Origin of the sequence: Erythrobacter litoralis (assembly GCF_001719165.1) — a bacterium.
In the GTDB taxonomy this organism is placed as follows: Bacteria; Pseudomonadota; Alphaproteobacteria; order Sphingomonadales; family Sphingomonadaceae; genus Erythrobacter; species Erythrobacter litoralis.
The window spans coordinates 3,113,657-3,169,737 of record NZ_CP017057.1 but is presented as its reverse complement, the minus strand read 5'-3'; the positions used below and the strand labels follow the sequence as shown (position 1 = coordinate 3,169,737).

General features: G+C 67.2%; 50 protein-coding genes, 1 tRNA gene and 1 pseudogene (2 of these 52 running past the window's edge). 26 read left to right on the top strand and 26 right to left on the bottom strand.

Annotation, left to right across the window (positions count from 1 at the left end; genetic code table 11):
• From dxs to Ga0102493_RS15030, 3 genes are all read left to right on the top strand, one after another.
• Positions 1-208 carry the 3' end of a 1-deoxy-D-xylulose-5-phosphate synthase gene (gene dxs / locus Ga0102493_RS15040; protein ID WP_034902505.1) on the top strand. 1,727 nt of this gene lie to the left of the window's left edge, so 208 of the gene's 1,935 nt are visible here — the last part of the coding sequence; its start codon lies off the left edge, out of view; the stop codon is at positions 206-208.
• Positions 209-325: 117 nt separating this feature from the next.
• Entirely contained in the window at positions 326-1,123 is a 798-nt protein-coding gene (locus Ga0102493_RS15035) for a crotonase/enoyl-CoA hydratase family protein (RefSeq protein WP_034902503.1), read from the top strand.
• A gap of 4 nt (positions 1,124-1,127) precedes the next feature.
• Positions 1,128-1,634 carry a hypothetical protein gene (locus Ga0102493_RS15030; RefSeq protein ID WP_034902500.1) on the top strand — a complete coding sequence of 169 codons (507 nt, stop codon included), beginning with the start codon at positions 1,128-1,130 and terminating at the stop codon, positions 1,632-1,634.
• Between the two features lie 4 nt (positions 1,635-1,638).
• Here the strand turns inward: Ga0102493_RS15030 and Ga0102493_RS15025 are convergent, their stop codons facing one another.
• From Ga0102493_RS15025 to Ga0102493_RS15010, 4 genes are all read right to left on the bottom strand, one after another.
• The gene (locus Ga0102493_RS15025; RefSeq protein WP_034902498.1) at positions 1,639-2,316 is read right to left on the bottom strand and encodes an NnrU family protein; all 678 of its coding nucleotides are present in this window, start codon (positions 2,314-2,316) and stop codon (positions 1,639-1,641) included.
• 56 nt (positions 2,317-2,372) lie between these two features.
• A complete protein-coding gene (locus Ga0102493_RS15020) occupies positions 2,373-3,746 on the bottom strand; it encodes an amidohydrolase family protein (protein WP_034902496.1) in 1,374 nt (457 codons plus the stop codon).
• On the bottom strand, positions 3,743-5,170 hold the full coding sequence (locus Ga0102493_RS15015) for an amidohydrolase (RefSeq protein ID WP_034902494.1): 1,428 nt from the start codon (positions 5,168-5,170) through the stop codon (positions 3,743-3,745). The genes Ga0102493_RS15020 and Ga0102493_RS15015 overlap by 4 nt, the downstream gene beginning before the upstream one ends.
• A gap of 164 nt (positions 5,171-5,334) precedes the next feature.
• Positions 5,335-6,999, bottom strand: coding sequence for a peptide MFS transporter (locus Ga0102493_RS15010; RefSeq protein ID WP_081845586.1), 1,665 nt, complete (start codon positions 6,997-6,999; stop codon positions 5,335-5,337).
• Between the two features lie 258 nt (positions 7,000-7,257).
• On the opposite strand from Ga0102493_RS15010, the gene Ga0102493_RS15005 reads away from it, so the two are divergent.
• Both Ga0102493_RS15005 and Ga0102493_RS15000 read left to right on the top strand, forming a co-directional pair.
• On the top strand, positions 7,258-7,596 hold the full coding sequence (locus tag Ga0102493_RS15005) for a GntR family transcriptional regulator (protein WP_034902492.1): 339 nt from the start codon (positions 7,258-7,260) through the stop codon (positions 7,594-7,596).
• A gap of 213 nt (positions 7,597-7,809) precedes the next feature.
• Positions 7,810-8,091: an integration host factor subunit beta gene (locus Ga0102493_RS15000; protein WP_034902488.1), complete on the top strand. Its 282-nt coding sequence runs from the start codon at positions 7,810-7,812 to the stop codon at positions 8,089-8,091.
• 10 nt (positions 8,092-8,101) lie between these two features.
• Here Ga0102493_RS15000 and Ga0102493_RS14995 read toward each other — a convergent pair whose 3' ends face one another.
• Positions 8,102-9,787, bottom strand: a complete 1,686-nt coding sequence (locus tag Ga0102493_RS14995; protein ID WP_051697800.1) for a cation:proton antiporter domain-containing protein — start codon at positions 9,785-9,787, stop codon at positions 8,102-8,104.
• A 167-nt stretch (positions 9,788-9,954) separates the two neighbouring features.
• Here Ga0102493_RS14995 and Ga0102493_RS14990 point away from each other — a divergent pair.
• From Ga0102493_RS14990 to Ga0102493_RS14970, 5 genes are all read left to right on the top strand, one after another.
• Positions 9,955-10,037 (top strand) — tRNA-Leu (locus Ga0102493_RS14990).
• A 170-nt stretch (positions 10,038-10,207) separates the two neighbouring features.
• Positions 10,208-10,894, top strand: coding sequence for a PilZ domain-containing protein (locus Ga0102493_RS14985; RefSeq protein WP_034902485.1), 687 nt, complete (start codon positions 10,208-10,210; stop codon positions 10,892-10,894).
• Between the two features lie 172 nt (positions 10,895-11,066).
• A complete protein-coding gene (locus tag Ga0102493_RS14980; RefSeq protein ID WP_034902482.1) occupies positions 11,067-12,695 on the top strand; it encodes an NAD(P)/FAD-dependent oxidoreductase in 1,629 nt (542 codons plus the stop codon).
• Entirely contained in the window at positions 12,695-13,132 is a 438-nt protein-coding gene (locus Ga0102493_RS14975) for a GtrA family protein (protein WP_034902479.1), read from the top strand. The genes Ga0102493_RS14980 and Ga0102493_RS14975 overlap by 1 nt, the downstream gene beginning before the upstream one ends.
• Before the next feature lie 4 nt (positions 13,133-13,136).
• Positions 13,137-14,930, top strand: coding sequence for a hypothetical protein (locus Ga0102493_RS14970; protein ID WP_083228530.1), 1,794 nt, complete (start codon positions 13,137-13,139; stop codon positions 14,928-14,930).
• On the opposite strand, the gene msrB is transcribed toward Ga0102493_RS14970, so the two are convergent.
• The 4 genes from msrB to Ga0102493_RS14950 all read right to left on the bottom strand — a co-directional run bounded on the left by msrB (position 14,917) and on the right by Ga0102493_RS14950 (position 19,231).
• Positions 14,917-15,417 (bottom strand): peptide-methionine (R)-S-oxide reductase MsrB, encoded by a 501-nt coding sequence (msrB, locus tag Ga0102493_RS14965; protein ID WP_034902476.1) that lies wholly within the window; start codon positions 15,415-15,417, stop codon positions 14,917-14,919. The two genes, Ga0102493_RS14970 and msrB, sit on opposite strands and share 14 nt — an antisense overlap.
• A gap of 84 nt (positions 15,418-15,501) precedes the next feature.
• On the bottom strand, positions 15,502-16,836 hold the full coding sequence (locus tag Ga0102493_RS14960) for a cytochrome P450 (protein WP_034902473.1): 1,335 nt from the start codon (positions 16,834-16,836) through the stop codon (positions 15,502-15,504).
• Positions 16,837-16,955: 119 nt separating this feature from the next.
• Positions 16,956-18,227: an ABC transporter permease gene (locus tag Ga0102493_RS14955; protein WP_236922249.1), complete on the bottom strand. Its 1,272-nt coding sequence runs from the start codon at positions 18,225-18,227 to the stop codon at positions 16,956-16,958.
• An 8-nt stretch (positions 18,228-18,235) separates the two neighbouring features.
• The gene (locus Ga0102493_RS14950; RefSeq protein ID WP_034902888.1) at positions 18,236-19,231 is read right to left on the bottom strand and encodes an ABC transporter ATP-binding protein; all 996 of its coding nucleotides are present in this window, start codon (positions 19,229-19,231) and stop codon (positions 18,236-18,238) included.
• Positions 19,232-19,277: 46 nt separating this feature from the next.
• On the opposite strand from Ga0102493_RS14950, the gene queG reads away from it, so the two are divergent.
• The gene (gene queG / locus Ga0102493_RS14945) at positions 19,278-20,351 is read left to right on the top strand and encodes a tRNA epoxyqueuosine(34) reductase QueG (RefSeq protein WP_081845585.1); all 1,074 of its coding nucleotides are present in this window, start codon (positions 19,278-19,280) and stop codon (positions 20,349-20,351) included.
• Here the strand turns inward: queG and Ga0102493_RS14940 are convergent.
• From Ga0102493_RS14940 to Ga0102493_RS14920, 5 genes are all read right to left on the bottom strand, one after another.
• Positions 20,335-21,588 (bottom strand): NAD(P)/FAD-dependent oxidoreductase, encoded by a 1,254-nt coding sequence (locus Ga0102493_RS14940; RefSeq protein ID WP_034902467.1) that lies wholly within the window; start codon positions 21,586-21,588, stop codon positions 20,335-20,337. The two genes, queG and Ga0102493_RS14940, sit on opposite strands and share 17 nt — an antisense overlap.
• Before the next feature lie 39 nt (positions 21,589-21,627).
• Positions 21,628-26,382 carry an NAD-glutamate dehydrogenase gene (locus Ga0102493_RS14935; RefSeq protein WP_034902884.1) on the bottom strand — a complete coding sequence of 1,585 codons (4,755 nt, stop codon included), beginning with the start codon at positions 26,380-26,382 and terminating at the stop codon, positions 21,628-21,630.
• Positions 26,383-26,551: 169 nt separating this feature from the next.
• Complete coding sequence (locus Ga0102493_RS14930) at positions 26,552-27,547, bottom strand: LLM class flavin-dependent oxidoreductase (RefSeq protein WP_034902465.1); 996 nt, start codon at positions 27,545-27,547, stop codon at positions 26,552-26,554.
• The gene (locus Ga0102493_RS14925) at positions 27,544-28,407 is read right to left on the bottom strand and encodes a tetratricopeptide repeat protein (protein ID WP_051697796.1); all 864 of its coding nucleotides are present in this window, start codon (positions 28,405-28,407) and stop codon (positions 27,544-27,546) included. Before Ga0102493_RS14925 ends, Ga0102493_RS14930 begins: the two co-directional genes overlap by 4 nt.
• A gap of 8 nt (positions 28,408-28,415) precedes the next feature.
• A complete protein-coding gene (locus tag Ga0102493_RS14920) occupies positions 28,416-29,159 on the bottom strand; it encodes an alpha/beta hydrolase (RefSeq protein ID WP_034902462.1) in 744 nt (247 codons plus the stop codon).
• Between the two features lie 90 nt (positions 29,160-29,249).
• Here Ga0102493_RS14920 and Ga0102493_RS14915 point away from each other — a divergent pair, with 90 nt between their 5' ends.
• Positions 29,250-30,926: an alkaline phosphatase D family protein gene (locus Ga0102493_RS14915; RefSeq protein ID WP_034902460.1), complete on the top strand. Its 1,677-nt coding sequence runs from the start codon at positions 29,250-29,252 to the stop codon at positions 30,924-30,926.
• Positions 30,927-30,930: 4 nt separating this feature from the next.
• On the opposite strand, the gene Ga0102493_RS14910 is transcribed toward Ga0102493_RS14915, so the two are convergent.
• Genes Ga0102493_RS14910 through Ga0102493_RS14900 form a run of 3 tightly spaced genes read right to left on the bottom strand, consistent with a single transcriptional unit; the run spans position 30,931 to position 31,956 of the window.
• Positions 30,931-31,122 (bottom strand): helix-turn-helix transcriptional regulator, encoded by a 192-nt coding sequence (locus Ga0102493_RS14910; RefSeq protein ID WP_034902457.1) that lies wholly within the window; start codon positions 31,120-31,122, stop codon positions 30,931-30,933.
• A 10-nt stretch (positions 31,123-31,132) separates the two neighbouring features.
• Positions 31,133-31,774 (bottom strand): hypothetical protein, encoded by a 642-nt coding sequence (locus Ga0102493_RS15815; RefSeq protein WP_236922248.1) that lies wholly within the window; start codon positions 31,772-31,774, stop codon positions 31,133-31,135.
• Positions 31,771-31,956, bottom strand: coding sequence for a hypothetical protein (locus Ga0102493_RS14900; RefSeq protein WP_034902454.1), 186 nt, complete (start codon positions 31,954-31,956; stop codon positions 31,771-31,773). The genes Ga0102493_RS15815 and Ga0102493_RS14900 overlap by 4 nt, the downstream gene beginning before the upstream one ends.
• Positions 31,957-32,320: 364 nt before the next feature.
• Between Ga0102493_RS14900 and thrS the strand changes: the two genes are divergently transcribed.
• On the top strand, positions 32,321-34,318 hold the full coding sequence (thrS, locus tag Ga0102493_RS14895; RefSeq protein WP_034902451.1) for a threonine--tRNA ligase: 1,998 nt from the start codon (positions 32,321-32,323) through the stop codon (positions 34,316-34,318).
• Between the two features lie 6 nt (positions 34,319-34,324).
• Here the strand turns inward: thrS and Ga0102493_RS16495 are convergent, their stop codons facing one another.
• Genes Ga0102493_RS16495 through Ga0102493_RS14885 form a run of 3 tightly spaced genes read right to left on the bottom strand, consistent with a single transcriptional unit; the run spans position 34,325 to position 37,200 of the window.
• Positions 34,325-34,459 (bottom strand): hypothetical protein, encoded by a 135-nt coding sequence (locus Ga0102493_RS16495; RefSeq protein WP_257784820.1) that lies wholly within the window; start codon positions 34,457-34,459, stop codon positions 34,325-34,327.
• Positions 34,460-34,494: 35 nt separating this feature from the next.
• Positions 34,495-35,475, bottom strand: coding sequence for an agmatine deiminase family protein (locus tag Ga0102493_RS14890; protein ID WP_034902449.1), 981 nt, complete (start codon positions 35,473-35,475; stop codon positions 34,495-34,497).
• Positions 35,476-35,493: 18 nt separating this feature from the next.
• Positions 35,494-37,200, bottom strand: coding sequence for a M28 family metallopeptidase (locus Ga0102493_RS14885; RefSeq protein WP_034902446.1), 1,707 nt, complete (start codon positions 37,198-37,200; stop codon positions 35,494-35,496).
• A gap of 113 nt (positions 37,201-37,313) precedes the next feature.
• Here Ga0102493_RS14885 and glnE point away from each other — a divergent pair, with 113 nt between their 5' ends.
• The 7 genes and pseudogenes from glnE to Ga0102493_RS14850 all read left to right on the top strand — a co-directional run.
• Complete coding sequence (gene glnE, locus Ga0102493_RS14880; protein ID WP_034902443.1) at positions 37,314-40,052, top strand: bifunctional [glutamate--ammonia ligase]-adenylyl-L-tyrosine phosphorylase/[glutamate--ammonia-ligase] adenylyltransferase; 2,739 nt, start codon at positions 37,314-37,316, stop codon at positions 40,050-40,052.
• A gap of 3 nt (positions 40,053-40,055) precedes the next feature.
• The gene (locus Ga0102493_RS14875) at positions 40,056-40,529 is read left to right on the top strand and encodes a peroxiredoxin (RefSeq protein ID WP_034902440.1); all 474 of its coding nucleotides are present in this window, start codon (positions 40,056-40,058) and stop codon (positions 40,527-40,529) included.
• Complete coding sequence (locus Ga0102493_RS14870) at positions 40,526-41,353, top strand: ferritin-like domain-containing protein (protein WP_051697794.1); 828 nt, start codon at positions 40,526-40,528, stop codon at positions 41,351-41,353. Before Ga0102493_RS14875 ends, Ga0102493_RS14870 begins: the two co-directional genes overlap by 4 nt.
• Before the next feature lie 138 nt (positions 41,354-41,491).
• Positions 41,492-42,298, top strand: a complete 807-nt coding sequence (locus Ga0102493_RS14865) for a M23 family metallopeptidase (protein WP_051697792.1) — start codon at positions 41,492-41,494, stop codon at positions 42,296-42,298.
• A gap of 281 nt (positions 42,299-42,579) precedes the next feature.
• Positions 42,580-44,142, top strand: a complete 1,563-nt coding sequence (locus Ga0102493_RS14860) for an acyl-CoA synthetase (RefSeq protein ID WP_034902437.1) — start codon at positions 42,580-42,582, stop codon at positions 44,140-44,142.
• Positions 44,142-45,452, top strand: coding sequence for a cytochrome P450 (locus Ga0102493_RS14855; protein ID WP_034902434.1), 1,311 nt, complete (start codon positions 44,142-44,144; stop codon positions 45,450-45,452). The genes Ga0102493_RS14860 and Ga0102493_RS14855 overlap by 1 nt, the downstream gene beginning before the upstream one ends.
• Positions 45,453-45,488: 36 nt before the next feature.
• Positions 45,489-45,836 (top strand): annotated as a pseudogene (locus Ga0102493_RS14850) (flotillin domain-containing protein); the annotation flags it as partial.
• A gap of 38 nt (positions 45,837-45,874) precedes the next feature.
• Here Ga0102493_RS14850 and galU read toward each other — a convergent pair.
• Complete coding sequence (gene galU / locus Ga0102493_RS14845) at positions 45,875-46,756, bottom strand: UTP--glucose-1-phosphate uridylyltransferase GalU (RefSeq protein ID WP_034902428.1); 882 nt, start codon at positions 46,754-46,756, stop codon at positions 45,875-45,877.
• Between the two features lie 148 nt (positions 46,757-46,904).
• On the opposite strand from galU, the gene murA reads away from it, so the two are divergent.
• Both murA and Ga0102493_RS14835 read left to right on the top strand, forming a co-directional pair.
• Positions 46,905-48,185: a UDP-N-acetylglucosamine 1-carboxyvinyltransferase gene (gene murA, locus Ga0102493_RS14840; protein ID WP_034902426.1), complete on the top strand. Its 1,281-nt coding sequence runs from the start codon at positions 46,905-46,907 to the stop codon at positions 48,183-48,185.
• A 65-nt stretch (positions 48,186-48,250) separates the two neighbouring features.
• On the top strand, positions 48,251-48,475 hold the full coding sequence (locus Ga0102493_RS14835) for a hypothetical protein (protein WP_174544545.1): 225 nt from the start codon (positions 48,251-48,253) through the stop codon (positions 48,473-48,475).
• On the opposite strand, the gene Ga0102493_RS14830 is transcribed toward Ga0102493_RS14835, so the two are convergent.
• The 5 genes from Ga0102493_RS14830 to Ga0102493_RS14810 all read right to left on the bottom strand — a co-directional run bounded on the left by Ga0102493_RS14830 (position 48,472) and on the right by Ga0102493_RS14810 (position 51,674).
• The gene (locus Ga0102493_RS14830) at positions 48,472-48,726 is read right to left on the bottom strand and encodes a ribbon-helix-helix domain-containing protein (protein WP_034902870.1); all 255 of its coding nucleotides are present in this window, start codon (positions 48,724-48,726) and stop codon (positions 48,472-48,474) included. The two genes, Ga0102493_RS14835 and Ga0102493_RS14830, sit on opposite strands and share 4 nt — an antisense overlap.
• A gap of 119 nt (positions 48,727-48,845) precedes the next feature.
• Positions 48,846-49,520: a PilZ domain-containing protein gene (locus Ga0102493_RS14825; RefSeq protein WP_051697791.1), complete on the bottom strand. Its 675-nt coding sequence runs from the start codon at positions 49,518-49,520 to the stop codon at positions 48,846-48,848.
• A gap of 119 nt (positions 49,521-49,639) precedes the next feature.
• Positions 49,640-50,059 (bottom strand): RidA family protein, encoded by a 420-nt coding sequence (locus Ga0102493_RS14820; protein ID WP_034902424.1) that lies wholly within the window; start codon positions 50,057-50,059, stop codon positions 49,640-49,642.
• A 26-nt stretch (positions 50,060-50,085) separates the two neighbouring features.
• Complete coding sequence (phbB, locus tag Ga0102493_RS14815; RefSeq protein WP_034902422.1) at positions 50,086-50,808, bottom strand: acetoacetyl-CoA reductase; 723 nt, start codon at positions 50,806-50,808, stop codon at positions 50,086-50,088.
• A 116-nt stretch (positions 50,809-50,924) separates the two neighbouring features.
• A complete protein-coding gene (locus tag Ga0102493_RS14810) occupies positions 50,925-51,674 on the bottom strand; it encodes a hypothetical protein (RefSeq protein WP_034902419.1) in 750 nt (249 codons plus the stop codon).
• Between the two features lie 392 nt (positions 51,675-52,066).
• Here Ga0102493_RS14810 and Ga0102493_RS14805 point away from each other — a divergent pair, with 392 nt between their 5' ends.
• The 4 genes in view from Ga0102493_RS14805 to Ga0102493_RS14790 are tightly spaced (at most 59 nt apart) and all read left to right on the top strand, a layout consistent with a single transcriptional unit that may run on beyond the window.
• On the top strand, positions 52,067-52,519 hold the full coding sequence (locus Ga0102493_RS14805) for a DUF3576 domain-containing protein (RefSeq protein WP_034902417.1): 453 nt from the start codon (positions 52,067-52,069) through the stop codon (positions 52,517-52,519).
• 59 nt (positions 52,520-52,578) lie between these two features.
• Positions 52,579-55,104 (top strand): leucine--tRNA ligase, encoded by a 2,526-nt coding sequence (gene leuS / locus Ga0102493_RS14800; protein ID WP_034902414.1) that lies wholly within the window; start codon positions 52,579-52,581, stop codon positions 55,102-55,104.
• Positions 55,104-55,622 (top strand): LPS assembly lipoprotein LptE, encoded by a 519-nt coding sequence (gene lptE, locus Ga0102493_RS14795; protein WP_034902411.1) that lies wholly within the window; start codon positions 55,104-55,106, stop codon positions 55,620-55,622. Before leuS ends, lptE begins: the two co-directional genes overlap by 1 nt.
• A 7-nt stretch (positions 55,623-55,629) precedes the next feature.
• Positions 55,630-56,081 carry the 5' end (the start) of a DNA polymerase III subunit delta gene (locus Ga0102493_RS14790; protein WP_034902408.1) on the top strand. Its footprint extends 613 nt past the window's final position, so the window shows 452 of its 1,065 coding nt (coding positions 1-452); its start codon is at positions 55,630-55,632; its stop codon lies beyond the right edge, outside the window.

Below are 56,081 nucleotides of genomic sequence, written 5' to 3'. Positions count from 1 at the left end.
CGCGCATGTCCTGACCTTCGCCACGGATGAAGGCCTGACCGATGCCGGGCTGAAAATCCGCACGATGCGCCTGCCCGACATCTTCATCGACCAGGATTCGCCGGAAAAGCAGTACGACATCGCAAAGCTCAACGCCCCGCACATCGTCGAGACCGTGCTCAAGGCGCTCAAGCACAATTCGGCGAGCGTGGAGGAAGCGCGGGCCTGAACAGCCCCAGTGCTCAACGGCGTTCGAGTTCTGCGTCGTTCCGGTGAGTGGCTGGCCGGGCCGGGGTGACGAAGCCCCTCGGCGCTGGCATGGAAGGCGGCGAAAGGAAGCTGCCTCATGTCCCTCCTCACCATCGCTCGCGACGGCGCGGTTGTCACGCTCACCATCAACCGCGCGGAGAGCATGAACCCGCTCGGCGCGCCCGGCGACGGCGAGGAATTCGCGCGCGCCTGCGATGCGATCAACACCGACATGACCGTGCGCTGCGTGATCCTGACCGGGGCGGGCCGGGCGTTCAGCGCGGGCGGCGACATCAAGGCGATGCGCGACAGGTCCGGCACGTTCGGCGGAACCCCGCCCGCGATCTCCGACGGCTATCGCGACAACATCCACCGCATGCTGCGCGCGCTTCACGGTCTGCGCGTTCCCGTCATCGCGGCGGTCAACGGGCCGGCGATCGGATTGGGCTGCGACGTCGCCTGCCTCGCCGACATCCGCATCGCCAGTGAGAAGGCGAAGTTCGGCGTCACCTTCCTGAAGCTCGGCATCATTCCGGGCGATGGCGGGACATGGATCCTGCCGCGCGTCATCGGCATGAGCCGGGCGGCGGAGCTGTTCTATACCGGCGACGTGATCGACGCCGCGACGGCGCAGGAATGGGGCCTGGTCAGCCGGGTGGTCGAAGCGGGCTCGCTGATGGAGGAGGCCCGCGCGCTCGCGGGGCGGATCGCGAAAATGCCGCCCCATTCGCTGCGTCAGTCGAAGATGCTGCTGCGGCAGGGGCGCGAGGTGAGCTATGACACCGCGCTCGAACTGGCGGCGAACACGCAAGGAATGATGCACGCGACCGCCGACCATGCCGAAGGCGTCGCCGCGCTCATCGAAAAGCGCGAGGCGCAGTTCAGGGGAGAGTGAGCCGGTGAGCGGCACGCGGACCGAACTCTCGCCGGACGGGCGCTTCGAGGTCGAATACTGGCTCAGCGAAGGGCTCCATTCGCAATGGCGGGAAACCCCACGGGTGAGCGACCTCGAGGCGCGCAGGACGGTTTTCGAACTGCAGGACGAAAGTTTCGATGCCTCGGTCGAATGGCACGATATGCCGGGGCGCTTCACCCTCTACGTCCGCCGCTGGCCCGATTGCGGTTATGGCCTGCCGGTCCTTGTCGATGTCGAGGCAGGCACGGTGCAGCTTGGCGAGGGGGAGGAAACGCATCCGCTCGCCAGGGCCGAGCGACTGGTGGTGCGCCATTTCGACGAGCGCCGCAGGCTCGTCCGACCGATCGAGATTCGCCGCCGGCCCGCGCCGAAAGCTCCGATGCCGGGGAGGGTGGTCGACTGGCTTCTCTACGCCGGCTTCGCGCTGCTGATGATGACCGGTTTCGTCGCGTGGATGGGCTGGCTGCCCGATCCCGCGCCGCGCCCCTGAGCCCTCAGAGGATCCAGCGCCAGAGGCCCGCAGGGATGCCGCCCGCGCGGATGTGCAGCCAGGACAGTCCGAGGAACAGGACGATCCCCAGCCCCCATGCGAGCGCGCCCGCCGCGGCGAGCTTGCCGAGCCGCGGCCAGTAGCTCGTCTTGGCTTCCCATTCGCGCCACGCCTCGCCCATCAGGCGCTCCTTCTTCGCGTCTTGCAACCTCGCGCCCACCAGCGCGAGCAGACCCATGGCAAAGGCGGTGAGGACGCTGCGCCAGTTCGCGAACAGCACGATATGCGACAGCGCCCACAGGCCGATCCCCCACATCATCGGGTGGCGGGTGACCTTGAACACGCCCTTCGGTTCGGCGCGTGCCTGCGCCTCGGCACCGGGCACGGGCAGCGCGGGGTTGCCGAACAGCGATCCCGCCAGCAGCACGGTGGCGGGCAGGGTCAGCACGGTGGCGATGATCCAGCCCGCCTCGCCCGAACCGGGCAGGTCGCCGACCGGCGCTACCTTGTAGGCGAAATAGACCCAGGCGAGCGTCGCCGCGCTGACGATCGTGTAGGCGATTTGAAAGCCGTTCGCCCCCAGAGCCTTCACCAGAGGTGCGCGCAGCGGGTGCGACATCAGGAAATGCATGCCCACAAAGGCGGCATTCGCGGCGATCAGTTCGAAAAGGCCTTCGCCCATACACCCCACCCCATGATCAGGGCGCAGAGTATAGCCCGCTTCGCACGGCGCGCCAGCTACCAGTCATAGGCCTTGGGCAGATCGCTTTCGTCGAGGTCGAGGTAGCGCTCCTTCAGCCGGCTCTGGTGGCTGTCCATGGGCTGTTCGACGCCCTCGATGAAGACGCGGGTCGGAACCGTGCCGACTTCGAGTGGGTCGCCGTCCCAGATCACCACATCGCCCATCGCGCCCGGCGCGAGCACGCCCGCGCGTCCGCCCAGCCCGCTGATCTCGGCCGGGACCGAAGTGATCGCGGCGAAGGCCTGGCCCCAGGAAAGCCCCGTCGCCCCCGGCATGCGGCTGAGCGCGACGAGATTGCCGGCATATTGGGGCAGGCGGCGTGGGTTCTGCATCGCAGAGGCGTTAATCGCGACCTTCACCCCGGCACGCATCATGCGGCCGATATTGCTCTGTGTCGCGGCGAGCTCGTCGAAACCGACAGGAAGATCATCGAGGCTGTCGGCGATCACCGGCACGCCCGCGCGGGCGATCTCGTCCGCGACGAGCCAGCCTTCGCTCGCCCCGACGAGCACCATGTCGAGCTTCGGAAATTCCTCCCTGAGCGCGAGCACGGCGCGGATATCGGCCGCGCGTTCGACCGCTACATAAAGCGTCTGTTCGCCGCGCACGACAGGGACCAGCGCCGCCGCGTCGAAGCGGGTGAGCAGCACGTCGCCCGGCCGGTCGGTCTCACGCCCGGCAAGGCGCGGGTCGATCGGGACGTCGTCGCCGGTGCGCACATCGCGTGCCGTGGCGCTCTGCCCCGGTATGCGCGCGGCCTCGCCATAGGACTGCGCCTCAAGAAGAGCGTTGCGGAACAGGGCATGCGCCGCCGCCCGGCTGCCGCCCGCGATCCTGCCTGCGCCTTCGCCCATGTCGACCATCTGGAAGGCGCGCGCTCGCATGACGGGATCGGGATCGGCGCCGAGATCGATCAGCGCGCCCTGCCCTGCGAAGATCGAAGCCGAGGGCAGCGTCGTCGTGGCCGCACGGGTAATGCCCGCCGCGCGGTGCACGAGGATGTGTTGCGAGTTCGGATTGACGATCGGCGCCGCGTCGAGCGCCGCGCTGAAGGGTGAGCTTCCCGCGCGCTGATCGTTCGATTCGCTCACCGCGCCTACATCCCACAGGCCGAGCGTGGTGACGGTGGCGAACAGGCCGGGCGTGACCCATGCCCCGCCCGCGTCGAGAGTTTCGGTCCCCGCCGGGATCGCCACGTTCGCGCCCGCCGCGACGACTTCGCCGCCGCGCACGATCACGGTACCGTTCTCGATCGGGTCGGACCCGTCGCCGAGCACGACCTTGGCGTTGGTGATTACCACGTCCTGCGCCAGCGTGGGCGAGGAAGCGAGGGCAAGCACAGAGGCCGCCAATGTCAGGAGCCGCTTCATTTCACATCTCCTTCACCGGGCTGGCCGAGCTCGAAATCGCTCACCGGGCGGCGCTTGGGGTCTATCGCGTCGAACAGCAGCGCGCCGTCGACCCACACCTTTTCGGGCCGCGAATAGACCGACAGCGGATCGCCATTCCACAGCACCACGTCGGCCATCTTTCCCGCTTCGAGGCTGCCGGTCATGTCGGCAATGCCCATCGCCTTCGCCGCATTGAGGGTGATCCAGCCGATCACCGTCGCATCGGAAATGTCCATGCCCATGCGCCGCCCGGCGGCCTGCGCCTTTGCGGCTTCCTGGTTTAGGCGCTGGATGTCGTCCTGGTCGTCCGAATGGATCACCACGCAGGCGCCTTCGTTCTGGAGAAGCGCGGCGTTTTCGAGGATGCCGTCATAGGCCTCCATCTTGAAGCCGTACCAGTCGGCCCAGATCGCGCTGCACACGTCGTTTTCGCGCAGCAGGTCGCCGATCTTGTAAGCCTCGACCGCGTGATGGAAGGCAGTGACGCGGTATCCCATCTCCTTGGCCATATCCATCACCAGCGCCATTTCGTCGGCGCGGTAGCAATGGTTGTGGACCAGGATTTCGCCGTCGAGCACGCCCTTCAGAGTTTCCTTGGCGAGGTCGCGCTTGGGCTCCTCGGAATTGGCGTAGTCGATCGCCTCGAGCCAGGTCTGGCGATTGACCGCGAAATTGCCCATTCGGGTCGAAGGCTTGCGTCCGCGCCCGCCATAGACGCGTTTCGGATTTTCGCCGCAGGCCATCTTGAAGCCGTGGGGCGCGCCGGGGAACTTCATCCCCTGCACGGTGCGCGCGGGCACGTTCTTGAGCGTGACGGTGCGACCGCCCATCAGGTTCGCCGAACCGGGCAGGATCTGAAGCGCCGTGACCCCGCCATTGGCGAGCGCGCGGGAAAAGCCCGGGTCCTGCGGCCAGACCGAATGTTCGGCCCAGACATCGGGCGTGGTCGGGCTGGTCGCCTCGTTGCCGTCGGAATGCGCGTCGACGCTCGGGCTCGGATAGTCGCCGAGGTGCGAGTGGATGTCGATGATGCCGGGGGTGACGTATTTGCCGCCCGCATCGATCACGCGGTAGCCTTCGGTCGGAAGCGAGGCGTCGCCCACGGCGACGACCTTGCCGTCGCGCAGCAGCACCGTGCCGTTCTCGATCCGGCCGCCCGCGCCGTCATAGACGACCGCGCCGACCAGCGCGGTGGGGATTCCGGGATAGGGGGCATAGGTCGATGCAAAGGGCGCTTCGGCCTCGGTCTTGGCGGCGTAGCCTTCGGCCCTGTCGCCATCGGCGCGACTGGCGCCGGCATTGGCCGATCCGGTCGTGGTGCAGCCCGCCAGCGCCACCGCGCCGCACAGGGCGGCGATCACGCCGATGCGGGCCGGATTGGCCGCTTGTCCTCGAAAACGCATCAATACAGTCCCCTAACTCTCGCGAGAGCGGGAAACCTAGACGCCATGACCGGGATCTGTCCACGGCGTTGGACAGAAAGAGTGTAACGTTGGCCGAGCGGACCGGCGCGAAAGGCAGCAGGCGGGACCTTCTCTCGGTCCCGCCCGGCAGCATCCCTGGTCGGTTATTCCGCCGGCCGCGTCGACGGACGCATGCCGCCTTCCTGCGCCTCGAGACCCGCTTCGGCCTGGCCTTCGAGGTCGTCTCCGACATTGTCGTCGCGAAGCGTGTCGAGATGCATCAGCTTCTTGATCAGCGGGCTCACCACCATGACCGCGATGCCGATACCGACCGCGTAGAGGCCGACCGTGTTGTAGACGTCGAGCACGACCTGCTTGCCCGCTTCCTCGCCGACGCCTTCGGCCCCCGTCGCCGCCGCGATCAGGCCGGCGGCGAAATTGCCGGTCGCCGAGGCGAAGAACCACGTCCCCATGATTAGCGAGGCCATGTGCGCGGGGCTCAGCCGGTTCATCGCCGACAGGCCGACGGGCGACAGGCACAGCTCGCCGGTCGTGTGGAGGAGGTAGATCAGGAAGATGAACAGGACCGGCGTCGGCACGTCTATCCCGACGCTGTTCGCGCCCCACACGAGCACGAGGAAGCCGAGTCCCACCTGCACCACGCCGAGACCGAACTTGAGCGGCGCCGAAGGCTCCAGCCCGCGCGAGCCGAGACCCTGCCACAACATCGCGAAGATCGGCGCGAGCAGCACGATGTAGATCGCGTTGATCGACTGGAACATCGAGGCGTTGACGCCCTGCGTGTCGACGTGGCGGTCGGTGAACAGGTTGAGCGAGGAGCCCGCCTGTTCGAACAGCGCCCAGAACACGATCGAGACGAAGATCAGGAACATCGCCGCGAAGATCCGGTCGCGTTCCTCCGACGGCAGCTTGGCGACCGCGATCCACAGCACGTAGGCCACCAGCGCGCCGCCGAACGTGCCTAGCACGTAGCCGACCATTTCCTGGAACTGGATCGCCGCAAAGCACAGCAGCACCATGGCAAGGCCCGCGCCGTAGATCAGCCATTCCTTGCCCCCGGCGATGCGCGCGGGGTCCTTGGGTTCGCCCTTGCCCTGCAGCAGCGGTTTGCCGAGCACGAAGAAGATGAGGCCGATCAGCATGCCCACGCCCGCCAGGCCGAAGCCGTATTGCCAGCCATAGGTCTGGCCGAGATAGCCGCAGATGATCGACGCGGTCGCCGCGCCGACGTTAATTCCCATGTAGAAGATGGTGTAGGCCGGATCGCGACGGATGTCGGTGCGATCGTAGAGCTGGCCGACGATGACCGAGATGTTCGCCTTGAGAAAGCCCGAGCCGACGATGATCAGCGCGAGCGCCATCCAGAAGATGAAGATGAAGGGGTCGTCCTGTCCGCCGCTGCCTTCGAACGCCATGAAGAAGTGGCCGAGCGTCAGCAGGATCGCGCCGAACAGCACCGCCTTCCTCTGCCCGATGAACTGGTCGGCGAGATAGCCGCCCACCACCGGCGTGATATAGACCAGCGCGGTGTAGGCCCCGTAGATGATCGACGCCTCGCTGTCGGAAAACAGCCAGTGCTGGACGAGGTAGAAGATCAGCAGGGCGCGCATCCCGTAATAGGAAAAACGCTCCCACATCTCGGCGAGAAACAGCACGAACAGGCCCTTGGGGTGGCCGACCACCTCCGGTTGGGGCCGCGTGATGAGGAACAGCCCGCCGAGCAGGAACGCAGCGAGCGCGACGGCCGCCCCGCGAAATGCCCACATCTCGAACGCGCTGTCGAATGTGAAGAAAAGACCTTCGATCATGATCCCAGAATATCCCCGTGTGTGCCGGAACTCCCCGTGCCGGCAAGAAAGCCCGGCACACTAGCGTCAAAGACCGCCATGTGAAGCCTCGATTACAGGGCCAGCTTGCAACGTCCGGCTGAACCTCGCCTGAGGCGTGGCTCTCGCGCCAGGCGGCGAGAGCGGAGTGTGGGCCGGGCAGGTCGCCTTGACGCGCATGGCTGTATTATGGCACTGAAGCACCTCGTGCCCGGAAGACGGGTGCAAGGGACACGACACATGAACCAGACCCGCCCGGTCTATCTCAAGCTGCGCGACCAGATCGCCGCCGCCATCATCGAGGGCGACTATCCCGAAGGCGCGATGCTGCCCTCGGTCCGCGCGCTTGCCGCGGAGCAGGGGGCGAACCCGCTCACCGTCGCGAAAGCCTACCAGCAATTCCAGAACGATGGCCTCGTCGAGGTCCAGCGCGGGGTCGGCATGTATGTCGTCAAGGGCGCCGCCGAACGCCTGCGCCGGGCCGAACGCGAGCGATTCCTTGCGGAGGAATGGCCCGACATCCGCGACCGGATGGAGCGGCTTGGGCTCGACATCGCGCAGCTTCTCGAACGCGGGTGAACGCTCACATCGCGAGATTTCCATGAAATCGGGTGCGATTCCATCGGAATCCGCTCATTGGACGACTGCTCTTGCTTGCAGCGCCCGCAATCCTCTGGCAGGTTATTCGCTTCGACGTCGCCCGTCGGGTCCGGGCTGCAAGGGGAATAGCGGGGGGCACCCGCCATCGGGCCAGCGCGAAATTGTCGCCGTGCTGGTTCCGGGAGGCAAGACATGATCAGATCCGAATTGCTGCAGGCACTTCACAAGGACAATCCCGAACTGCGCGCCGAAGAGGTCGAGCAGGTCGTCGACATCTTCTTCGATGAAATTGCCCAGCGCCTGGCCGAAGGGGGGCGGGTCGAACTGCGCGGTTTCGGCGCGTTCTCCACCCGCGAAAGGCAGGCCCGCACCGGGCGCAATCCGCGCACCGGCGAAACGGTCGAGGTGCCGGCCAAGCGCGTGCCCTATTTCAAGGCGGGCAAGGAAATCCGCAAGCGCCTGAACGGCGAATAGGCCCGCGAGCTCAGGCCGCCAGCGCGGCGGGCGTGTCTGCGCCCGCTTCGTCCCGGCCGTGCCGCCGCTCGCGTCCCAGACCGGCGAAGACAGCTTCGACCAGCCGGTCCGCGCCCTCGTCGCCCGTACTGTCCACCGGGACCATGCCGAGCGCCGAGAATTCCTCCTGCATCGCTGCATCCGGCAGCGCGATCACCCGCGCGATTCCCGGAAAGCGTTCCTGCACCAGCGGGGTGAGCGCGCGCGAGGCGGCGACATTGCCGCTCGCCACCACCACCATCTCGCGCCGCCCCATGCCGAGCGCGTCCCAGCTGCGCGGATCGGCCGGGTTGACGCGGTGGACCGGATAGCCGTCGGCGCGGGCGAGCTCGAAGCGGTCATGATCGGCCTCGAGCGCGAGATAGCCGATCTCCTCCTGCCCCAGCGCATCGGCCACCGCGCGGCCCGCGCTGGTCAGCCCGATCAGCACGACCGGCGCATCGTCTCCGCCAAGCTTGGCATCGGGCGGGCCGGTCCGCAGTTTCCCCGCGAGCCTTCGCCCCAGCGCGGAAACCGCCGGGGTGACCGCAAGGCTGATCGCGATGGCGGTGATGAGGATAGCGATCAGCCGCTCCTCGACCAGCCCGGCGACAGTAGGAACCGCGAACAGGACGAGCGCGAACTCGCTCCCCTGGCCGAGCAGGAAGCCCAGTTGCACCGATCCCGGCACCGACCAGCGATTGGCGAGAGCGGCAAGGACATTGAACGCGCATTTGATCGCGACCAGCCCTGCCGCCGCCGCCAGCACCAGCGCCCAGTTGGCCGAAAGCACGGCGGGATCGATCATCAGCCCGACCGAGATGAAGAAGAAACTGAGAAACAGCCCGCGAAACGCCTCGATCTCGCTCTGCACCATGAGCCGCCATGGCGAATCCGCCACCGCCATGCCGCCGAGAAACGCGCCCAATGTCAGCGAGAGGCCCGAAATCCCCGCCGCCCATCCCGCCGCGAGCGCCAGGAACAGGGCGGTCGCGGTGAACACCTCGCTCGAACCCAGCCGCCCGATCAGGCGGAACAGGGGCTCGGTCAGATAGCGCGCGAACAGCACGGCGATGGCGAAGGCGGCGAGCGCCTTTACCCCGGCAAGACCCAATGCGGGCAGCACCGCCCCGCCGCTCCCCAGCGCGCCCGCGGCGATCAGCAGCAGGATCGCGGCGATGTCCTGAAAGATCAGGATCGACTGCGAGGCGCGCCCGACCGGGCAATCCTCCTGCCCCCGTTCGCGCACGAGGCCGATCACCACCGCGGTCGAGGACAGACCCATCGCAAAGCCGCCGATCACCGCAAATTCGGTCGGCAGGCCGAACGCCAGGAACAGTGCGATGAAGGCCCCGCCCGCAACCAGCATCTGGAGGCTGCCGAAGCCGAAGATGTTGGCCGCTTCCTCGCGGATCCGTCCCAACGAGAAATGCAGGCCCAGGTTGAACAGCAGGAACATGATCCCCGCCTCGGCCATGGCGGCGACGACCGGCCCGCCGAACGCCTCGCGATAGCCGAGCGCCCCGATGACGAGGCCGAGCGCGATGTAGCCGACGATCGGATTGAGCCGCACAGCGCGCGAGGCGAGCGCGGCGATTATGCCCAATCCGATCAGCGCGATCGCCGGCTGGATCGTCGCCACCACCGAATGTGCATCGTGAACCGTATCGCCCGCCATGTTTTTCGCCCTAACGCTCCGCTGCCTGCGGGAGGGGTGCCCGCTCTGCTGCCCGATGGCGGAGCGCCGCGCCATCCCCGCAATCGCCGCGACAATGGGGGCGCGAGGGCCCGCTGGCAAGCGGGCGAGTTGCGGGCTGGGTCGGCTCTGGCTATCCCTTCGGTCAAGCGGGTGTGGCGGAATGGTAGACGCCGGGGACTTAAAATCCCCTGATCCTATGATCGTGCGGGTTCGAGTCCCGCCACCCGCACGTTTCCCTTGCCCTATCGCTGCTCTGCATGAGGGCGGCACCGTGCCTGCCCGCGTATCAGCGTTATGAAGCTCTTAACCGGCGCGCGCATATGCCGGACCTCCATCTTGCGGGGATCATTCTAACCGGTCGCATCGCCGCTTGGCGCGCGCTCCGGCAGGGCACGATTTATGGAAGACGCAGCGAGCAATCCGTGGCCCGACGGCGAGGTGCCCACCGGTGCCGATACGCCCGGTGAGGCCGGCGCGCGTCCCCTCGCCGCGCCCGAAGAGATGCGTGCCTCGCCGCGTTTCACCCTGCTCATCCGCGCGGCCAAGCTGGTCTGTTCCAAGGGCGAATTCGTCTCAGTCATCCGCGACGTTTCCGAAACCGGGGTCAGCGTGCGACTGTTCCACCGCCGGCCTTCGGGCGGGCCCTACGAGCTCCACATGCCCGGCGGCGCCTGCTACGAAATGCGCGACGTGTGGGAGCGCGACAACGAAGCGGGCTTCGAATTCACCCGCCCGGTCGATGTCGCGCGGCTCATCAACGAAGCGGGGCAATATCCCAAGCGCGGATTGCGGCTCGACCTCGTGTTTCCGATCACCGTGCGCACTCTGAGTCAGCAATTCGAGGGCGTGATCGAAAACATCTCGCAACAGGGCGCGCGGTTCGAATCCGGCGGCCTGTTCGCGATCGACCAGTCGCTCAGGATCGAAGGCACGGACATGACCGGCGCCTTTCGCAGGGAAGTGCGCGCCAAGGTCCGCTGGCGGCGGGACCGGAATTATGGCGTGGTGTTCGACGACACCTTCACGCTCGGCGATTTCGCCCGCCTCGCCGCGCAATTGCAGGAACCGGGCCTCCTTCACGAATGAGCCTGCCGCGCGGGTAGGTCTTTTCCCGGGGGCAGGTGCGAATTTTTCCGGAGCAAAACGCGGCCATTTACCGCTCGCTAACCAATTTCCTTCACTCCCTTGCGTCGAACCGCCCGCAAATGCGCGTGCCCAGCACGCCTTGCCCGGGCGCCACGAAGGAACGGGGGCTTGAATGAGTGAGCGTGCTGTATCGGGTGCGGCGAGGAGCGAAGGCCTGATCGAGGTCGATGTCGCGATCATCGGCGCCGGCCCTGCAGGCCTCACGGCCGGATACCTGCTGACGAAGCAGGGCAAGTCGGTCGCCATCATCGAGCAGGACGAGACCTATGTCGGCGGCATTAGCCGCACGGTTGAACACGACGGCTATCGCTTCGACATTGGGGGGCACCGCTTCTTTTCCAAGTCGCAGGCCGTGGTCGACCTGTGGAACGAGATCCTGCCCGACGATTTCATCCAGCGCCCGCGCATGAGCCGCATCTATTACGAGGGCAAGTTCTACTCCTACCCGCTGCGGGCCTTCGAGGCGCTTTCCAATCTCGGCCTGCTGCGATCGACCGCCTGCATGGTGAGCTATCTGCGCTACAGGCTGTTTCCGATTCGCGAGGTGAAGAGCTTCGAGGACTGGACTACCAACCAGTTCGGAAAGCGGCTCTATTCGATCTTCTTCAAGACCTACACCGAGAAGGTGTGGGGCATGCCCTGCGACGAAATGAGCGCGGACTGGGCGGCGCAGCGGATCAAGGGGCTGTCGCTGATGAGCGCGGTGATCGACGGGCTGAAACGTAGCCTGGGCCTCAACAAGCGGCCCAATGACGGCAGCGGCAAGCAGGCCAAGACCCTGCTGGAAACGTTCCGCTATCCGCGGCTTGGCCCGGGCATGATGTGGGATGCGGCGCGCGACAAGATCCTCGCCTCGGGCAAGGGCGCGGTGCTGATGGGCCACGCGCTCGAACGGATCGCGAGCGACGGGACGGGCTGGACCATGACCGCGCGTTCCAGGCACGGCACCGCGCAGATCCGCACGAAGGACGTGATCAGCTCGGCCCCGATGCGCGAACTGGCGAAACGGCTCCACCCGCTGCCCGAAACCACGCTGCAGGCGAGCAATCTCAAGTATCGCGACTTCCTCACCGTTGCGCTGATGATCGAAAGCGAGGACCTGTTCCCCGACAACTGGATCTACATCCACGATTCCAAGGTGCAGGTCGGCCGCGTCCAGAACTTCCGTTCGTGGTCGCCCGAAATGGTGCCGGATGAAAACGTGGCCTGCGTGGGTCTCGAATATTTCTGTTTCGAAGGCGACGGGCTGTGGACCTCTTCGGACGAGGACCTCATCGAGCTCGCCAAGCGCGAAATGGCGATACTCGGCCTCGTCGATCCGGCCAGGGTGCGCGGCGGCGCGGTGGTGCGGCAGGAAAAGGCCTATCCCGTCTATGACGAGGATTATGCCGCCAATGTCGATGCGATGCGCCGCGAACTCGAAGCCAAGCACCCCAGCCTGCACCTTGTCGGGCGCAACGGGATGCACCGCTACAACAATCAGGACCACGCGATGATGACCGCGATGCTGACGGTCGAGAACATCCAGGCCGGCATGCGCGTCTACGACACGTGGTGCGTCAACGAGGACGCCGAATATCACGAGGCGGGCGACGAGGGCGCAAATAGCGGCCTGCCCGCGCGCGAGACGGCGGAAACCAAGCCGCTTTCCGAAGACCAGGTCGCAGCGCTCACGAGCCTGCGCGACGTTCCCGAGCAGGTTCGCCCGGACGCCGACGGGGATATCCGGAAGCGCGCGTGATGGAACTGGCGACGAGCCTCCTGGCCCGGCTGCGGGACGTGCGCTTCGTGCGCTATCTCGTCGCGAGCGTCGGCGCGCTGGCGGTCGACATGGGCGCGTTCCTCGCCCTGCTCGCGGGCGGCATGGCGGCGGCGCCCGCATCGGCGATCGGCTATACGCTCGGCATTCTCGCCCACTGGCTGATGTCGAGCCGCGCAGTGTTTCACGGCAATGTCGCGCAAGGCGGCCTTGCGCGAACCCGGCAGAAGGCGCTGTTCGTGATCTCCGCCCTGCTCGGCCTCGCCCTCACGACGGCGATCGTCGGGCTCGGCGACAGCGCCGGGATCGACCCGCGCGCGGCCAAGCTGGTCGCGATCGCGGTGAGCTTCATGGCGACCTGGCTGGTGCGCAGCCGGATCGTCTTCTGTGCGCCTGCAACCGGGCGCGGGGAGGCGTGAGGCGATGCTGGTCGAACGCCGAGGAGGAGCCTTTCCCGCCGACCTGCTGATGCGGGTCGGGGCGGCGTGGCTGATGGTCGCGGCGGTGCTCGTCGCGGTCAACTGGCAATCCATCGACGGGCGCCAGTTTCCCGATCCCGACGATGCGATGCGGCTGGTTCAGGTGCGCGATCTGATCGCCGGGCAAGGCTGGTTCGATCTCACCCAGTACCGCGTCGACGCGCCGGGCGGCGGCGTCGCGATGCACTGGTCGCGGCTGGTCGATATCCCGCTCCTGCTGGTGATCCTGCTGCTTTCGCCGATCCTCGGCGCAGGCGCGGCCGAGGCTGCGGCGCTGGTCATCGTGCCCCTCGTCACCCTGTTCATCGCCATGCTGCTCGCCGCGCGTATTGCCTGGCGGCTACTGGGCGAAGAGGAGACGATGCTGACTTCGCTGCTGATGGCGCTGTCGGTCCCGCTCCTGTTCCAGCTTTCGCCGCTGCGGATCGATCATCATGGCTGGCAGGTCGTGTGCGCGCTGTGGGCGATGAATGCCCTGATGGCGCGCTCGCCCGGGCTGGGAGCCTTCGGTCTCGGGGCGAGTTTCGCGACATGGCTCGCGATCTCGGTCGAGGGGCTCCCGCTTGCCGCGGCGATCTTCGGAGTGCTGGCGCTGCGCTGGCTGCGGGACCGCTCGCAGCGGGCCTGGCTGGTCGGCGCGATCCAGTGGCTTTCGGTCGTGAGCGCGGCGCTGTTCCTGCTGACCCGCGGCATCGGCGACCTCGCGGTTCATTGCGACGCGATCGGCCCGCTCCATCTCGCCGTTTTCGGCTGGGGCGCGCTGGTTCTCACCCTGCTGGGGCGGACCGAGCCCGCGCCGGTCGCGCTGGTGCTTGCCGGATTCGCGCTCGCCGCGGGCGGCGCTCTCGCCCTGGTGCTCGTCGCCGCGCCGCAATGCGCGATCGGCGGGGGTTTCGCGCAGATCGATCCGCTCGCGGCTCAGCACTGGCTCGCCTACGTGAACGAGGGCCGCCCAGTCTGGCACCAATCGCCTGTCGACGCGCTGCCTTTCGTGGTCGCCCCGCTGATCGGCCTCATCGCCGCCTCGCGGCTGGGGAGGCATTCGGCGGGCTGGCTGCGCCGGTTCTGGAGCGATTACGCGCTGATCCTCGGGGCTGCGCTGCTGATTGCGCTGTTCGTCGCGCGTGCCGGGGCGGTGGCCTGTGCGCTGGCCGCGCCGCCGCTCGCCTGGCAGGTGGGGCAATGGCTGCGCGCCGCGCGCAAGATGAAAAGTCCCGCGCGCCGCATGGCGGCGATGTGCGGCATCGCCCTCGCGCTCGTCCCGACCTTTCCGCTGACCCTGATCGGCCCCGCCATCCCCGCCAACGCCGCCCGCGGGGACGAGGTGGCTCTGGCGGGTTCGCTGCGCCAGTCCGACTGCGATATTGCCGCCGCGGGCGATGTCCTCGCCGCGCTGCCCAGGGGCGAGATCTACGCCCCGCTCGACATCGCACCGGCCCTGCTGCTCGAAAGCCGTCACAGCGTCGTCGCGACGCCCCATCATCGCGGCCACGAGGCGATCGGCGCGGTCATCGCCGCTGCTATCGGGACAAGCGAGGAAGCGCGCGCGGCACTTGTCGCGCGTGGGACCGATTACGTCGCCCTGTGCCCCACGCTCGGCGAGCCGCGCCATTATGCAAACCTGTCGCGACAGGGTTTCGCAGCGCAGCTGCTCTCGGGCGAGGTGCCCGAATGGCTCGAACCGGTCGAACTGCCCGAGGATACCTCGCTCCTGCTGTGGCGCGTCAGGCCGGTCTGAAATCGAGCGCGGCGCCGTTGATGCAGTGCCGCTTGCCGGTGGGCCGCGGCCCATCGCCGAAAATGTGCCCCAGATGCCCGCCGCAATCGGCGCAATGCACCTCGGTGCGCGGAATTCCGATCTTGTAATCGGTGCTGGTGGCGACCGCGCCCTTGTCGATCGCCTTGTAGAAGCTCGGCCAGCCCGTCCCGCTGTCATATTTGTGGGCCGAGGAATACAGAGCGTTCCCGCATCCCGCGCACACGAAGGTTCCCGCGCGCTTTTCCTCGTTCAGGGGCGAGGTGTAGGGCCTCTCGGTCCCCGCTTCGCGCAGGACGTAATATTCACTTGTCGTCAGGGCCTTGCGCCATTCGGCCTCGCTTTTCGAGACCGGAAAGTTCTCGCGCGCGCTCGCCGGGCCGGAGCCGCAGGCGCCCAGCAGCGGCAGCGCGGCGACGCCCGCAGAAGCGGCGACGACGAAGGAGCGGCGGGAAGGGGTGAGGTTCATTGCGGGGTTTTCGTGTGTACTGTTCACCCTGCTATTACGCCACACCCCGCCTGAAGGTTTCATGACCGAACCCACGGGTCGCAATCAGAATTCGGTGATCTCTACCTCGAGCTTGCGGAAGCCGTGGACGAAATTCGCCCGCACCCGTTCGACATCGCCCGCGACATGGACCCGCATCCGGCGCTTGTGCATCTCTTCAAGCAGGAGGCGCAATTGCATCTCGGCCAGCCGCGCCCCTACGCAGCGGTGGATGCCGTAGCCGAAGGCGATGTGGCGGCGCGCATTCTCGCGGCGGATGTCGAGCTTGTGCGGGTTCTCGAACACCTTTTCGTCCCGGTTCGCGCCGAGATACCACAGCACCACCTTGTCGCCCTTCTTCACCGTCTGGCCGAAGACATCGGTATCCTCGGTGCAGGTGCGGCGCATGTGCGCGAGCGGGGTGATGTAGCGCAGGCATTCCTGCACCGCATTGGGGATGAGTTCAGGATTCTCCTCGAAAGCTTTGCGCTGGTCGGGGAACTTGTCGAGCGCGTGGACGATCCCGCTCATCGTGTTGCGGGTGGTGTCGTTCCCGCCGACGATCAGCAGGACCAGATTGCCCATGAATTCCTCGGGCCGCATCTGGTTCATCGCTTCGGAGCGGATCATCATGGAGATGAGATCGTCGCCCGAAGGGTCCTGCGTGCGCTCCACCCAGAGCGACTGGAAATAGGCCGCCATCTCCTGGAGAAAGCTCCAGCGTTCTTGGTCGAGATCGCGCACCGTGGCGAGTTCGGTGTCGCCCGCCCAGTCGGACCACAAGGTGAGCAGGCGCCGGTCCTCCCAGGGGAAGCCGAACAGGATCGCGAGCATCCCGGTGGTGAGTTCGATCGAAACCTTGTCGACCCAGTCGAAAGTCTCGCCGCGCGGCAGCGAATCGAGCAGTTCGCCGGTGCGCGCGCGGATATCGCCTTCCATGTCGGCCATCGCGGTGGGGGTGAACTTGGGCGCAACGGTGCGGCGCTGGCCGGTGTGCTGCGGGCGGTCCATCGCGATGAACATCGGCAATTCGCGCGTGTCGATATTGCTCGCGGCGGCCTCTTCCTCGGTCAGCCGTTCGAGGATCGTGATGCCGCCATATTCCCAGCTCGACGAAAAGGTCTCGGGCAGGGCCTCGATGTGCTGGATCGCCTTGTGATCGACCACCGCCCAATAGGGGCCATAGGGGCTTTCGGGGATGTAATGGAGCGGCCCTGCGTCCTGCATCTCCTTGAAGATCGGCTGCCAGCGATCCTCGAAATAGATGTCGGAACGCGACACGTCCCATTTGTGAGGGTGATTGAGCCGCTCGTCGGGATGCTTGTCGTAATGCTGCTTGAGCGCCTCGTAGGCGGTCGGCGAACGGCGCACTTCGGGCCGTTTGGGGGCGATGGTTGCCATGGCTCTCTCTCCTCGAGGGGAGCGGCCGTGCCTTATCGCATCTCGGGAATCCCGCTCCCGTTCGCAGGACATCCTGCCCTAACTGACAGCGCTGTCAATAGTGAGTTTCGTTCAGCCACCTATTCGGCCGGTTCGACCAGCGCTTCCGGCCCGGGGCGGGCGCGCCAGCGGCGGCGCTTCGCGCGGCCGGCCCCGCCCGATTTCATCACCCGCTTGCGGAACAGCATCGACCCGCCCCTGACCAGCGCCAGCACGGCGAGGCCCTGCCAGGCGAGCGCGGCGGCGTGGGTCCACAATGTCTCGTCCATCGCCGCGCGCGCCAGCATGGCAAAGGGCGAGGAGAGCGGGAACACCAGCGCCGCCAGTTCGAGCGAGGAGCCGGGCTGCGTGATCGTGTAGGCGGCAAGGAAGAACACCATCAGCTGCATCATCGTGACCGGCATAGATAGCGTCTGCACCTCGCGCACCGTGTTCGCGAGTGCGCCGATCGTCAGGAACAGCGCGCCGAGCAGGAGGTAGGCCATCGAGAAATAGGCGATGCCGAGGATCGCGAAGAGCCCCCAGCCCACGGCGGGCGCGGGAAGGTCGGACGGATCGCTTCCCATCGCCGCGGTGACGGCATCGCCGCCGAGGCTCCACAGTCCCCAACCGACAGCGCCCCAAACCGAAATGCCGACAAAGCTGACGCCGAGCATGGCGAAAAGCTTGCCCATGAAGACCGCGTCCATCGGGATCGCGGCGGCGAGAATCTCTATGATCTTGTTCGCCTTTTCCTCGACGAGGTTCGACAGCACCATCCCGGCGAGCAGCATGGTGAGAAGGAACAGCAGCATTTGCGCGGCCTGCGCGGTGCGGATGCGGTTGGATCGCTGCGACGCGCCGCTGGTGGCGACGATTTCGGTCCGGACCTCGGGGAAGGCGGCGGGCGCGGCTCCGGCGGCGCTCGCGGCGATCAGGCCGATCGGCCCCTGCCAGTGCGCGACCTGCGCCTCGGTCCCGACGAGGCGCGGGGCCTCCGGGCTGCCCGAAAGGATCGCGGCGTAATTGGCCCGGCGCGCTTCGAGAAAGGCCCTGGCGTCGAATCCGGGCTCGCGCGCTTCGGGCACGGCGGCAAGCCGCGGCAGCGCGCTGCCCAGTTGCGGGCGCAGACTTTCGCGCGCGGCGATCATGGCGGCATTGTCCGGCTCGGACATGGCAAGGCCGATCTCGACGCTCACCGCCTCGCGCTGGACCTGGCTGCCGATGCTCCCCGCCAGCCCGCCGACGATCACCGGAAAGAGCGGGCCCAGAAGGAAGAACAGGAAGGCGCGGCTGAACAGGACGGCGACGAAATCGCGCCGGGCGATGACCCAGGCGGCCTCGAGGCTGGAGAGGCGCGATCTGGCGTTCATGTCGGGGTTCATCGCGCGGCCTCCTCGTTGTCTGCGGCCAATTGCCGCGCGGCGGCCTCGCCCGCGATCGCGACGAAGGCGTCGTGCAATCCCGCGCGCTCGATCGACAGCGAGAGGATGCCCGCCTCGCCCTCGATCAGCTGGCGCAGCAGCGGCTCGATCCCCGTTTCGGGGAGCGGGAAATGGAAGAAATCGCCCACCCGGCGCGTTTCGGCGGGGAGCGCCTGCATCCAGCGCCCTTCGCGGGCGCGGGTTTCGAGCCTGACCTGCGCCGGAATGCGGTCGCGCGCGGCCTCGACGCTGCCGGCATAGGGGACGCGGCCACCTGCAATGATCGCGACGCCTTCGCACAGCCTCTCGGCATGGTGGATGACATGGGTCGAGAAGATCACCGTCACCCCGTCATCGGCGAGATTGCGGATCAGCACTTCGAGCTTGCCCTGGTTGATCGCGTCGAGCCCCGAGAATGGCTCGTCCAGCACCACGAGGCGCGGGCGATGCACCAGCGTGCCGAGCAATTGCACCGTCTGCGCCATGCCTTTCGACAGCTGGCGGATCGTGCGACCGGCGGCATGGGCTAGGTCGTGGCGTTCGAGCAGTTCGGCCGCCCGCCTGCGCCCTTCGGCGAGCGGCAGGCCGCGCAGCGCGCCCATGAAGGCGATCGCCTCGACCGCCTTCATCGCTGGGTAGAGCCCGCGTTCCTCAGGCAGATAGCCGATCAGCCGGCCGATATCGTGCGGACGGTCGTGCCCGAACACGCGGCGCACCCCTTCGTCGGGGTCGATGATGCCGAGCAGCATCCTCAAGGTCGTCGTCTTGCCCGCGCCATTGGGGCCGAGCACGCCGTAGATCGCGCCTTCGGGCACGGAAATGTCCACCCCGTCGACCGCGCGCGTGCCGTCGAAGCTCTTGATCAGCCCGCGCGCTTCTATCGCGAGGGGTCGATTATCGCCGGCGGATGCATATTTGCCCGCCGCGCCCAGTTCGCCTACCGCCATATCCATGACTTCCACGGTTAACGCGCGAGACTAAACGGGAGTAACCCCAAGCATGGTTAACGCGCCGGTAAGCACGTCCGGGGACGCACCGCTGGAAGAGCGAATAGCGGAGCGCGCGCACGAGCTGGGCTTTGCCGCCTGCGGCTTCGCCAGCGCCGAAGAGGACCCGGTGCGCGCCCGGCGGCTCGAGGAATGGCTGGGCGAGGGCCATCACGCGACGATGGAATGGATGGAGACGCGGTTTCACCACCGCCGCTCGCCGCAGGGGCTGTGGCCGCAGGCGAAGAGCGTCATCGCCCTGGGCATGAGCTATGCGCCTGCCAACGATCCCTTCGCGCTCGAACATGTGCGCGATCATGCGCGCATTTCGGTCTATGCACAGGGCAAGGACTATCACGATGTCGTGAAAAAGCGCCTGAAAGCGCTCGCCCGCTGGCTGGTGGCGGAGGAGGAGGGCGCCGAGGTCAAGGTCTTCGTCGACACCGCGCCCGTCATGGAAAAGCCGCTGGGCGAAGCGGCGGGGATCGGCTGGCAGGGCAAGCACACCAATCTCGTCAGTCGCGAACACGGCAGCTGGCTGTTCCTGGGCGCGATCTATACCACCCTCGATCTCGCCCCGGCCGATCCGCACCGCGACCAGTGCGGTTCCTGCCGCGCCTGTCTCGACGTGTGTCCGACCGATGCCTTCCCCGCGCCCTATCGCCTGGATGCACGCCGCTGCATTTCCTACCTCACCATCGAGCACAAGGGCCCGGTGCCCGAAGACCTGCGCGAAGGGCTGGGCAACCGCATCTATGGCTGCGACGATTGCCTTGCCGTGTGTCCGTGGAACAAGTTCGCGTCGCAAGCCCGTGCGATGAAGGAATTCCTCCCCCGCCCCGAACTGGTTGCCCCGCGCCTTGCCGAATTGCTGGGTCTGGACGATGCGGGATTCAGGGCGCTGTTCTCGGGTTCTCCGATCAAGCGGATCGGGCGGGACCGGTTCGTGAGGAATTGCCTCTATGCCGCCGGGAACAGCGGCGAGGCCGCGTTGTCGGGGCCGTGCAAGGCGTTGCAGGACGATCCCGACCCGGTCGTCGCCGAAGCCGCCCGCTGGGCGCTGGGAAAGCTCAGGCAAGCTCCTTGAGCGGAACTGCGGGATCGGCCAGCAGGTCGCGATCGACCCGCTCGACGCCCCTCTCGAGCAGCTTCCTGCCCTGCACGTAATCCTTCATCGTGTTCACGCAGTCAAAGGCGATCGGCTTACCTTCCTTGAGATAGACCACGGTGAACTTGCGGCTGTCGGGATCGCCGCGCAGCACCGTCTCGTCATAGCCGAGGCTGAGCCCTGCGGTCTGGAGTTTCAGGTCATACTGGTTCGACCAGAACCACGGCAGCGCGCCATACGGTTCCTTCTCGCCCATGATCGCGCGGGCGACGGTGTTCGCCATGTCATGCGCGTTCTGGACCGATTCCAGCCGGATCACCGCGCTGCCGGCGAAAGGATTGGCATGGGCGGCGCAGTCGCCGATCGCGTAGATGTCGTCCAATGTGGTGCGGCAGCAGAAATCGACGTCCACCCCGTTCGAACCGGCCGCCCCGGCAGATATCAGCGGGGCGACGGCGGGGACGATGCCGATGCCGACGACCACCATGTCGCACTCCACCACCTCGCCCGAGGTCAGCTGCACCCCGGTGACACGGCCCGCTTCCTCGCCGAGGATCTCGTTGACCCCGGTCTCCAGCCGGACGTCGACGCCCTGCCTGCGGTGTTCCTCGGCATAGAAGCGCGACAGGTCCTCTCCTGCGACCCGTGCGAGCAAGCGTTTCTGCATCTCGATCAGCGTAACCTCGCAGCCGAGCTTGCGCAGCACGGCCGCCGCCTCGAGCCCGATATAGCCGCCGCCGATGACGACCGCTTTCCTTGGACCGTCCGCCAGCGCTTCCATCATTGCGTCAGCATCGCGCTTGTCGCGGATGTAGAACACGCCCTTGAGCCCTGCGCCGGGGCAGGACAGACGGCGCGGATCGCCCCCGCCCGACCAGATCAGCTTGCGATAGCCGATCTTGCTGCCGTCCGAGAGCGTGACCACGTGCCGGACCGGATCGATCGCGGTGACGCCCCGGCCCAGCACGAGATCGATCCCCTTGTCGGCCCAGAACTTCTCCGGCCGGATCATGATCCGCTCGAAATGCTTTTCGCCGGCGAGATATTCCTTCGACAGAGGCGGGCGTTCATAGGGCGGCGAGGTGTCGCGCCCGATCATCAGGATCGTGCCCTCATGGCCCTGCTGGCGCAATGCGATCGCGACCTGCGCGCCGCCATGGCCGGTCCCGACGATCACCACGTCGGCATTCTTCGGCGTCTTGTCCTCTCCATCCATGGCGCGATGCGTCACCGAAAGCGGGGCCGAGGTCAAGCCTTACGGGCCGAGCAGGTTGCGGGCCTGGCTCGCGATTTGGGCGAGGACGGCGGGGCCGACCGGCGGGTGCGCCTGCGCGCGTTCGACCACGGAGCGGAAACGGCGGATCGCGGCGGCGTTCTCCTCGGCCCAGCTGTCCACCGCCGGAGCGATCTCCCCGCCCTTGCGGCGCACCAGACGGCGCAGGAAATCGAGCCGCATCTGCTGGAAATCGCGCGCCAGCCCGGCGACGAGCAGGCGCTCCCACACGTCCGAAGGCTCCATCAGCGCCGCCGTGCCCTGCGCCCAGTCGAGCCCGAGGCGCATGCCGAGCGCGGTGAAGGCCTCGGTCAGTTCGAGCACGGGCACTTCGGTCCTGCGCGACAGCCGTGCAAGGCCGACCGCGCCGTCCATCTCGAACAGGTGGACCACCCGCGCAGCAAGATCGGAGGGCGTACCGGCCGCTTCGAGCTCGGCCTGCATCCGGTCCGAGCGCTGGCGCGATTCGCCCACGAGCACCGCGCCCGTCGCCTTCGCAAGTTCGGCGATTCCGGGCGCGAGTTCGTCCGCCAGCGCGCTCGCCGCCTGCCGCGCAGCGCCCGCCCGCAGCAGGTCGGCCATCTGCGCGCGCAGCGCATGGGCGGTGCGGTCGAACAGCATCAACCGCGTCGCTTCGCTCACATCCGCGGTGTCGAGCGCGTCCCACAGCGCGCTGCAATCGAACAGCATGTCGAGCGCGACAAAGGCCTTGGCGATCGAGGCAAGGCTCGCGCCCTCTTCCTCGGCGAGTTCGAAGGCGACCAGCAGGCCGAGCCGGTTGACCATGCGGTTGGCGATTTCGGTCGCGATCAGTTCGCGGCGCAGGCGGTGCGATCGGATCTCCTCGCCGAAACGCTCCTGCATCGGCCCCGGGAACATGCCGAGCAGAACCGCCTCCAGCGCGGGATCGTCGGGCAGGTCGCTCGCCTCGATCGCGTCCTGCAGGGCGAGCTTGGTGGAGGACAGCAGCACCGCGAGTTCGGGGCGGGTGAGGCCCTGGCCCTCGCTGGAGCGGCGCACCAGCGTCTCGCCATCGGCAAGGCCCTGCGTGCGGCGGTCGAAATCGCCCATCTCCTCCAACCGCTCGATCAGGCGGACATAGGATGCGCTCTGGTCCGGCCCGGCCGCCTCGGCGACGGACAGGGCGAGCGCCTGGAGCCGGTTGTCCTCGAGCACGATTTCGGCGACCTCCTCGGTCATCTCGACCAGCAGGCCGTTGCGCTCCTCGCGCGTCAGGCGGCCCGATTTCATCGCCGCGGCAAGCGCGATCTTGATGTTGACCTCGTTGTCCGAACAATCGACCCCGGCCGAATTGTCGATGAAATCGGTGTTGATCCGGCCTCCGCCCAGCGCGAATTCGATCCGGCCCGCCTGCGTGACGCCGAGATTGGCGCCTTCGCCGATGACCCTGGCGCGCACGTCCTCTGCATCGATGCGCAGCGCGTCGTTGGCAGGATCGCCCACAGCGATGTGGTTTTCGCGTTCGGCCTTGATGTAGGTGCCGATCCCGCCGAACCAGATGAGGTCCACTTCGGCGCGCAGGATCGCGGAGATGAGCGCATCGGGTTCGATCTCGCTATCCTCCAGGCCCAGCATGGCGCGAACCTCGCCCGACAGTTCGATCCGCTTGAGATCGCGCGAGAACACCCCGCCGCCCCCGGAAATCAGCGACTTGTCATAATCCTCCCAGCTCGAACGCGGCAGGTCGAACAGGCGCTTGCGCTCGGCCCAGCTTGCCGCCGGGTCGGGGTCGGGATCGAGGAAGATGTGGCGGTGGTCGAAAGCCGCGACGAGCTTGATCGCCTTCGACAGCAGCATGCCGTTGCCGAACACGTCGCCCGACATGTCGCCGCAGCCCGCGACGCGCACGCTTTCGGACTGCACGTCGATCCCCATTTCGAGGAAGTGCCGCTGGACCGAAACCCAGCCGCCGCGCGCGGTGATGCCCATCGCCTTGTGGTCGTAGCCGTTCGACCCGCCCGATGCGAAGGCATCGTCGAGCCAGAATTCGCGCGCCTGTGCGATCCCGTTCGCCACGTCGGAAAAGCGCGCCGTACCCTTGTCCGCTGCGACGACGAAATAGGGATCGTCCCCGTCGGTCACGACGACATGCGCCGGATGGACGACCTTGCCCTCTTCGATATTGTCGGTGACCGACAGCAGGGTGCGGATGAAGACCTCGTAGCTCGCCTGCCCCTCGGCCGCCCAGCCTTCGCGGTCGAGCGCGGGGGAAGGCAATTGCTTGGGATAGAACCCGCCCTTGGCCCCGGTGGGAACGATCACCGCGTTCTTGACCTTCTGCGCCTTCATCAGGCCGAGGATCTCGGTGCGGAAGTCGTCGCGCCGGTCGGACCACCTCAGCCCCCCGCGCGCGACCGGGCCGGAGCGCAGGTGGATGCCCTCGACCTGGCGCGAATAGACGAACACCTCGCGCCACGGCAGCGGCTTGGGCAGGTTGGGGATCAGTGCCGAATCGATCTTGAAGGCCAGCGCTTCCTCGGCCGCCGGGGCAAACGCATTGGTGCGCAGGCACGCATCGACCACCGCGCGATACAGGCGCAGCAGCCGGTCGTCATTGATCGCCGCGACCCTCGCGAGGCCGGCGGTATAGGCGCGCTCGGCGGCCTTGCAGGCCTCTTCGCGCTCCGCCTCGAAAGCCGGGTCGTGACGGGCGAGGAAGAGGTCGATCATCGCCCGGGTCACGTCGGGCGCACGTTCCAGCGCGTCGACCACGGTGTAGATGGTAAAGCCCATCCCCGTCTGGCGCAGGTAGCGATAGATCGCGCGCAGCCAGTTCGCCTCGCGCGCGGCGAGCGCGGTGCCCATCACCAGCCGGTTGAAGGGATCGTCCTCGGCCCCGCCATTGAGCACCTCGGCGATCGCCGTCTCGATCGCCTCGCACCGCGCGAGCAGGCTCTCGGCCTCGGTTCCGGGCGGCAGGTCGAGCGTGAAATCGTGGATCGTGCCGAGCGCGCCGCCAGCGAGCAGGGTCGGAATCTCGGTCACCACGCGAAAGCCGAAATTCTCGAGCGCGGGAACCGCATCCGACAGCGCCAGCAGGCCGCGCGTGTAATAGATCTTGAGCCTGAGGCTCCCCGGCAGGTCGGTTTCGAGCCGGTAAAGCCGCACGTCGCGGGGCGGGGCCGCGTCCTCGCGGTCGGCGGCGGCGAGCGCGCGCAGCCGGGCGATGTCGCGCGCGGCTTCGGCGGGGCCGTAATCGCCGCGATAGCCGGGCGGAAAGGCGGGGGCATAGCGCGCCGCGATCGCAGTCGCGCGGCCCGGTTCTTCGCCCTCGGCGAGATGCGTCTCGACCGCCTCGCCCCAGCCGCGCAGCAGGTCTTCGAGATTGGCCTCGATCGCGGCGGCATCGGGCGCGCTGCGGCTCGCCCTTGTGTCGAGCAGGAATTGCAGCAGGGCAAGGTCGCTGCCCTCGATCTCGAGGCTCCAGTCGAGCAGCGCGGTCCCCGGCTCCTGCGTCAGCAGCGCCTGGATGCGCATGCGCACATCGGTCGAGATCGTGTCGCGCGGCAGCCAGACGAAGGCGAAGACATGCCGGGCGAGCGGCGAGGGAACCAGCACCAGCCGCGGGCGCGGGCGGTCCATCAGGCTCATCATCGCGGTGGTCAGCCGGGCGATCTCGTCGTGACCGAAGGCCACCAGCAGGTCGTGCGGCAGGGTGGTGAAGGCGTGGACGAGGCTCTTGCCCGCATGGCCCGCCCGGTCGAAGCCGAGTTCCTGCGTCACCCGTGCGAGCGCGGCCCGCAGGATTGGAACGTCCTGCGGCGGCGAAGCGAGCGCGGCGCTGGTCCACACGCCGGCATGGATCGACAGCGCGGTCGTCCGCCCGCGCTCGGTCCCCTCGTTTTCCCGGTGGGGCACGATGAACAGGTCGAGCGGGACGCGGCGATGGACATTGGACAGCCGGTTCGCCTTGATCACCAGCAGCGAGCGCGGCTCGCCTTTGCCGCCCTCCCCTTCATCGCCCCCTTCGGCGCTGGCGTCGAACCACGCAAAGGCGCGTTCGTAGGACATTTCGGCAAGGATCTCGCGCGCGCTCGCGCGGCAGATGCCAAGCGCGTCCTCCTCGGTCCCGTCGCGCCGCCGGGTGAGATGGCCGAGCTGGGTCACCATGCCGTCATTGAGCCAGCGGAGCAGCGCGGCGGCTTCCTCGTATTCGGGGCCGGAGCCGCTTTCGCTCGCCGCGATCCGATCGGCATCGGCGCGCATCGCCTGCTGCATCGCGCCCCAATCGCTCACCGCCGCGCGCACATCGCCCAGCGTGCGGCGCAATTCGGCGAGCAGGTCGCGGCGATGGCGCGCATCGACGCGCGGCGTCTCGATGTAGACGAAGCTTTCCTTGCGCCCCGTTTCCGCAGTGCCGAGCCCGGTCAGAGTGCCGTCGGCATCGCGCTGCACGGGGATCACCGGGTGGACCAGCCGGTCGATGCTCACGCCCTGCGCGGTGAGAGTGGCGGCGATCGAATCGACGAGGAAGGGCATGTCGTCGTTGACGATCGCGATGCGCAGGCGGCGGCGGCCGTCGGTGGCGGATTCGATCGTGATCGCGGCGCGTTCGCTTTCGCGGTGGGAAGCGGCTTCGAGCAGGAAGACGGCAGCATCGGCAAGCGCTTCGTCCTCGAGCGGGATGTCGCCCGGCAGGATCGCGGCGCTCATGCGCTCGGCTAGCACCTCGGCAAGGTCGCCCGTGGCGGCGTTCCCGGCGGGATTCGAGACCATCTGTTGCTCCTGGAACCTCGACCCGGCCTGGCGCGCCCTCATGTTGCGGCGCAACATTATTATGCCGGGGTGTTGTTATGCTGCCGCCGATACAGGCTTTGCCCGGGCGGGCGCAAGCACCATTGCCACGCTTTCGCCGCCCTTTTGTGACGGTTCGCCCCGGCTTTCCTCAAGCGGCGGGGACGGCCTCCAATGCCTCCATCGTGCTTTCGAGCGACCTTATGCGGTCCTGCGGATCGTAGGTCGCGCCGCACAGCATGATCTCGTCCGCGCCGGTGCGGCGGATGAAGGCGTGGATCGCCTCGCGTACCTCGCGCGCAGTGCCGACGGCGGCAGCCTGCCCGATATGGTCGAGCATCGCGCGCGCCGGGGCGGGCAGCGTGTCGGTGTAGTCCTCGATCGGCGGCGGGAGCTTGCCCGGATTGCCCGTGCGCAGCCGCACGAAGCTTTGCTGCTGGCTTGATGCGAGGGTGCGCGCCTCGCGCTCGCTCGGCGCGCAGAAGACGTTCATCGCGACCATGACATGCGGCTTGTCGAGCGCCTCGGAAGGCTGGAAATCGCGGCGATAAAGCGCGAGCGCGGCGTCGAGATGGTCGGGCGCGAAATGCGCGGCAAAGGCATAGGGCAGGCCGAGCCGGGCGGCGAGGCTCGCGCCGAACAGCGAGGAGCCGAGCATCCACATCTCGACCTTGGCGCCGAGGCCGGGCGTCGCTGTGATCGGCAATTCGACATCGCCCGTGAGCAGCGCGCGCAGTTCGAGCACGTCCTGCGGGAATTGCTCGGCGGCCTGGTGGAGGTTCTTGCGCAGCGCGCGCTGCAGTTCCGGCCCCGCCCCGGGCGCACGGCCGAGGCCGAGATCGACCCGGCCGGGGAAGAGCGCATCGAGCGTGCCGAACTGCTCGGCGATCTGGAACGGCGTGTGGTTGGGCAGCATGATCCCGCCCGAACCGATGCGGATGGTGCTGGTCGCATTGCCGATATGGGCGAGCACGACCGAGGTCGCCCCGCCGGCTATCCCGTCCATCGCGTGGTGTTCGGCCACCCAGAAACGCTTGCACCCGGCGGTCTCGGCGGCGCGGGCGAGGTCGGCGGCGGCGGCGAAGGCTTCGGCAAGCGTGCCCCCTTCGCGCACGGGGACGAGATCGAGGACGGAAAATCGGGTCATTGTTGCGGCTCCTCTCGCGGCGCATTGTCCACTGCGGGAGGGAGCTGTGCAAGGTAAGCCTTTGCCGTCTTCGCCGCGAGGCTTTCGGGCTGGGTGGCGATGACCGATTCCCAGCTTTCGCGCGCGGCCTCTTCGCGCCCCGCAAGCACCGCGATCACGCCCGCCTCGAGCCCGACCGCGCCGTCCATGGGGACAAGTTCCACCGCGCGCTCGATCGCGGCCTGCGCCTCGTCCAGCCGTTCCAGGCGCCGCAGCAGGGTCGCTTCGAGCAGCCACGCTTCGCCGCTTGTCGGTGCGAGCCGGGTCGCATCGCGCAGCGCTGCGAGGGCGTCCTCGGGCCGATCGAGCGCCACCAGCGCGCGCCCCCGGTCGAGCGCGGCGATCGCCTCGAGACTGGCGGAGGCGGCGGTGCGCGCATCGTCCTCGGCGGCGGCGAGCAGGGTGAGCGCGCTCGCCGGGTCGCCCGCCGCCAGCGCGGCATTGCCTGCCATCGCCCCGAACCGCGCACGCGTGCGCGCCTCGCCTTGCGGCGTCTCGTCGCGCGCGGCGAGGAAGGCGGCGCGCGCATCGTCCCACAGGCCAAGCTCGGTCGCCGCCACGCCAAGGCAGTGATTGGCGATCACGCGCTGCTCGCCGAAGGTCTCGTTCCGGCGGATCTGCGCCTTCGCATGGGCGCGCGCCGGGTCGTCGACTACCTGTTCGAGGCAGCTTTTCAGCCATTGACTGACCGGATCGAGCGGGGCCTCGATGGTTTCGGCGGCACGGGGGGGACGGTTGACGAGTTCGTCTGGCTCGCCCGCAATCGCGCCGGCGGTGGGGTCGGGGCCGACCTGCAGGAGAAGCGCTAGGAAGAGGGACATGGGAGCCTTCAGGTGAGGGTGGAAACGGTCCGCTTCAGCAATGCGATGTCGGCGTCGCGGCTGAGGCGGTGGTCGCCGTCCTTAATCAGCGTCACCTGTACATCGTCCGAACGCAGAGCCTCGGCGAGTTTCAGGCTCACCTCCCACGGCACGTCCGCATCGCATTGCCCGTGGAGCAGGCGCACCGGGCAGCGAATCGCGATTTCCTGCCCCAGCCGCATGTGGCTTTCGGCATCAGCGAAGAAGCCGGGATGGGTTGGCGTGGGCTCGGGGCCGTAGGGATTGTCCTCGTAGACGATCTGCCCATGCGCGAGCTGCGCGCGCTGTTCGTCCGAATAGCCCCAGCGGGTGAAATCGGGCGCGGCGGCGATGCCGACCATGCCGGCGAGGCGCCCGTTATCCCTGGCCCCGAGAGCCTCGCCCACGAGCAGCATCAGCCAGCCGCCCATCGACGAGCCGACGAGGATGATGGGAGCGTTCACATGGCTTTCGACCAGCGCCAACACCTCGTCCCGCCAGCGCGACAGCGTGCCGTCCGCGAAGCTGCCCGAACTTTCCCCGCAGCCCGAATAGTCGAGCAGCAGGGCGGCCCGTCCTTCGTCGCGGGCCTGTTCGAACAGCGCGCTCGCCTTGCCGCCCGCCATGTCGGACATGTAGCCCGGCAGGAAGACGAGGCACGGTCCGGCGCCGTCCGCCTTGCGCAAGGCGATCCGGCGTCCATCGGGCATGTCGTGAAATCGAATGTCGGTCATCGGACGCGACCATGCCTTTCCCGGGCCTTTGCGCGCAAGCCCTCAGCGCTGTCACAGCTTCGACACCATCGGCGATTATCGGCTGCAAGCATGACCACGAACGACGCCGCCGCACCGGCCCCCTCGCCCGCCTCGTACTCTCTCGCCGATGTCTCGCGCCGCGGCCTGTTCGCGCTCGCTGGCGCGGCCTCCGCGCTTGCCGCGACGCCTGCCGGAGCGCGCACATGGGGCAGCGGCTTCACCCATTCGGTCGCCAGCGGCGAGCCGCAGGGAACCAGCGTCCTGCTATGGACCCGCTTCGTCGCCGATGCCGAGACCGTGCTCGAATGGGAAGTCAGCGACACCGCCGATTTCGCCCGCATCGCCTCGGCCGGCACGGTCACCGCGAGCGCGAGCCGCGACTGGTGCGCCAAGGCGATCGCGAACGGCCTCGAACCGGACCGCTGGTATTATTACCGCTTCACCGCGCCGGGCGGGACCGTCTCCGACATCGGTCGCACCCGCACGCTGCCCGAAGGAGGGGTGCAGAAATTCCGCCTCGCGGTGTTCTCCTGCTCCAATTTCGGCTTTGGCTGGTTCAATTCCTATGCCCATGCGGCGGAAGCCAATGATTGCGACCTGGCGGTGCATCTGGGCGATTACATCTACGAATACGGTGCGGGCAATTATCCCTCGGCCGCGCAGGCCGATCCGGGCCGCGACCTCGAACCCGACAACGAGATCGTGACGCTCGCCGATTATCGCACCCGCTATGCGACCTATCGTGCCGACCCGGACCTCAGGCGCCTGCACCAGTCGCTGCCGATGATCGCGGTCTGGGACGACCACGAAAGCGCGAATGACAGCTGGACGGACGGGGCGCAGAACCACCAGCCGGACAGCGAAGGCCCGTGGGACGTGCGCAAGGCGATCGCCAAGCGGGTCTACCGCGAATGGATGCCGGTCTCGGACGAACCCTATGCCGCCTACGACATCGGCGACCTCGCGACGATCTTCCGGCTCGACACGCGGCTGGAGGGGCGCAACGAACAGCTCGATCTCGGCACCGTGCTTGAAGGCGCGAGCGATCCCGAGGCCGCGCTCGCCGCGCTGGTGAAGTTCCGCGAAGGCGACTGGGCGGACCCTTCGCGCCAGTTGCTCGGCGAAGCGCAGGAGCAATGGCTGGCCGAAGGCCTCGCCGCCTCGACCGCGCGCGGGGCGACGTGGCAGGTGCTCGCGCAGCAGGTGCTGATGGGCAATCTCAGGAGCCCCGCCGCGCTTGCCGAGCAGGCCGGTGGCAGCCTGCCCGATTTCATTCGCCAGCGGATGATGGCGGCGGCGATGGCGAGCCGTGTCGGCCTGCCGCTCAACATGGATGCCTGGGACGGCTATCCCGCCGCGCGCGAACGGGTGTTCAAGGCCGCGCTCGAAGCCGATGCGAACCTGCTGGTGCTCGCGGGCGACACGCACAATGCCTGGGCCTTCGACCTCGATCACGCGGGCGCGAAGGTGGGCGTCGAAGTGGGCGTGCAGGGGACGACATCGCCCGGTTTCGAAAGCTATCTCTCCTTCGTTCCGCCCGCCGATCTCGCGAACGCGCTGGTGGCCGAGAACGCGCAATTGCAATGGGCCGACACCGCGCAGCGCGGCTACATGACGGTCGAGCTGACCCCCGCGCGCGCAACCACCGAATTCCGTTTCGTCGAGGGCGTCAGGCAGCGCTCGACCCGCCTCGCGGGGACCAAGCGGGTCTCGGTCGGGGCGGGCGCGCGCACGCTGGACGCGTGATCCGCTAGTCGCGGCTGAAGATCTCCTCGATCCGCATCCCGAACACTTCGGCGATGCGGAAGGCGAGGGGGAGCGAGGGGTCGTAGCGGCCCTTCTCGATCGCGTTGACGCTCTGGCGGCTGACCTCCAATCGGTCGGCGAGATCCTGCTGCGACCAGTCGCGTTCCGCGCGCAGCACTTTCAGACGGTTCTTCACGCGCGGCCCCCTAGGCGCTGCCCCACGTGCCGTGCTGCACGCGATTGAAGGCCGCGCCGACGAAGAGGCCGAAGAACCACGCCACCGCGACCCACCATGCGTCGAGATGGGGGACGAGGTCGGCGCTTTCGAGAAAGCCCCAGACCGAGGCGGCGCTGAGCGCGACGGCGGTTGCGACAAGCGACTGTCGCACGGTCAGCATCGCTAAGAATTCGTCCTCTTCTTCGACCATCAGCCGCCCGATCGCCCAGAACACGCCGATGATGGCAAGGCCGGGCAGCAGCGCGAGCAGGACGCGGACCGCCTGCGGCCCCGTTTCATCGCCGAATAGCGACAGCGAGGCGACGGCGACGAGGTAGAGCGAGGTGAACAGCGCGGTCCGCTTGACATAGCGCGCCTGCGCGAGTCCGCGCGAGCCGGCCTCGGCCTTGCTGCGCGCGGAAAGCTGGGCGGCGCGGAACACGGCGGCAAGGAGCGCGAGCGGGACGAGCGCGAGGACGAGCACTATCTCCAGCCCCTCGATGGCGCCGGTCCATCTGAGCAGGCCGAGCGCGAGCGAGCTGGCGACGAACAGCCCGGCCCAGAAATGGGGTCCGCGTCCCAGGAATCCCGTGCGCGGATCGCTGTCGGGCCGGGAGGAGGCGGCGTTCACTGGAGGCATCCACGCCCGCAGGGCGTGTCGGACTGGAGGCTGCCCCAGGCGGCGCCGGTGAGGCCGAAGATGATGCCCGCGGTGGCGGGATCGCTGACCCCCTGCGACTGCATGACGAAGGCGACGAGGATGATGACGCAGGCCCATGCGAGGGCCGGGATGATGGTGCTGGTGTTGGACATGGTGACAAGCTCCCTTGCAACTATGGAAAGCACACTTGTCATTTTCTGCGGACAATGTCAAGCAACCTTTCCACAAAGGAGCGCGAGCTTGCCTCTCGCCGGCTGACTTTGATCAACTTGCGCGTGACAATCGCCTGTTGGGAGATTATCTCCCCCCCATGGCACGAGCGCTGACCAGCCCCATGACGACTACCACCTCCGGTTTCCGGGGGCGGGCTCTCGCGCATTAGCGACAGGCTCCGCCGCCCGGCCGACGGGCGGTGCGGTGTCCTCCCGAAATCGGCCATTCCAAGGCAACACCGCTCTTCCGGTGCGCGTCCGCTTGTGGCAGGGCGCACCCCAAGTAAGACGGACTGCGAGACAAATGACCGAACTGCTCAAGATCAGCCTTCCCGACGGATCGGTGCGCGAAATGGCGCCGGGCTCGACCCCCGCCGATGTCGCTGCCGCGATCGGACCGGGCCTCGCCAAGGCTGCTCTCGCCGCGAAGGTGAACGGCGAGGTGCGCGATCTTTGCCGCCCCTTCGATAGCGATGCCGAACTCGCGCTCATCACCGCAAGGGACGAGGCCGAAGCGCTCGAACTCGTCCGGCACGATTATGCCCACATCCTCGCCGAGGCGGTGCAGGCCCTTTATCCGGGCACGCAGATCACCTTCGGCCCCGCCACCGACGACGGCTTCTATTACGACGTGAAGGCGCCCGAAAACCGCGAGCCTTTCTCGATGGACGACCTGCCCGCCATCGAGGAGAAGATGCGCGAGATCATCAGGGCTGACAAGCCGCTGCGCCGCGAGGTTTGGAGCCGCGAGCAGCTGATCGCGAAATGGGAAAGCGAGGGCGAGACCTTCAAGGCCGAATGGGCGAAGGAACTGCCCGAGAACGAGGAACTGACGGTCTATTGGTCGGGTGACGACTGGCTCGACATGTGCCGCGGCCCGCATCTCGAAAGCACCGGCAAGCTCGATCCGCAGGCATTCAAGCTGATGCGCGTCGCCGGGGCCTATTGGCGCGGCGATCAGAAGAACGCGCAGCTGACGCGGATCTACGGCACCGGCTGGCTCAACAAGAAGCAACTGAACGCCCACCTCACCCGTCTGGAGGAAGCCGCCAAGCGCGACCACCGCAAGCTGGGGCGCGAGATGGACCTCTTCCACCTGCAGGAAGAGGCGCATGGCAGCGTCTTCTGGCACCCCAAGGGCTATCGCATCTGGCGCGAGCTCGAGGCTTACATGCGTCGCCGCATGGATGCGGGCGGATATCGCGAGATCAAGACGCCGCAGGTGATGGACGCGCGCCAGTGGGAGCAGTCCGGCCATTGGGGCAAGTATCGCGAGAACATGTTCGTCATCCCCGACGAGGTCCCGAACACCGAGGAAGGCGCCGAGCTGATCTCGAAGGACGCCGACTGGATGGCGCTGAAGCCGATGAACTGCCCGGCGCACGTGCTGGTCTTCAAGCAGGGCATCACCTCATACCGCGACCTGCCGATCCGGCTGGGCGAAATGGGCTGCTGCCACCGCAACGAACCGCACGGCGCGCTCCACGGCCTGATGCGCGTGCGCCAGTTCACGCAGGACGACGCGCATATCTTCTGCACGGAAAGCCAGGTGGTCGAGGAAGTGCGCAAGTTCTGCGAGCTTGCCGACAGCGTCTACCAGCATTTCGGCTTCACTTATGAAATCAAGCTCGCGACCCGGCCCGAGCAGCGCTACGGCTCGGATGCGGACTGGGACAAGGCCGAGCAGGAATTGCGCTACGCGGTGGCCAAAGCGGGCATGGCGAATGACGAATTCGGCTGGGAGGAATTGCCGGGCGAGGGCGCATTCTACGCGCCCAAGCTCGAATGGCACCTGACCGATGCGATCGGGCGCACCTGGCAGGTCGGCACGATCCAGTCCGACCGCGTCCTGCCGGAAAGGCTCGATGCGAGCTATGTCGGCGAGGACGGCGAAAAGCACCGCCCGGTCATGCTGCACCGCGCGATCTTCGGCTCCTACGAACGCTTCATCGGCATATTGATCGAACATTTCGCAGGGCGGCTTCCCGCATGGCTCGCGCCGGTTCAGGCGGTGGTCGCCACCATCGTTTCCGATGCCGATGACTATGCGAAGGAGGCCACGGCGAAACTGGCCGCGGCGGGGCTGCGCGTAGATAGCGACCTTCGCAACGAGAAGATCAATTACAAGGTGCGCGAACACTCGCTTGCCAAGGTCCCCTACCTGCTGGTGGTGGGCAAGCGCGAGGCGGAGGAAGGCACGGTTGCGATGCGCATTCTCGGCGAGAAGGAGCAGCGCGTCCTGTCCCTGGACGAAGCTATTGCGCTGATCGGCGAGGCGGCGACCCCGCCTGATCTCGCGTAAGCAGGTCTAGAAGGGAAGCGGCTGGCCCGCGAGGATCAGCGCGAGTGCGGTCGCGGTGACGATCGCCGTGCGCAGGATCGCTTCGTGCCGGAGCGCGATCTGCGCCCGGGTAGCGGCGGTGAGGGCGATGGCTCTGCTCATGCACGCCAGTTTCCGCGCCAAACCCTAACGAAGCGTTAAGGGGCCGCGGGCATCTGCTGGCTGGCGCAGTGAAAGCCTCCGCCTCCGGCCAGAACGGCATCGGCGCGAAGGCCGACGGTCTTGCGGTCCGGGAACAGCGCGGCGATTGCTTCAACCCCGGCATCGTCGTTCGGCGACCCGAAAACCGGCACGACGACAAGGTTCGAGGTGATCGCGAAATTGACATAGCTTGCGGGCTCGATCCTGCCTTCCCGCTCGATCCGGCCGGGCGAGGGGATGCGAACGACCTCGATCCCGGCCCCGGCCGCGCGGTTGGCGGCGTCATCGTAGATCGCGGCATTGGGGTCGTCCCGGCCCGCCGGTTCGGGCACGACGAGCCGGTTTTCGCCGACGAAGCGCGCAAGATTGTCGACATGGCCGTCGGTGTGGTCGTTCACCAATCCTTCGCCGAGCCAGACCACTCGGGTAAAGCCGAGCCGGGCGGCGAGTTCTTCCTCTATGGCCGCGCGGCTCATGGAAGGGTTGCGGTTGGGGTTGAGCAGGCATTGCTCGGTCGTCACGCAGAGGCCCGTGCCGTCGGTATCGACCGCGCCGCCTTCGAGTATCATCGGCGAATGGCTGACGGATAGCCCGGCATCGCGCGCGATCGTCTCTCCGACGCTTTCATCGCCCGGCATCTCGTATTTCCCGCCCCAGCCGTTGAAGGCGAAGCGGATTGCGCGCCGTTCGACCTTGTCCATCACCACCAGCGGGCCGGTATCCCGCAGCCAGACATCGCCATAGGTCCGCCGCTCTAGCGTCACGGCATCGCTCGTCAGGGTGCGGGCGCGGGCCTCGTTCGCATCGTCGCGGACCAGCAGGCGGACCTGCTGCCCGCTCTCCGCCACCGCATTGGCGAAGGCCGCGATCTGCTCCTGTGCGGGCGCGAGAAAGCCGGGCCATTCCTCGGCGAGATGGGGAAAGCCGATCCACAGCCAGTCCTGCTTCGCCCATTCGGGCGGCATCGTCGCGGCCATGGCGGCTCTCCCCCTCGCTCAGCAGCCCGCGTCGGAAGCGGCGCAGCTCTGGTCGCGAATGCCGCGGAACTCGTCGCCCTCGTTCCAGTTCGGCCAGCTCGTGCTCGTCGCCATCGCCCGGCCGATCCGGTAGAACAGCTGGAGATCGGCCATCACGCCCGACCAGTCCCAGTTCTCGTCATATTCGTCCTTGGGACCGTGATAGCGATTGGCGCGGTAATCCTCGGCGATCGCCTTGCCAGCCTCGCGACCGCCCTCGATCAGGTCCTGCCCGCCATCGACATAGAGCATCGGCACCCCGCGCTTGGCGAAGGCGAAATGGTCGGACCGGTAGTAATAGCCCGCCTCGGGGCTCGGGTTCGGGGTCGCGACGCGCCCGTCGGCGACCAGACCCGCCTCGAGAAAGGCGTCGAGCTGCGACTTGCCCGGCCCGACGACCGTGACGTCGCGCGCGGGCCCGGCCATGTCGAAGGCGTCCATGTTGATGCCCCCCACGGTCTGCGCGAGCGGGAAGACCGGGTTCGCGGCATAGTAATCCGCCCCGAGCAGGCCCGATTCCTCGGCCGTCACCGCAAGGAAGACAAGGCTGCGGCGCGGCGCGCCTGCCTTGGCATGCGCTTCGGCAAGCGCAACCAGTGCGGCCGTGCCGGTGGCGTTGTCGACCGCGCCATTGCAGATGTCGTCCCCGTCGGGCGCGGGTTTGCACCGGCCGAGATGGTCCCAGTGCGCGGTGTGGATGACATATTCGTCAGGCGCCTCGCTGCCCGGCAGGATACCGATGACATTGCGGCTGACGAAATTGCGGAAATCGTTTTCGAAGCTCGTTGAGGCCTTGAGACCGAGCGGCACGGCCTTGAAATCCTCGGACTTCGCGGCCTCGCTGAGCGCATCGAGGTCCTGACCCGCGGCGGCCATGATCTCGCGCGCGACATCCTGCTGGATCCAGCCATTGACCCTGGTGAGCGGCGGCGCATTCTCGCCCCGCCTGGCATAGGCCTGCGGGCCTGACCACGAGCTTTCGACGACGTTCCAGCCATAGCTCGCCGGTTCGGTCTGGTGGACGATCAGCGCGCCCGCCGCGCCCTGCCTTGCGGCCTCTTCGTACTTGTAGGTCCAGCGCCCGTAATAGGTCATCGCCTTGCCGCCGAAAGTGCCGGTGAGCCCCGGGGTCTCCCAGTCGGGGTCGTTGACGAGGATGACAACGGTCTTGCCGGTGACATCGACGCCTTCATAATCGTTCCAGCCGCGCTCGGGCGCGTTGATGCCGTATCCGACAAAGACGAGTTCGCTGTCCTCGAGCCGTGTCGTCCCGTCCTCGCGATAGGTCACGCCGACCCATTCGCTGCCATAGTCGAAGCCGAGGCCGGGACCGCCACCCGTGATCGTGAGCGGGGCGTAGTTCTTTCCCGTTATCTCGACCAGCGGGACTTCCTGCACCCAGCTGTCGCCATTGCCGGGCCGAAGCCCCGCCGCCGCGAAGCGTTCGGTGAGATAGGCGACGGTCTTTTCCTCGCCCTCGGTGCCGGGCATGCGGCCTTCGAAACTGTCCTGCGACAGCGTCTTCGTGACCGTCTTCATCGTCTCTTGGGAGATGTCGCCCGGTTCGACTTCGGGAATGTCCAGCTCGGCCTCGGCGGATTCCATACCCGGAAAGGCGGCGTCGCATGCTCCCAGCATCAGCGCCCCGGCAAGAGCGGCGGCTCGCAGCGCGAAAGATCGTCTCATGTCCTTCAAGATCCTTACGTTCCCCGTGAATGCGGCTTCTCTTGCAGAGCCCCGCGGGATCGGCAAGCGGGTGCATGCTTGCGAGAGCCGCGCGAGCAGCCCAAGAGGAAGCCATGTCAGACCGTCCCGACTGGACCGGAGCGATCGAGCGGGCGCGCGCCCATGCGCCGTTCCTCGCGCGCTCGCTAGATCGGCAGCCGGAGCTTGCCGAACTGCTTGCTGCCGGTGAAGGCGAGGCGGCGATCGCATGGGCGAAGGCGCGCGGGGAGGGCGAGGAGCCGGAAGCCGCCCTGCGGCGCGAACGGCTCGGGCTTGCGACCGCGCTTGGCATCGGGGATCTTGCCGGGGCGTTTGCCCTGATCCGAGTGACGGGCGAACTGACCGCTTTCGCCGACCGTGCACTCGACCGCGCGATCCGCACCGCGATCCGCGAACGCACGGGCGGGGAATCGAGCGACGGCTTCGTCGCGCTGGCTCTTGGCAAGCAGGGGGCGGGCGAGCTCAATTATTCCTCCGACATCGACCCGATCCTGCTGTTCGATCCCGACCGGCTCCCGCGGCGCGAAAAGGACGATCCGGGCGAGGCGGCGCAGCGTTACGCGCGGCGGATCGTGCGGCTGCTGTCCGAAACGACGGCGCAGGGCTATGTCATGCGGGTCGATCTGCGGCTCAGGCCGGCAAGCGAGATCAGCCCGCCCGCCGTGCCGATCGCCTCCGCACTCGCCCATTATCAGGGGCAGGCGCTGGCATGGGAGCGCGCCGCCTTCGTCCGGGCGCGGCCCGCTGCGGGCGATATCGAACTGGGCGAGGAATTCCTCGCCGCCACCCGCCCCTTCGTCTGGCGGCGCCATCTCGATTTCGGCGCGGTCGCGGAAATCCGCCGCCTTACCAAGCGCATCCGCGAGGAATACGAGGGCGCGCCCCGGCCCGGCCCCGGTTTCGACGTGAAGCGCGGTCGCGGCGGCATCCGCGAGATCGAGTTCTACGCCCAGACCCTGCAGCTCATCCATGGCGGGCGCGATCCTTCGCTGAGGGTGCGCGGCACGCGCGAGGCGCTCGATGCGCTGGCCGCGGCCGGCCACGTCTCGCCCCGGGATGCGCGGGTGCTGGGCGAGGGGTATGACCGGCTGCGCGAGATCGAGCACCGCCTGCAGATGGTCAACGACCGCCAGACCCATGCGCTGCCCGAGAGCGCCGAGGCGCTCGATTCGGTGGCGCGGCTCGATGGGCTTTCGGACGGCGCGGCGCTGATCGCGGAACTGGAGGGGCTGACCACGCGGACGGGAGCGATCTACGATGCGCTGATCCGCGAGGAATTGCCGGTCGATCCCCCCGCTCCGCCTCCCACCCCCGCTGCCGAGCCCGCGGGCGATCCCGGCGCACGCACCGCGCGCGCCGCCCAGCTTGCGCAGCGGATGGAGGACTGGCGCGACGGACGCTATCAGAGCCTGCGCACGCCGCAGGCGCTCGCCGCCTTCGAGGCCATCGCGCCGACGCTCGCCGAAGCCTTCCTCGATGCCGACGACCCCGAGCGCGCGCTGGTGCGCTGGGAAAGCGTGCTCGATCGGGCGAGTTCGGCGATCAACCTGTTCCACCTGCTCAAGGCGCGGCCCGACCTGCTCCACCGGCTGATCTCCGCGCTCACTCTCGCCCCGGTCCTCGCCGACGAGCTTGCCCGGCGTCCCGAACTGCTCGACATATTGCTCGACCGCGATGCGCCGCGCCTGCCGCGCGCTCTCGAGGCGATCATGGGCCGCATCAAGGCCGCCGCCGCGCGCGAGGATTACGAGGCGTTGCTGGACGCGATCCGGGTCGTGACGGGCGAGGTGCGCTTCGCTCTCGGCGTGGAGCTGATCGAGGGACGGGCCGACCCGCTCGATGTCGCCGCCTCGCTTTCGCGCACTGCCGAGGCCGCCCTGCGGCTCGCCCACGAAGCGACGGCTGAGGAATTCGCCGGCGCGCATGGCCGGATCGAAGGCAGCGAACTGCTCGTGCTGGGGCTCGGCCGGTTCGGAGGCGGGGCGCTGACCCATGCCTCCGATCTCGACATCGTCTACCTGTTCACCGGCGATTTCGCCTCGCAATCGGACGGCAAGCGACCTCTGGGCGCGACGCATTACTTCAACCGCCTCGCAAGCCGGTTGAGCGCGGCGCTGTCCGTGCCCACGGCAGAGGGCGCGCTTTACGAGATCGATACGCGATTGAGGCCGCAGGGCGCGCAGGGCCCGCTTGCGGTGAGCTGCGAGGCCTTCGCCAAGTATCAGCGCGAGGCGGCCTGGACGTGGGAGCACATGGCGCTGGCCCGCGCGCGGGTTCTGGTCGGCTCGGAGGAAGCGCGCAAGGAGGTCGAGGCGCTCATCGCCGACGTCCTGTTCCGCCCGCGCGATGCGGAGGACCTGCGCGAATCGGTGCTCGAGATGCGCGACACCATGGCGCTCCACAAGACGCCCGGAGGCGAGCTTGACGTCAAGCTGCAGCGCGGCGGACTGGTCGATTTCGAATTCCTCGTCCACTACCTCCAGCTGCGCGGCGGAAGAGCGCTGGCCGAGGCGCATCCGGCCGCCTTTGCCGCCGATCTTGGCAGGACGATCCCGGCGCTGGTCGCCGCTGGTCTGCTGCCGCAGGGCTTTCACGAGGATTACGACCTCATGACCCGCATGCTGGTCGCCGGACGCCTGCTCGCCCCGGGCGGGAACGAGCCGCCCCCGCTCGCCGCCCGCGCCCTGGCGCAGGCGTGCAGGCAGTCGGATTATGCCAGCCTCTTGCGCGCCCTTGCCGAGGCGCGGCAAAGGGTGGCCGGAACCTGGCACGCGATTCTCGGTCAGGACATCATCCACCAACAGGGGAGCTGAAACATGAGCGACTTTCCCGGCGTCGGCGACGCCATGCCCGACATCGCGATGGAAACGCCCGATGGCGGCAGCGTGAAGCCGTCCGACTTTGCGGGGCGCAAGCTGGTGGTCTTCTTCTATCCCAAGGACAACACGCCCGGCTGCACCACCGAGGCGAAGGATTTCTCCGCCTTGAAGGGCGAGTTCGACGCCGCCGGCGTGGCGCTGCTCGGCGTCTCCAAGGATTCGGCCAAGAAGCACCAGAAGTTCATCGCCAAGCACGACCTCACCACCCCGCTCGCGACCGATGCGGAAGAAGGCGGGCTGTCCGATGCGCTCGGCGTGTGGGCGGAAAAGCAGATGTACGGGAAGACCTATATGGGCATGGTCCGATCGACCTATCTCGTGGGTGCGGACGGGAAGATCGCGCAGGTCTGGCCCAAGGTGAAGGTCAAGGGACACGCCGAGGAAGTGCTGGCAGCGGCGAAAGCCCTTTGAGCCGCGAGAGCGCGGGCCCCGAAAGCGTCGTCTCCGAAAGCGTCGCTCACGCGATCCGCGCGGCCCTGCTGACCGCCGATCCGCGCACCAAGTGCTTTGCCGCGCGCGACGTTGCGCGGCGCTGGCGGCGGGGCGAACTCGCTTTCGCCTTCGATGTCGCCATGCCCGACCGGCCCGCATGGCCGGACAAGCCCGAACTGCTGCCGCCGAACCGGATGCCCAAGCGCGGGAAGTTCGGATCGGTTCGGGCCCGGATCGCGCTGTGGCATTCGCTTGCTCACATCGAATTCGTGGCGATCGATCTCGCGCTCGACATGGCGGGGCGATTCGGCGGGGAGATGGACGAGGAATTCGTCAGCGATTTCCTTTCCGTCGCTGCCGACGAGGCGTTGCATTTCGCGCTGCTCGCCCGCAAGCTCGAATCGCTCGGCAGCCATTACGGCGCGCTGCCCGCCCATGCCGGATTGTGGGAAGCGGCGCATGGCACGAGGGCCGATGTCGCAGCGAGGCTGGCAGTGGTGCCGATGGTGCTCGAGGCGCGCGGGCTCGACGTGACACCGGCGACGCTCGAAAGGGTCGAGGCCGCAGGCGACGCGCACGGCGCGAAAATCCTCGCGCGCATTCTTGACGACGAAATCCGCCACGTGCGCTTTGGCACCAAACATTTTCTGAAGATCGCCGAGGGTCTTGGAAAGGCGCCCGAATCCCTGTGGAAATACCTGGTCGGGACGCACTTCCGGGGGACGCTCAAACCCCCTTTCAACGACTCGGCGCGCCTTGCAGCCGGTTTGTCCCGGGATTTCTACACTAATGTTGCAAGTTAGGAATTGCGCCCGATAACCCGAATTTCGTCAGGCCAGACAGGTTCCGCGGAACTCCGGGCAGGCGTTAAGGCGTGCGATTGAGACGCGCCGGGATAGCGAAAAGGCGCGTGTCGCGCCGCAACGAAGGACCGGGTCAAAATGAGCGCGACCGTGCTTGCCAGGATTACCAAGGCCAAATTCGCCAGGATGACAGCCACTCTTGCGGCTGCCGTCGGCCTCGCCGCGGCAGGCCCTGCGATGGCGAACACCGCTGCCAATGCGGCGAATGCGAATGCCGCCACGGCCAACAGCGCCGCCAATACCGCCAGTGCAGCGGGCGCCAATTCGGCGAACGCGGCTTCCTCGAACGCCGCCGCCGCTGACGTTGTGAAGCCGCTGCGCGAGGAAAAGGGCGACACCCTCACCAATGGCGATCCGCGCTTTCGCCAGCTCTTCGCCAACTGGCGTTCGCTCGACACCAGTGGTCCGGGCGCCCCGGTCGAACAGCCGGTGATCTCCGTGCCGTCGCGCATGCCGCTTTCGGGCTTTCGCATGACCAGCGATTACGGGATGCGCACGCACCCGGTGCTTGGCCGCCGGGCGCATCACAAGGGCGTCGATCTCGCCGCGCCGACCGGCACGCCGGTCTATGCAACTGCCGACGGCATGATCGAACGGGCCGAATTCTCGTCCTCCTACGGCCTCGTCATCTACACCGATCACGGAGCCGGGCTCGAAACGCGCTATGCCCACCTGTCCAAGCTCGCCGTCGCCGAGGGCGAGCGGGTGCGCAAGGGCGATCTCATCGGCTATGTCGGTTCCACCGGTCGTTCGACCGGTCCGCACCTGCATTACGAAGTTCGCGTGGACGGGGTTGCAGTCAATCCGATTCCCTATATGGTGGAAACCGAAACGCAGGTCGCCGCGGCGGAACGCCCCGAGCTGACCGGCCAGGGCGGCGAATAGCCTCACGGAGCAGTTTGCCCGCGAGAAGCGGGCCGGACATTGGAGAGGGTGTCCGATATAGGCGGCGGGTTTTCCCGCCGCCTTTTTTGTGGGGCCGGCGGGTTTTCCCGGCCTTTTTTGTGGGGCCGCGGGTTTTCCCGCCCGACGCCCCGCACACTCCGCAAGACCTTCAACCCGCTTTCGATTTCACTTGCCCGCACGTCTCGCGCGGTTAGTTTCCGTCTCCGAGAGAGCGCGCCCCGTCATCAAGCGAACGAGGGCGCCCCTTTGGGAGACACATCATGAGCCTGCATCCGACCGCGCATGCCGCGACACGTCCCGATCACCCCGCCGTCATCATGGCCGGTAGCGGTGAGACGATCACTTTTCGCGAAATGGAGGACGAGGCGAACCGTTTCGCGCAGCTGCTGCGCGCTCGCGGGCTCGGTCCAAATGAAAGCGGCGGCGATGCCTTCGCGGTGCTGCTCGAAAACAGGATCGAATATTTCACTCTCATCTGGGGTTCGCAGCGCTCGGGCACGATGCTGGTGCCGATCTCGACCCGCCTGACCGCGCCCGAGATCGCCTACATCCTGCGCGACAGCGAGGCGAAGCTGCTGATCACTTCCACCGCCTTCACGGACGTGCTCGAGGGGGTGCGGGCCCAATGTCCCGACCTTCCTGTGCTGGTGATGGGCGGGAGCGGCGACGAGGATTTCGCCGCCGCACTGGCCGCCCAGCCCGCCGAGCCGATCGAGGACCAGAGCGCCGGGGTGGTGATGCTCTATTCGTCGGGCACGACCGGGCGGCCCAAGGGCATCCGCCCTGCCCCGCCCGCCGATCCCGACCCGCAGGCCGCCATCCCGCTGATGGGGCTCGCGGTGATGGGCGCCGGAATGCCGACCGACGGGTCGATGGTCTATCTGTCGCCCGCCCCGCTCTATCACGCCGCGCCGATCGGCTGGTGCTCCACCGCGCACCGGCTCGGCGGGACCGTGGTGATGATGGAGAAGTTCGAGCCCGAGGCCGCGCTCGCCGCGATCGAGAAATACAAGGTCACCGACAGCCAGTGGGTCCCGACCCACTTCGTTCGCTTCCTCAAGCTCGATCCTGAGGTTCGCACGAAATACGACCTTTCCAGCCACAGCCGCGCGCTCCACGCCGCCGCGCCCTGCCCGGTCCCGATCAAGCAGGAAATGATCGAATGGTGGGGGCCGATCGTGAACGAATATTATGCGGGCAGCGAGAGCATCGGCATGACCATGGTGCGCTCGCCAGACTGGCTCACCCATCCGGGCAGCGTGGGCAAGGCGATCTACGGCACGCTGCACATCTGCGGTCCCGACGGCGAGGAATTGCCCGCAGGTGAGGACGGGCTGATCTATTTCGAGAACGACCTGCTGCCGACCTATCACAACGACCCGGCCAAAACGCGCGAGGCGATGCATCCCAAGGGCTGGATGACGCTTGGCGACATCGGCCACGTTGACGAGGACGGCTTCCTCTACCTCACCGACCGCAAGAGCCACATGATCATATCGGGCGGGGTCAACATCTACCCGCAGGAAATAGAGAACCTCCTCGTCACCCACGACAAGGTGATGGACGCCGCCGTTATCGGCGCGCCCGATCCCGATCTTGGCGAAAAGGTCGTCGCGGTGGTGCAGCCGATCGACATGGCCGAAGCGGGCGAGGCGCTCGAACAGGAACTGCGCGAATTCCTCGCCCCCCAGCTTGCCCGGATCAAGATGCCCAAGCTGTTCGATTTCCGCCCCGACCTGCCGCGCGAACAGAACGGCAAGCTCTACAAGCGCGAATTGCGCGACGAATATGTCGCCAAGGCGCGTGAAGGGGTCGACGCCTGATGGCGAGCGCCGGCGATACGAAGCAGCCCGCCGCCCTCCCGCCCGAAACCGCGCGCGAGGTAATCGACCCCAAGGCCTATGCCGAATGGGACGGCCTGCTCGACACCTTCGACCGGCTGCGCGAGGAGGCGCCGGTGGCGAAGGTCATGCCCGAGACCGAGGGCCTGTTCGAACCCTTCTGGCTGGTCACCCGCTATGACGACGTGATGCGGATATCGAAGGACAATGCCGCCTTCCTCAACAATCCGCGCCCTGTCGTGTTCAGCTTCAACCAGGCGATCGAATTCAGCCGCGCGGCGACGGGTTCGGACATGCTGGTCGATTCGCTCGTCGTGTTCGATGCGCCGATCCACCCGAAATATCGCCGGCTTACCCAGGATTGGTTCATGCCGCGCAATCTCGGCCGGATCGAGGAGGAGATCCGCGCGCTCGCCCACCGCACGGTTGATGCGATGATCGAAAAGGGCGGCGAGATCGATTTCGTGAAGGAGGTCTCCGGCCCCTATCCCCTGCGCGTCGTAATGCAGATCCTCGGCGTGCCTCCGGAGGACGAGCCGCGAATGCAGATGCTCACCCAGCAGCTTTTCGGCGGGCAGGATGCGGACCTATCGGGGACGGGCATGGAGAACATGACCCCCGAACAGGTGGTGCAGCTGGTCGCAGGCGCGGTGAAAAGCTTCGAGGACTATTTCGCCAAGCTCGCCGAGGATCGCCGCGCCCATCCGACCGAGGATGTCGCCAGCGTCATCGCCAATGCGACGGTCGATGGCGAGCCGCTGCCGCCGCGCGACATGGCGGGCTATTACATCATCGTCGCAACCGCCGGACACGATACGACCAGCGCCTCGACCGCGGGCGCGATGCAGGCGCTGGCGAACGATCCCGAGCAATGGGAGCGGGTGAAGGCCGACCGCTCGCTGCTCCCCGGCATCGTCGAGGAAGCGATCCGCTGGACCACGCCGGTGCAGCATTTCATGCGGACCGCGGCCGAGGATTGCGAGGTCGGCGGCCAGCAGGTGAAGAAGGGCGACTGGCTGATGATCAATTACGTCGCCGCGAATCACGATCCTGCCCAGTTCGACAACCCGCGCAAGTTCGACGCCGCCCGTTCGCCCAATCGCCACCTCGCCTTCGGAGCCGGGGCGCATCAGTGTCTTGGCCTGCACCTTGCCCGGCTGGAGATGCGCCTTTTGTTCGAGGCGCTGCTCGACAAGGTGGCGAGCGTGGCGCCAGCGGGCGAGGCGAAGCGGGCGAGCAGCACGTTCGTCGGCGGGCTGAAGACGCTGCCCCTGCGCATCACCCCGGAGTGATTCTGCGCCCCACTGATCCGAATTTCCTGTTCCTTGCCCATGGAAGCGATCGATTCGATCAAGATCGTCCAGGTCGACGGGCTCACCAATGGCGGTCGTTCGGGCGCGGCCAACGATGCGGGCGCGCCGCTTGGCGGCGGCGGGACCGGCAACCTCGCGAGCGACGCGGTCGCCGCCGCGCTCGCCTACCGCGCGCAGGCGCCGGTGCTCGACGGGCTGATGAAGGAGCTCGGGCTCGATGGCTCCTCATTGGGCAGCATGGTCAAGGGCGTGGCCGAGGAAGTGGGCGGTGAAGTCGCCGAAGCGCTCGAGAAGGTAGAGGCCGACAACGACCGGAAGGAAAAGGCGATCGACCCGCCCGCGGGCGAAACGGCCGCCGAATAGGACTGCGACGGGCGGGCCGCCGCGCCCGCCCGCTCGCTCTAGCCCAGCAGGCGCCGCGCGATCGCGCGCACATCGTCGCCCATGTCCTCGCGCTCCATCGCGAGGGCCATCGTCGCCTCGACGAATCCCAGCTTGCTCCCGCAATCATAGCGATTGCCCTCGAATGTGACCGCGTGGAAGGGCTGGGTGCCGATCATCTTCGCCATCGCGTCGGTCAGCTGGATTTCGCCCCCGGCGCCCTTTTCCTGGGTTTCCAGGGTCCGCATCACTTCGGGCTGAAGGATGTAGCGGCCCGAGACGATCTTGTTCGACGGAGCCTTGTCCACAGGCGGTTTTTCGACGAGGCCGCGCACCTCGGTCAACGCGCCGTCGGTTGCGCCCGGGTCGATCACGCCGTAGCTCGAAACGCTTTCCATCGGCACTTCGAGCACGCTGATGAGGTTCCCGCCGACCTTCTCATAGGCCTCGACCATCTGCTTCATGCAGCCGGTCCCGCCCTTTTTGGCGATCATCAGTTCGTCGGGCAGGAAAATGGCGAACGGTTCGTCCCCCACGATCGCGCGGGCGCACCAGATCGCGTGACCCAGCCCCATCGGGACCTGCTGGCGAACGGTGATGATGTCGCCCGGCACCGCGCGGGTCGAATCGAGCACGCCGAGATCCTTGCCGCGCTCTTCCATGGTGGTTTCCAGTTCGAAGGCGATGTCGAAATGTTCGACGATCGCGGACTTGCCGCGGCCGGTGACGAAGATCATCTGTTCGATCCCCGCCTCGCGCGCTTCGTCCACCGCGTACTGGATAAGGGGCCTGTCGACGATCGGCAGCAATTCCTTGGGCACCGCCTTGGTCGCGGGCAGGAAGCGGGTGCCCAGCCCGGCGACGGGAAAGACGGCTTTCTTGATCGGCTTTGTCGAGGTCATGGAAAGAGTCTCGCTGATATTGTCTGTCTAATTCGCGACCGGTGTCTTCGTGGCCTTCGCCTCCACCAACGTCAACGCCGCTGCGGCGATCCCTTGCAAACCAGCCGCTTGAGTTGCGCTGGGCCTGCGATCGGCTAAATGATCCGCCATGGACAAGCTGATCATTCGCGGCGGCAACCGGTTGTCGGGCACGATTCCGATTTCGGGGGCCAAGAACGCCGCTCTCACACTCATTCCCTGCGCGCTGCTGACCGATGAGCCGCTTACGCTCAGGAACCTGCCGCGGCTCGCCGATATCGATGGGTTCCAGCACCTGATGACGCAGTTCGGCGCCTCGGTCGAGATTCACGGCAAGCGGCCCGAGGATTTCGGGCGGGTCGTGACGTTCGAAGCCTCGCGCCTGACTTCGACGGTCGCGCCCTACGATCTCGTGCGCAAGATGCGCGCCTCGATCCTCGTGCTCGGCCCGATGCTGGCGCGCGCCGGGGAGGCGACGGTCTCGCTGCCGGGCGGCTGCGCGATCGGGAACCGGCCGATCGACCTGCACTTGAAGGCGCTGGAAGCCTTCGGCGCGCATATCGAACTCGCGCAGGGCTACGTGAAGGCGTTCCAGCCCGACGGCGGCATGAAGGGCGGCGATTTCGATTTCCCCGTGGTCTCCGTCGGCGCGACCGAAAACGCGCTGATGGCCGCCGTCCTCGCCGAGGGTACGTGCCGCCTGTTCAACGCCGCGCGCGAGCCGGAAATCATCGATTTGTGCAACCTGCTGACCGCGATGGGGGCCGAGATCGAGGGCATCGGAACCTCCGACCTCGTGATCCACCCGGTCAAGCGGCTCCACGGGGCGACCTACCGCACCATGCCCGACCGGATCGAGGCGGGCTCCTATGCCTGCGCGGCGGCGATCACGGGCGGCGCGGTCCGGCTCGAAGGGGCGAAGGCCGACGACATGCACGCGACGATCCACGCCCTGCGCAATATCGGGGTCCACGTGAATGAGGATGCGCGCGGCATCGATATCGAGACGAACGGGCCGCTGAAGCCCGTCAATCTCACCACCGCGCCCTATCCCGGCCTTGCCACCGACATGCAGGCGCAGCTGATGGCGCTGCTGTGCCGCGCCGAGGGGACGAGCGTGCTCAAGGAGACGATCTTCGAGAACCGCTTCATGCACGTCCCCGAACTCGCCCGGATGGGCGCCGATGTCTCGACCGAAGGGCGCACCGCGATCGTCAAGGGCGTCGAACGGCTCACCGGGGCAGAGGTCATGGCGACCGATCTGCGCGCTTCGATGAGCCTCGTGATCGCCGCCCTCGCCGCGGAGGGCGAGACGCAGGTGCGGCGCATCTACCACCTCGACCGCGGCTACGAACGTCTCGAGGAAAAGCTCCAGCTGGCGGGCGCGGATATCGAGCGGGTCGACGACTAGGCGGGAACAATCGCCCCTCCCCCTGCGCTGTTCTGGTAAACACGGGAACTTGCAGGAGGACAATCATGATCATCAGGCTCGCCGCCCTCGCCGGGCTCGGTTTCGCGGGATATTCGCTGTTCGAAAGGCGTCGCCGCAAGAAGCGCCATGCCGCCTATGCCGAAGGCGAACCGGACGGGCCGTTCCGCAATGCCGGCGCCGATGCGACCGCGTCCAAGGACACCATGTCCAAGCACGACGAAGCGCTCGACGAAACCTATCCGGCAAGCGATGCGACCGCGAAGTACTAGGGCTCCCGGCTGACCAACCAGACCCGGATCGCGCTCGCGAGGCCGGGCGGGGTTTGCGCGCGGATGCGTTCGGCATCGATCCGGGCGACGAGCGCGCTCACCGCGATCCCTTCCGCCGAGGCCGCATCGCGCAGCATGTCCCAGAACACTGGTTCGAGGCTGATCGAGGTCTTGTGCCCGGCAATCGCGATCGAGCGTTTGACCGGCGGATGGTAGGGAATCGGGCTCACGCGCAAGTTGATATAGTGCATGCGCATTGGTTCAAGCCGGAGCGTGCCGCTTAGGAATCGCGCCCGGCAAAACCTGCGACGATTTTGCTTTCCTACCGCCTGAAAGAGCCCTTTGCGCGTGCCCTTTCCAACACAAGGCGTCAGGCCGCGCGGATCGCGGCGATCCCTTCATCGGTCCCGGCGGGCGCGGCGAAAGGCTGCAGGGCCAGCGCAAGAGAGGCAAGATCGGCTGCGGGGAGCGGTTCGAAAAAGCGCAGCCCCAACGCCTCGTCTGTCTGCCAGCGGACCTCGGCAAGCCGCGGGGCCCGTCCGGCAAGCGCGAGGCTGACGACCCTGCGATCCGCGAAACGGCGCGCGACTTCGAGCTTCGCGCCCTCCGCCGAAAGGTCGACCAGCGAGGCTTCGGCCATCTCGCACCCGTCTACGATCCGGGCGGCGGCGCGGATCGAAAGGCGCAGGGGGCGGTGGCCGAACTCGGTGTCCCCGGCGATGAAGTCCTCTTCGGCGACCGGCACGGCGAAGCGATAGCCCGCGCGGCCCGCGCCGCTCCACACCAGTTCGACCGGGAAAGTGTGCCCGTTCGACAATTGCAGGATCGGGCGCATGTCGGGCGGGACTTCGTGGAAGAAGGAAAGCCCCGCACCGGTCAGCGACACGTCGCGCAGGATGCAGGCATATTCGCCGGTCTCGCAGACGAGCTTGGCGATGCGCAGGACGAGCCGGCCGCGCGCGGCGATCCGGCGCTCCTCGCGGCGCTCCCCGCGACTTTGCCCGCGATTTTTCTCGCAGGCCTGCTGGCTGTGGTTCACGGTCATGGCGGCTGTGCCCCCTCGATGATCTGGTCTGCCGCTAGGTAAGCGCACATGCTTAACGAATCGCGAAGAATACCCCGGGAACCGCGCTTATCCGGGCTTTCCACGGGTTAACGCAGCGATCAGGAAGCCGCCCCCGCGACCGCCCCCGCGACCGCAGTCGCCTCGATCTCGACCAGCACTTCGGGGGCGTAGAGCGCGCCCACGCCGATCAGCGTGCAGGCAACCTGCGCCCCGGCTTCGACATGGATCCCGGTGAGGGTTTCGGCCACGTCCATGAAGGCGGGCACGTCGGTCGTGAAGATGTTGAGCCGCACGAGATTGGCGGGCGTCATGTCGGCGGCGGCGAGCAGCGTGACCAGATTGTCCCACGCGCTGCGATATTGCGCGACGAGGTCGCCCGGATGGAGCGGGGCGCCTTGCGCGTCGGACGCGGTCTGGCCCGAGCAATAGAGCGTGCGATCGGCCCCCCTCACCTCGACAGCGTGGTTGAACCCGAAATGTTCGAGCCACGGGCTCGGATTGTGCGTTGTCAGTTCCATGCGCCTTCCCCCCTTTTGGCGACCCTTCAATACATGTGCTGGCCGCCATTGATGCTCATGGTCGAGCCGGTGACGAAGCCCGCATCCTCGCTGACGAGAAAGCTGACGCCGCGCGCGATTTCGTGCGCCTGGCCGAGCCTGCCGACCGGAATCCTGGCGACGATCTTCTCCAGCACCGTGTCAGGCACGGCGGCGACCATGTCGGTGTCGATATAGCCCGGGGCGATCGCGTTCACCGTCACGCCCGATTTCGCGCCTTCCTGCGCCAGCGCCTTGGTGAAACCGTGAATGCCCGATTTCGCCGCGGCGTAATTGACCTGCCCGTATTGGCCCGCCTGCCCGTTGATCGAGCCGATATTGACGATCCGGCCCCAGCCGCGCTCGCGCATGCCGGGAAAACACGCCTTGGCCATGTTGAAGCAGCCGCCCAGATTGATGCGCATGACCTCGTTCCAGTCGTCGAAGCTCATCTTGTGAAGCGTCGCATCGCGGGTGATCCCGGCATTGTTGACCACCACGTCGACCGGCCCGACATCCCTTGCGACCTGCGCGCACCCGGCGAGCGTGGCTTCGTGGTCGCCCACGTCCCATTTGTAGCAATGGATGCCGAGCGTGTCGGCGCATTGGCGCGCGGCCTCGTCATTGCCGGCGTAATTGGCGACCACTGTAAGTCCGTCGGCCTTCAACGCTTCGCAGATCGCGCGTCCGATTCCGCGCGTTCCCCCGGTTATGATGGCAACTCGGCCCATTGGCATTACTCCCCTTGCAGCACCCCGCGCGAGCGTAGCCCTCATGAGCCTGCGCGCAAAGAAAAACCCCGCCGGGGCGGGGTATGTCCTTATGCGTCAGGCGGGTTTGCGGGGGATCAGAACTTTATCTGCGTCCCGACGTAGACCGCCTGGCTGTCCTTGACCGAATTGGTCAGCGGGTCGAGCCGTTCGCGTTCCTGCGAATAGCGCACGCCCGCGGTCACATCGAGATTGGGCGAGAGGCTGAAGCTGCCGCCGACGCCGACCGTCTGGGCCGAGATGGAATCGAGCGTGTTGGGCGAGCGCCCGGCGATCTGCTCCGGCTCGAGCTCGATCCGCGGCTTGAGGCGCGAAGGCTCTTCCTTGCGGCGCGACGGTTCGAATTCGGCGAGGTCGGGCATCGACATGTCGCGCACCGAAGAGGGCAGTTCGATCGTGCGTGCGAAGCTCTGATAGCCGCGCGCCGTGCCGAGATTGAACTTGCTCTGGGTGAGCGCAGCGATGCCGGTCCCGGTGCCGGGCGCCTGCTTGATAGCATCGCGCACCGAAATCGCCTGCGCCTTCCTGCCGTCGTCGATTCGCACGGCGACGGTCACGGTGCGTTCGGCGTCGGTCGAGGCGGAGCCTGCCGGGGTGAAGCGGATACCCCTGGTCCCCACCCGCTCAGCGACCCGTGCTGCCAGCTGCGGATCGACCGAAGCCGGGGTGAAGAGGTCGAAACCGGTCGCTTCGAGCGCCGAATCGGCATTCCCGCTGGTGACGAGGGCGAGGCCGGCGCTGGGCAATGCGATCGCGAGCGCGCCGATCACGGCAAGACGCGGCAGCCTCAGCCGCTTCGTCGCCGTCCTGATCGCCCCGCTTTTCATTGCTCTTTCAAAGCCTTTCCGTATTCGCCCCGCTTGAGAGGCTGTTCCCGAAACCGTCCTGCGGCCGTTGGCGGCGGCAGGAGATTCGGACGCTGTCCAATGTGCAGCATAGGCATGAACGGCCAATTAGCACACACCCATATTATCGCACGGTGAGAATATGGGCGGCCAGTGAGTTCCGTGCAACGATTCCCGAAAGGCGCGCCGCGCTTCGTCCCGAACCTGTTGCGCCGGGCACACAGACTCTCGCCCGGGCCGCGCGCCGCCGTGCCGTAGCGGGACCGTTCAGGCGGGCGAAAGGGCAGCGGAGCGATTCGCGGCAGCGCTTGCCGCGCGGTGCGTGAAAGGTATAGAGCCAAGTCCACAGACGGACTTCAAGAGGTGTTTCAACGGTGACCCCGGCCCAATTCGCACAATCCACCCCGGCGCGCGTCATCGCGGCCTGCGCCGCCATCGGCCTGCTCGCGGCCTGCGGCGGGCGCGAGCGTCCGACCAGCGAACTGCCGAGCGCCCAGATCAACGCGATCGGGGTCAACGCCTATCTCTGGCGCGCCGCGCTCGAGACGGTCAGCTTTGCCCCGCTGGCGAGCGCCGACAGCGCGGGGGGCGTGGTCGTGACCGACTGGTACGCCAATCCGGGCAATCCGGAAGAACGCGTGAAGCTTACCATCACCATCCTCGACCAGCAGCTGCGTGCCGACGCGCTGCGCGTCGCGGCGAGCCGCCAGGTCCGCCAGGACGGCACCTGGGTCGAAGCCCCGGTGCAGGCGGCGACGGTCCAGCGGCTTGAGGACATCATCCTCACCAAGGCGCGCGACCTCAGGCGCAAGGCGATGAGTTCCTGAGCGGGAATTAAGCCGCCGCGGCGCTTCCATTTGCCGCCGAAATCCATAAAGCACCGGCCATGACCGACGACACCAAGGATACCGGCCGTTTCGATCCCGCGCGAGCCGACGCGCGGTGGCAGAAGGCGTGGGAGGACGCGGGCACCTTCACCGCCGCTTCCGAAAGCGAAAAGCCGAAAAGCTACATCCTCGAGATGTTCCCCTATCCCTCGGGACGCATCCACATGGGCCATGTTCGCAATTACACGATGGGCGATGTCCTTGCCCGCTACCGCCGGATGCGCGGGGACGAAGTGCTCCACCCGATGGGCTGGGACGCTTTCGGGATGCCGGCCGAAAACGCGGCGATGGAAAAGAATGTCCACCCGGGCGAATGGACCCGCGCCAATATCGAACAGATGAAGGCGCAGCTGAAGCGCATTGGCTTCGCGCTCGACTGGAGCCGCGAGATCGCCACCTGCGAGCCCGAATATTACGGCCACGAACAGGCGCTGTTCCTCGACCTTTACGAGGGCGGCCTCGTCTATCGCCGCTCCTCGACGGTGAACTGGGACCCGGTCGACATGACCGTGCTGGCGAACGAACAGGTGATCGACGGCAAGGGCTGGCGTTCGGGCGCGGAGGTGGAGAAGCGCAAGCTCGACCAGTGGTTCCTGAAGATCACCGATTTCGCCGAGGACTTGCTCGCAGGGCTCGACGCGCTGGAGAACTGGCCGGACAAGGTGCGGCTGATGCAGGAGAACTGGATCGGCAAGTCGCAGGGGCTCGAATTCAGCTTTGACCTGTCATCGGGCGAAAAGCTGCCCGTCTACACCACCCGGCCCGACACGATCTTCGGCGCGAGCTTCGTCGCGGTCGCGGCCGATCACCCGGTCGCGCAGGGGCTCGCCGATGATCCGGCGGTCGCCGACTTCATCGCCCAATGCAAGCGCGGAGCGACCACGGCGGCCGCGCTCGAGACGGCGGAGAAGCTGGGCTACCGGACCGACATCGCCGCGAAGCACCCCTTCACCGGCGAGGACATGCCGCTCTTCATCGCGAACTTCGTGCTGATGGATTACGGCACGGGCGCGGTCATGGGCGTGCCCGGCCACGACCAGCGCGATTTCGAATTCGCGACCAAATACGATCTTCCCATCGCGCGCGTCGTCGCCTCCGACCCGGCCAGGGCCGACGAACCTTTCAAGGGCGAGGCGGAGGCGGGCGACGGGGTGATCGTCAATTCGGACTTCCTCGATCGCATGACCGTCGAACAGGCCAAGGCCGAGGTCATCGCCCGCGCCGAAGCCGAAGGCTGGGGCAGGGGCACGACCGTCTGGCGCCTGCGCGACTGGGGCGTCTCGCGCCAGCGTTACTGGGGCACACCCATTCCCTTCGTCCATTGCGACGCCTGCGGCATCGTCCCCGTACCCCGGGACCAGCTGCCGGTGAAGCTGCCCGAGGACGTCGATTTCGAAACGCCCGGCAACCCGCTCGAACGCCACCCGACCTGGAAGCACACGACCTGCCCCGAATGCGGCGGCGAGGCGCGGCGCGAGACCGACACGCTCGACACCTTCGTCGACAGCTCGTGGTATTTCCTGCGCTTCGCCTCGCAGCCCGACGACAAGCCCTTCGACGCCGACGAGATCGCCAAGTGGCTGCCGGTGCAGCACTATATCGGCGGGGTCGAACACGCGATCCTGCACCTGCTCTATGCCCGGTTCTGGACCCGCGCGCTCAGCGCTATCGGCAAGCTGTCGGTGAAGGAGCCATTCGCCGCGCTGTTCACGCAGGGCATGGTCACGCACGAGACCTATGCGCTGGGCGATGGCAGCTGGCTCTCACCTGATGAAGTGCGCCGCGACGGCGAGGATTACTTCCACATCGAAAGCGGCCAGCCCGTCACCGCGGGCCGCGTCGTCAAGATGTCGAAGTCCAAGAAGAACGTCGTCGATCCCGATCGCATCATCGAACAATACGGCGCCGACGCGGTGCGCTGGTTCATGCTGTCCGACAGCCCGCCCGAGCGCGACCTGCCGTGGTCGGACAGCGGCATCGAGGGCTGCTCCCGGTTCGTCCAGCGCCTGTGGCGGCTGTTCGGCCAATATCCCGACATGACCCTCGAAGGCGAGGACAAGGGCCTGCTGCGCAAGGTTCACCAGACCATCGTCGGCGTTGCCGAGGACATCGAGGCGCTCGGCTTCAACAAGGCGGTCGCCCGGATCTACGAACTGGTCAATGCGGTCGAGAAAGCCAACATCACGGCGTCGCGGCGCTACGCGATCGAAACCATCGCAAAGCTCGTTGCCCCGATGATGCCCCATCTTGCGGAAGAGGCATGGTCGAACATGGGCGGAGAAGGCCTCATCGCCAACGCGCCGTGGCCGCAGCACGACCCTACCCTGCTGGTCGAGGACGAAGTCACCATCGCGGTGCAGCACAAGGGCAAGCTGCGCGACACGCTGACCGCGCCCAAGGGCGCCTCGAAAGAAGACCTCGAAGCGCTTGCGCTCGCCTCCGAGAAGGTCCAGCGTTCACTGGATGGAGCGGAAATTCGCAAGGTGATCGTCGTGCCCGACCGGCTGGTCAACATCGTTACCTGATGCGCGCGGGAGCCGCCTTCATCGCGCCGCTCGCACTGGCGCTTGCCGCCTGCGGATTGCAGCCGATGTATGCGGGCGGAGGCAATGCCGCGGTGGCGCAGGGCCTCGCGGCAGTCGACGTGCCCGCTATCCCCGGGCGCGGCGGCTGGCTCGTTCGCAACGCGCTTGAGGATCGGCTGGGCGCGGCGGGCGATGCGCCGACGCGCTACCGGCTCGACGTGCGACTGGACGATTCGCTCGAGGCGCTGGGCGTTCTCAACGACGACACGATCAGCCGCGAGCGGCGAATATTGCGCGCGCGTTACCAGCTGGTCGACATCACCACGGGCAAGATCGTGCTCGATGCGACCGCTGGGTCGGATGCGGGGATCGACGTGGTGTCGAGCGAATACGCGACTATCGCAGCCGAACAGACCGCCCTTGAAAACCTCGCCGAGGAAGTCGCCGACCGCATGGCGACGAGCATCGCGCTCGCTCTCAGGGAACAGGAGCGCGCAGGGGCCGAGCCGGCGCAATGACGGCGCGATGAAGGCGACCCAGAAGGACTTCGCCCGGGGCCTGCCGCGCACGGCTTCGCAGGCCTCGATCTTCTTTTTCTGCGGGCCGGACGAGGCGGGCGCATGGGCGGCGGCGAACAGCGTCGTTGAATCCCTTCCCGATCCGGGCGAGCGGGTCGAATTGTCGGGCGCGGAACTGAAAGGCGATCCCGCCCGGCTCGGCGACGAGGCGCGCTCGGCCTCGCTGTTCGGCGAAAAGCGCCACATCATCGTGCGCGCGAGCGGCGACGAGGCGCATGATGCGCTTTCGGTCATGATCGAGACGAGCGATGCGGGCGCGGGCGAGGCCGCCCCGGTTATAGTCGTCGCCAGCAGCGCCACCGACAAGTCGCGCAGCGCCAAGTTGCTCGAAAAGCGCGGCGATGCGCTGGTCGGCATGTTCTATCCGCCCGACCTTTCGACCGTTGCCGCCGCGGTCAG

Excerpts from the sequence above, each read along its gene's own strand:
- Ga0102493_RS14865 (WP_051697792.1), top strand. The coding sequence starts at position 41,492 with ATGAGCGCGACCGTGCTTGCCAGGATTACCAAGGCCAAATTCGCCAGG.
- Ga0102493_RS16495 (WP_257784820.1), bottom strand. The coding sequence starts at position 34,459 with ATGAGCAGAGCCATCGCCCTCACCGCCGCTACCCGGGCGCAGATCGCG.
- Ga0102493_RS15000 (WP_034902488.1), top strand. The coding sequence starts at position 7,810 with ATGATCAGATCCGAATTGCTGCAGGCACTTCACAAGGACAATCCCGAA.
- Ga0102493_RS14875 (WP_034902440.1), top strand. The coding sequence starts at position 40,056 with ATGAGCGACTTTCCCGGCGTCGGCGACGCCATGCCCGACATCGCGATG.
- Ga0102493_RS14935 (WP_034902884.1), bottom strand. The coding sequence starts at position 26,382 with ATGGTCTCGAATCCCGCCGGGAACGCCGCCACGGGCGACCTTGCCGAG.
- Ga0102493_RS15005 (WP_034902492.1), top strand. The coding sequence starts at position 7,258 with ATGAACCAGACCCGCCCGGTCTATCTCAAGCTGCGCGACCAGATCGCC.
- Ga0102493_RS14860 (WP_034902437.1), top strand. The coding sequence starts at position 42,580 with ATGAGCCTGCATCCGACCGCGCATGCCGCGACACGTCCCGATCACCCC.
- Ga0102493_RS14920 (WP_034902462.1), bottom strand. The coding sequence starts at position 29,159 with ATGACCGACATTCGATTTCACGACATGCCCGATGGACGCCGGATCGCC.
- phbB (WP_034902422.1), bottom strand. The coding sequence starts at position 50,808 with ATGGGCCGAGTTGCCATCATAACCGGGGGAACGCGCGGAATCGGACGC.
- Ga0102493_RS14960 (WP_034902473.1), bottom strand. The coding sequence starts at position 16,836 with ATGGCAACCATCGCCCCCAAACGGCCCGAAGTGCGCCGTTCGCCGACC.
- Ga0102493_RS15020 (WP_034902496.1), bottom strand. The coding sequence starts at position 3,746 with ATGAAGCGGCTCCTGACATTGGCGGCCTCTGTGCTTGCCCTCGCTTCC.
- Ga0102493_RS14985 (WP_034902485.1), top strand. The coding sequence starts at position 10,208 with ATGGAAGACGCAGCGAGCAATCCGTGGCCCGACGGCGAGGTGCCCACC.
- Ga0102493_RS14835 (WP_174544545.1), top strand. The coding sequence starts at position 48,251 with ATGATCATCAGGCTCGCCGCCCTCGCCGGGCTCGGTTTCGCGGGATAT.
- Ga0102493_RS14915 (WP_034902460.1), top strand. The coding sequence starts at position 29,250 with ATGACCACGAACGACGCCGCCGCACCGGCCCCCTCGCCCGCCTCGTAC.
- Ga0102493_RS14820 (WP_034902424.1), bottom strand. The coding sequence starts at position 50,059 with ATGGAACTGACAACGCACAATCCGAGCCCGTGGCTCGAACATTTCGGG.
- Ga0102493_RS15025 (WP_034902498.1), bottom strand. The coding sequence starts at position 2,316 with ATGGGCGAAGGCCTTTTCGAACTGATCGCCGCGAATGCCGCCTTTGTG.
- Ga0102493_RS15015 (WP_034902494.1), bottom strand. The coding sequence starts at position 5,170 with ATGCGTTTTCGAGGACAAGCGGCCAATCCGGCCCGCATCGGCGTGATC.
- Ga0102493_RS14810 (WP_034902419.1), bottom strand. The coding sequence starts at position 51,674 with ATGAAAAGCGGGGCGATCAGGACGGCGACGAAGCGGCTGAGGCTGCCG.
- Ga0102493_RS14855 (WP_034902434.1), top strand. The coding sequence starts at position 44,142 with ATGGCGAGCGCCGGCGATACGAAGCAGCCCGCCGCCCTCCCGCCCGAA.
- Ga0102493_RS14925 (WP_051697796.1), bottom strand. The coding sequence starts at position 28,407 with ATGTCCCTCTTCCTAGCGCTTCTCCTGCAGGTCGGCCCCGACCCCACC.
- Ga0102493_RS15035 (WP_034902503.1), top strand. The coding sequence starts at position 326 with ATGTCCCTCCTCACCATCGCTCGCGACGGCGCGGTTGTCACGCTCACC.
- leuS (WP_034902414.1), top strand. The coding sequence starts at position 52,579 with ATGACCGACGACACCAAGGATACCGGCCGTTTCGATCCCGCGCGAGCC.
- Ga0102493_RS14930 (WP_034902465.1), bottom strand. The coding sequence starts at position 27,547 with ATGACCCGATTTTCCGTCCTCGATCTCGTCCCCGTGCGCGAAGGGGGC.
- Ga0102493_RS14955 (WP_236922249.1), bottom strand. The coding sequence starts at position 18,227 with ATGAACGCCAGATCGCGCCTCTCCAGCCTCGAGGCCGCCTGGGTCATC.
- queG (WP_081845585.1), top strand. The coding sequence starts at position 19,278 with ATGGTTAACGCGCCGGTAAGCACGTCCGGGGACGCACCGCTGGAAGAG.
- Ga0102493_RS14825 (WP_051697791.1), bottom strand. The coding sequence starts at position 49,520 with ATGACCGTGAACCACAGCCAGCAGGCCTGCGAGAAAAATCGCGGGCAA.
- Ga0102493_RS14890 (WP_034902449.1), bottom strand. The coding sequence starts at position 35,475 with ATGGCCGCGACGATGCCGCCCGAATGGGCGAAGCAGGACTGGCTGTGG.
- Ga0102493_RS14995 (WP_051697800.1), bottom strand. The coding sequence starts at position 9,787 with ATGGCGGGCGATACGGTTCACGATGCACATTCGGTGGTGGCGACGATC.
- Ga0102493_RS15010 (WP_081845586.1), bottom strand. The coding sequence starts at position 6,999 with ATGATCGAAGGTCTTTTCTTCACATTCGACAGCGCGTTCGAGATGTGG.
- Ga0102493_RS14885 (WP_034902446.1), bottom strand. The coding sequence starts at position 37,200 with ATGAGACGATCTTTCGCGCTGCGAGCCGCCGCTCTTGCCGGGGCGCTG.
- murA (WP_034902426.1), top strand. The coding sequence starts at position 46,905 with ATGGACAAGCTGATCATTCGCGGCGGCAACCGGTTGTCGGGCACGATT.
- Ga0102493_RS14940 (WP_034902467.1), bottom strand. The coding sequence starts at position 21,588 with ATGGATGGAGAGGACAAGACGCCGAAGAATGCCGACGTGGTGATCGTC.
- Ga0102493_RS14950 (WP_034902888.1), bottom strand. The coding sequence starts at position 19,231 with ATGGATATGGCGGTAGGCGAACTGGGCGCGGCGGGCAAATATGCATCC.
- Ga0102493_RS14970 (WP_083228530.1), top strand. The coding sequence starts at position 13,137 with ATGCTGGTCGAACGCCGAGGAGGAGCCTTTCCCGCCGACCTGCTGATG.
- Ga0102493_RS14830 (WP_034902870.1), bottom strand. The coding sequence starts at position 48,726 with ATGCACTATATCAACTTGCGCGTGAGCCCGATTCCCTACCATCCGCCG.
- lptE (WP_034902411.1), top strand. The coding sequence starts at position 55,104 with ATGCGCGCGGGAGCCGCCTTCATCGCGCCGCTCGCACTGGCGCTTGCC.
- msrB (WP_034902476.1), bottom strand. The coding sequence starts at position 15,417 with ATGAACCTCACCCCTTCCCGCCGCTCCTTCGTCGTCGCCGCTTCTGCG.
- Ga0102493_RS14900 (WP_034902454.1), bottom strand. The coding sequence starts at position 31,956 with ATGTCCAACACCAGCACCATCATCCCGGCCCTCGCATGGGCCTGCGTC.
- glnE (WP_034902443.1), top strand. The coding sequence starts at position 37,314 with ATGTCAGACCGTCCCGACTGGACCGGAGCGATCGAGCGGGCGCGCGCC.
- Ga0102493_RS14975 (WP_034902479.1), top strand. The coding sequence starts at position 12,695 with ATGGAACTGGCGACGAGCCTCCTGGCCCGGCTGCGGGACGTGCGCTTC.
- galU (WP_034902428.1), bottom strand. The coding sequence starts at position 46,756 with ATGACCTCGACAAAGCCGATCAAGAAAGCCGTCTTTCCCGTCGCCGGG.
- Ga0102493_RS14980 (WP_034902482.1), top strand. The coding sequence starts at position 11,067 with ATGAGTGAGCGTGCTGTATCGGGTGCGGCGAGGAGCGAAGGCCTGATC.
- thrS (WP_034902451.1), top strand. The coding sequence starts at position 32,321 with ATGACCGAACTGCTCAAGATCAGCCTTCCCGACGGATCGGTGCGCGAA.